48 protein-coding genes and 1 pseudogene (1 of these 49 only partly in view) are annotated in these 57,671 nt (G+C 41.1%); 26 read left to right on the top strand and 23 right to left on the bottom strand.

Features of this window, described 5'->3' with window-relative positions:
• The 4 genes and pseudogenes from RMY32_RS07395 to RMY32_RS07380 all read right to left on the bottom strand — a co-directional run.
• Positions 1-291: the 5' end (the start) of an RluA family pseudouridine synthase gene (locus RMY32_RS07395; RefSeq protein WP_322711203.1), read on the bottom strand. Its footprint begins 627 nt before the window's first position; only the first 291 of its 918 coding nucleotides appear in the window; it begins with the start codon at positions 289-291; the stop codon falls past the left edge of the window.
• Positions 292-526: 235 nt separating this feature from the next.
• Positions 527-877 (bottom strand): DUF952 domain-containing protein, encoded by a 351-nt coding sequence (locus RMY32_RS07390; protein WP_322711202.1) that lies wholly within the window; start codon positions 875-877, stop codon positions 527-529.
• Between the two features lie 120 nt (positions 878-997).
• A pseudogene (locus tag RMY32_RS07385) lies at positions 998-1,567 on the bottom strand (HAD family hydrolase); the annotation flags it as partial.
• A 92-nt stretch (positions 1,568-1,659) separates the two neighbouring features.
• Positions 1,660-3,174: a thioredoxin-like domain-containing protein gene (locus tag RMY32_RS07380; RefSeq protein WP_322711124.1), complete on the bottom strand. Its 1,515-nt coding sequence runs from the start codon at positions 3,172-3,174 to the stop codon at positions 1,660-1,662.
• A gap of 47 nt (positions 3,175-3,221) precedes the next feature.
• On the opposite strand from RMY32_RS07380, the gene glsA reads away from it, so the two are divergent.
• The gene (gene glsA, locus RMY32_RS07375) at positions 3,222-4,136 is read left to right on the top strand and encodes a glutaminase A (RefSeq protein WP_322711122.1); all 915 of its coding nucleotides are present in this window, start codon (positions 3,222-3,224) and stop codon (positions 4,134-4,136) included.
• Between the two features lie 72 nt (positions 4,137-4,208).
• Here glsA and RMY32_RS07370 read toward each other — a convergent pair whose 3' ends face one another.
• Positions 4,209-5,798, bottom strand: a complete 1,590-nt coding sequence (locus RMY32_RS07370; protein WP_409882494.1) for a hypothetical protein — start codon at positions 5,796-5,798, stop codon at positions 4,209-4,211.
• 536 nt (positions 5,799-6,334) lie between these two features.
• Between RMY32_RS07370 and psaA the strand changes: the two genes are divergently transcribed.
• The 7 genes from psaA (at position 6,335) to RMY32_RS07335 (ending at position 13,645) form a co-directional block, all read left to right on the top strand.
• Positions 6,335-8,593, top strand: a complete 2,259-nt coding sequence (gene psaA, locus RMY32_RS07365; protein WP_322711121.1) for a photosystem I core protein PsaA — start codon at positions 6,335-6,337, stop codon at positions 8,591-8,593.
• A 145-nt stretch (positions 8,594-8,738) separates the two neighbouring features.
• Positions 8,739-10,964 carry a photosystem I core protein PsaB gene (psaB, locus tag RMY32_RS07360; protein ID WP_322698778.1) on the top strand — a complete coding sequence of 742 codons (2,226 nt, stop codon included), beginning with the start codon at positions 8,739-8,741 and terminating at the stop codon, positions 10,962-10,964.
• Between the two features lie 68 nt (positions 10,965-11,032).
• The gene (locus RMY32_RS07355) at positions 11,033-11,428 is read left to right on the top strand and encodes a hypothetical protein (RefSeq protein WP_322711120.1); all 396 of its coding nucleotides are present in this window, start codon (positions 11,033-11,035) and stop codon (positions 11,426-11,428) included.
• Positions 11,418-11,624, top strand: a complete 207-nt coding sequence (locus tag RMY32_RS07350) for a hypothetical protein (protein ID WP_322711119.1) — start codon at positions 11,418-11,420, stop codon at positions 11,622-11,624. Before RMY32_RS07355 ends, RMY32_RS07350 begins: the two co-directional genes overlap by 11 nt.
• The gene (locus RMY32_RS07345) at positions 11,624-11,971 is read left to right on the top strand and encodes a type II toxin-antitoxin system PemK/MazF family toxin (protein WP_322711118.1); all 348 of its coding nucleotides are present in this window, start codon (positions 11,624-11,626) and stop codon (positions 11,969-11,971) included. The genes RMY32_RS07350 and RMY32_RS07345 overlap by 1 nt, the downstream gene beginning before the upstream one ends.
• Before the next feature lie 270 nt (positions 11,972-12,241).
• On the top strand, positions 12,242-12,682 hold the full coding sequence (gene cynS, locus RMY32_RS07340) for a cyanase (protein ID WP_322711116.1): 441 nt from the start codon (positions 12,242-12,244) through the stop codon (positions 12,680-12,682).
• Between the two features lie 57 nt (positions 12,683-12,739).
• Entirely contained in the window at positions 12,740-13,645 is a 906-nt protein-coding gene (locus tag RMY32_RS07335) for a site-specific DNA-methyltransferase (protein WP_322711115.1), read from the top strand.
• 73 nt (positions 13,646-13,718) lie between these two features.
• On the opposite strand, the gene RMY32_RS07330 is transcribed toward RMY32_RS07335, so the two are convergent.
• On the bottom strand, positions 13,719-13,913 hold the full coding sequence (locus RMY32_RS07330; protein WP_094342069.1) for a hypothetical protein: 195 nt from the start codon (positions 13,911-13,913) through the stop codon (positions 13,719-13,721).
• A gap of 874 nt (positions 13,914-14,787) precedes the next feature.
• Between RMY32_RS07330 and RMY32_RS07325 the strand changes: the two genes are divergently transcribed.
• The gene (locus tag RMY32_RS07325; RefSeq protein ID WP_322698574.1) at positions 14,788-15,843 is read left to right on the top strand and encodes an SGNH/GDSL hydrolase family protein; all 1,056 of its coding nucleotides are present in this window, start codon (positions 14,788-14,790) and stop codon (positions 15,841-15,843) included.
• A gap of 66 nt (positions 15,844-15,909) precedes the next feature.
• Positions 15,910-16,266, top strand: coding sequence for a DUF4864 domain-containing protein (locus tag RMY32_RS07320; RefSeq protein ID WP_322711113.1), 357 nt, complete (start codon positions 15,910-15,912; stop codon positions 16,264-16,266).
• A 25-nt stretch (positions 16,267-16,291) separates the two neighbouring features.
• Here the strand turns inward: RMY32_RS07320 and larE are convergent, their stop codons facing one another.
• The gene (gene larE, locus RMY32_RS07315; protein ID WP_322711200.1) at positions 16,292-17,119 is read right to left on the bottom strand and encodes an ATP-dependent sacrificial sulfur transferase LarE; all 828 of its coding nucleotides are present in this window, start codon (positions 17,117-17,119) and stop codon (positions 16,292-16,294) included.
• 188 nt (positions 17,120-17,307) lie between these two features.
• Positions 17,308-19,131 carry a hybrid histidine kinase/response regulator HrmK gene (hrmK, locus tag RMY32_RS07310; protein ID WP_322711112.1) on the bottom strand — a complete coding sequence of 608 codons (1,824 nt, stop codon included), beginning with the start codon at positions 19,129-19,131 and terminating at the stop codon, positions 17,308-17,310.
• A gap of 206 nt (positions 19,132-19,337) precedes the next feature.
• Here hrmK and RMY32_RS07305 point away from each other — a divergent pair, with 206 nt between their 5' ends.
• Positions 19,338-20,204, top strand: a complete 867-nt coding sequence (locus RMY32_RS07305) for a branched-chain amino acid ABC transporter permease (RefSeq protein ID WP_322697126.1) — start codon at positions 19,338-19,340, stop codon at positions 20,202-20,204.
• A gap of 21 nt (positions 20,205-20,225) precedes the next feature.
• On the opposite strand, the gene RMY32_RS07300 is transcribed toward RMY32_RS07305, so the two are convergent.
• Positions 20,226-20,363, bottom strand: a complete 138-nt coding sequence (locus tag RMY32_RS07300) for a photosystem I protein PsaX (protein ID WP_322649390.1) — start codon at positions 20,361-20,363, stop codon at positions 20,226-20,228.
• Between the two features lie 252 nt (positions 20,364-20,615).
• Positions 20,616-21,536, bottom strand: coding sequence for a lipoyl synthase (lipA, locus tag RMY32_RS07295; protein WP_322711198.1), 921 nt, complete (start codon positions 21,534-21,536; stop codon positions 20,616-20,618).
• A 234-nt stretch (positions 21,537-21,770) separates the two neighbouring features.
• Between lipA and RMY32_RS07290 the strand changes: the two genes are divergently transcribed.
• Positions 21,771-22,421, top strand: a complete 651-nt coding sequence (locus RMY32_RS07290) for a response regulator (protein WP_322711111.1) — start codon at positions 21,771-21,773, stop codon at positions 22,419-22,421.
• A gap of 386 nt (positions 22,422-22,807) precedes the next feature.
• Positions 22,808-28,486, top strand: a complete 5,679-nt coding sequence (locus tag RMY32_RS07285) for an AAA family ATPase (RefSeq protein ID WP_322711110.1) — start codon at positions 22,808-22,810, stop codon at positions 28,484-28,486.
• A gap of 98 nt (positions 28,487-28,584) precedes the next feature.
• On the opposite strand, the gene RMY32_RS07280 is transcribed toward RMY32_RS07285, so the two are convergent.
• Together RMY32_RS07280 and RMY32_RS07275 are read right to left on the bottom strand one after the other, a co-directional pair.
• The gene (locus RMY32_RS07280; RefSeq protein WP_322711197.1) at positions 28,585-29,982 is read right to left on the bottom strand and encodes a cytochrome P450; all 1,398 of its coding nucleotides are present in this window, start codon (positions 29,980-29,982) and stop codon (positions 28,585-28,587) included.
• A 157-nt stretch (positions 29,983-30,139) separates the two neighbouring features.
• On the bottom strand, positions 30,140-31,174 hold the full coding sequence (locus tag RMY32_RS07275) for a terpene synthase family protein (protein ID WP_322711109.1): 1,035 nt from the start codon (positions 31,172-31,174) through the stop codon (positions 30,140-30,142).
• A 658-nt stretch (positions 31,175-31,832) separates the two neighbouring features.
• Between RMY32_RS07275 and RMY32_RS07270 the strand changes: the two genes are divergently transcribed.
• From RMY32_RS07270 to RMY32_RS07255, 4 genes are all read left to right on the top strand, one after another.
• Positions 31,833-33,152, top strand: coding sequence for a response regulator (locus tag RMY32_RS07270; RefSeq protein WP_322711108.1), 1,320 nt, complete (start codon positions 31,833-31,835; stop codon positions 33,150-33,152).
• Between the two features lie 42 nt (positions 33,153-33,194).
• Positions 33,195-33,323: a hypothetical protein gene (locus RMY32_RS07265; protein WP_322672001.1), complete on the top strand. Its 129-nt coding sequence runs from the start codon at positions 33,195-33,197 to the stop codon at positions 33,321-33,323.
• A gap of 250 nt (positions 33,324-33,573) precedes the next feature.
• Positions 33,574-34,116, top strand: a complete 543-nt coding sequence (locus tag RMY32_RS07260; protein WP_322711107.1) for a methanogen output domain 1-containing protein — start codon at positions 33,574-33,576, stop codon at positions 34,114-34,116.
• A gap of 86 nt (positions 34,117-34,202) precedes the next feature.
• Entirely contained in the window at positions 34,203-35,585 is a 1,383-nt protein-coding gene (locus RMY32_RS07255) for an ATP-binding protein (protein ID WP_322711106.1), read from the top strand.
• A gap of 94 nt (positions 35,586-35,679) precedes the next feature.
• Here RMY32_RS07255 and RMY32_RS07250 read toward each other — a convergent pair whose 3' ends face one another.
• The 9 genes from RMY32_RS07250 to prfC form a co-directional block, all read right to left on the bottom strand.
• On the bottom strand, positions 35,680-37,284 hold the full coding sequence (locus RMY32_RS07250; protein WP_322711105.1) for an NAD(P)H-quinone oxidoreductase subunit N: 1,605 nt from the start codon (positions 37,282-37,284) through the stop codon (positions 35,680-35,682).
• 351 nt (positions 37,285-37,635) lie between these two features.
• The gene (locus RMY32_RS07245) at positions 37,636-37,905 is read right to left on the bottom strand and encodes a hypothetical protein (RefSeq protein ID WP_322697115.1); all 270 of its coding nucleotides are present in this window, start codon (positions 37,903-37,905) and stop codon (positions 37,636-37,638) included.
• Between the two features lie 78 nt (positions 37,906-37,983).
• A complete protein-coding gene (locus RMY32_RS07240; protein WP_322711104.1) occupies positions 37,984-39,045 on the bottom strand; it encodes a WD40 repeat domain-containing protein in 1,062 nt (353 codons plus the stop codon).
• Between the two features lie 86 nt (positions 39,046-39,131).
• Positions 39,132-40,103: a GTP-binding protein gene (locus tag RMY32_RS07235; RefSeq protein WP_322711103.1), complete on the bottom strand. Its 972-nt coding sequence runs from the start codon at positions 40,101-40,103 to the stop codon at positions 39,132-39,134.
• Positions 40,104-40,394: 291 nt separating this feature from the next.
• Positions 40,395-41,309: an alpha/beta hydrolase gene (locus RMY32_RS07230; protein WP_322711101.1), complete on the bottom strand. Its 915-nt coding sequence runs from the start codon at positions 41,307-41,309 to the stop codon at positions 40,395-40,397.
• Between the two features lie 108 nt (positions 41,310-41,417).
• Positions 41,418-41,858, bottom strand: a complete 441-nt coding sequence (locus RMY32_RS07225; RefSeq protein ID WP_190933753.1) for a SufE family protein — start codon at positions 41,856-41,858, stop codon at positions 41,418-41,420.
• A gap of 446 nt (positions 41,859-42,304) precedes the next feature.
• Positions 42,305-42,811: an RNA-binding protein gene (locus RMY32_RS07220; protein WP_322671990.1), complete on the bottom strand. Its 507-nt coding sequence runs from the start codon at positions 42,809-42,811 to the stop codon at positions 42,305-42,307.
• A gap of 660 nt (positions 42,812-43,471) precedes the next feature.
• Entirely contained in the window at positions 43,472-45,754 is a 2,283-nt protein-coding gene (locus RMY32_RS07215) for a M48 family metalloprotease (protein WP_322711099.1), read from the bottom strand.
• 261 nt (positions 45,755-46,015) lie between these two features.
• Positions 46,016-47,644, bottom strand: coding sequence for a peptide chain release factor 3 (gene prfC / locus RMY32_RS07210; protein WP_322711098.1), 1,629 nt, complete (start codon positions 47,642-47,644; stop codon positions 46,016-46,018).
• A gap of 124 nt (positions 47,645-47,768) precedes the next feature.
• Here prfC and RMY32_RS07205 point away from each other — a divergent pair, with 124 nt between their 5' ends.
• The 8 genes from RMY32_RS07205 (at position 47,769) to RMY32_RS07170 (ending at position 55,852) form a co-directional block, all read left to right on the top strand.
• Positions 47,769-48,128, top strand: coding sequence for a DUF4870 domain-containing protein (locus RMY32_RS07205; protein WP_322711096.1), 360 nt, complete (start codon positions 47,769-47,771; stop codon positions 48,126-48,128).
• A 403-nt stretch (positions 48,129-48,531) separates the two neighbouring features.
• Positions 48,532-49,512: a porphobilinogen synthase gene (hemB, locus tag RMY32_RS07200; RefSeq protein ID WP_322711095.1), complete on the top strand. Its 981-nt coding sequence runs from the start codon at positions 48,532-48,534 to the stop codon at positions 49,510-49,512.
• A gap of 68 nt (positions 49,513-49,580) precedes the next feature.
• Positions 49,581-49,763: a hypothetical protein gene (locus RMY32_RS07195; protein ID WP_322711094.1), complete on the top strand. Its 183-nt coding sequence runs from the start codon at positions 49,581-49,583 to the stop codon at positions 49,761-49,763.
• A 4-nt stretch (positions 49,764-49,767) separates the two neighbouring features.
• The gene (locus RMY32_RS07190; RefSeq protein ID WP_322681072.1) at positions 49,768-50,145 is read left to right on the top strand and encodes a hypothetical protein; all 378 of its coding nucleotides are present in this window, start codon (positions 49,768-49,770) and stop codon (positions 50,143-50,145) included.
• Complete coding sequence (locus RMY32_RS07185; protein WP_322704069.1) at positions 50,142-50,558, top strand: type II toxin-antitoxin system VapC family toxin; 417 nt, start codon at positions 50,142-50,144, stop codon at positions 50,556-50,558. The genes RMY32_RS07190 and RMY32_RS07185 overlap by 4 nt, the downstream gene beginning before the upstream one ends.
• A 456-nt stretch (positions 50,559-51,014) precedes the next feature.
• Positions 51,015-51,938, top strand: coding sequence for a tetratricopeptide repeat protein (locus RMY32_RS07180; protein ID WP_322711092.1), 924 nt, complete (start codon positions 51,015-51,017; stop codon positions 51,936-51,938).
• Positions 51,939-51,977: 39 nt separating this feature from the next.
• Positions 51,978-54,749 (top strand): CHAT domain-containing tetratricopeptide repeat protein, encoded by a 2,772-nt coding sequence (locus tag RMY32_RS07175; RefSeq protein WP_322711091.1) that lies wholly within the window; start codon positions 51,978-51,980, stop codon positions 54,747-54,749.
• A gap of 119 nt (positions 54,750-54,868) precedes the next feature.
• Positions 54,869-55,852 (top strand): trypsin-like serine peptidase, encoded by a 984-nt coding sequence (locus RMY32_RS07170; protein ID WP_322711090.1) that lies wholly within the window; start codon positions 54,869-54,871, stop codon positions 55,850-55,852.
• Between the two features lie 96 nt (positions 55,853-55,948).
• On the opposite strand, the gene RMY32_RS07165 is transcribed toward RMY32_RS07170, so the two are convergent.
• Entirely contained in the window at positions 55,949-56,161 is a 213-nt protein-coding gene (locus RMY32_RS07165; protein ID WP_322711089.1) for a DUF6887 family protein, read from the bottom strand.
• Complete coding sequence (locus RMY32_RS07160) at positions 56,158-56,331, bottom strand: DUF6888 family protein (RefSeq protein ID WP_292706907.1); 174 nt, start codon at positions 56,329-56,331, stop codon at positions 56,158-56,160. The genes RMY32_RS07165 and RMY32_RS07160 overlap by 4 nt, the downstream gene beginning before the upstream one ends.
• Positions 56,332-56,662: 331 nt before the next feature.
• On the opposite strand from RMY32_RS07160, the gene RMY32_RS07155 reads away from it, so the two are divergent.
• Complete coding sequence (locus RMY32_RS07155; RefSeq protein WP_322711086.1) at positions 56,663-57,646, top strand: alpha-ketoacid dehydrogenase subunit beta; 984 nt, start codon at positions 56,663-56,665, stop codon at positions 57,644-57,646.
• Positions 57,647-57,671 lie beyond the last annotated feature (25 nt).

The raw sequence follows: 57,671 nt of genomic DNA, 5'->3' as shown, positions 1-57,671 counted from the left end.
AGGATGGACAACCAAGCCTGCGGGTTTGTTGAGAATAAGTAACTGGTCGTCTTCGTAAAGGATATCTAAGGGGATGTCTTCTGCAAGAAGTTCTAAAGGTTGAACTTCTGGTATTTCCAGAGTGATGCGATCGCCTAACTTGACATCGATCTTCTTAGATGTGCAAACTCGATCGTTAAGTTGGACATTACCCTGTTCGATTAACTGTTGGATGCGGGAACGGGATAAGTCTGGTAATTCTTGGGAAAGGTAACGGTCAAGGCGATCGCCTTTGGTGTTGACGCAGTGTATCGTACTCTTAAGGGGAAGCAAGCTAGGTGTAGCATCCTCATGTGGAGTTGACAAGCGATCGCTATTTTCTTGGATTTGTAAATTAAATTCGGTCACAATTGCTCTAGATTATTAATTCCCCTTCTTTAAGTAAAGCGCGGAATTCCTTTAGTTGGTTGGTTAGAAACCTCGTCTACACAAACAAAATCTTAATTTGGTCTTTCTTCTTCGTGTCCTTTGCGTCCTTTGCGGTTCGTTATTCTAAATTTATAACTTCTTGCGGCAACTCAAATAAACCATCTTCCCCAGCTTCAAAGTCAATCACTTGATACACAGCATCAATATTTAACTCACCATAAATGTGAGGAAACAATTCGCCAATTTCAGCTTCTTCATAACGAATTTCAGCTTTGACTTTATCAGAATTAATAAAAAGTAGTACCAATTCTTTTTGATTATAAAAAAATCTTTTTGCAACCTTGAGTATTTGCGTGGATTTTGAACAATGTATAAAACCTTCACTGTCTAAAGAATCAGCGCGATAGCTACCGAGATTTTTTGCTTGTTCCCATTGCTGGCGTTTGGTAATGTGGAGAATAGTGTTCATAGAAAATCTAGGAATTACTGCATATTGTAATATTGTCAGGAAATCTTCTAAATTTGTAAAGTCTTTAATTACTTTGCTAGCACCTATATTTTTTAATTTAGTATCAGCTACTCCAATAAAAGCAATATTCAACCGATAAGCTGCTTTCACATCCCAAACACCATCACCGACGAAAACAACTTTCTGAAATTTTTCAACTTGATAAACATTCTTCGCTTTGATAATAGCTGTCTTAATAATATCTTCTCGTGAAAATGCATCATTAGCTGAAGCCAACGGAATACTTTCTATTTGTAAATTAGCTTTTTGAAGTTTTAATTTGGCAGATTCACGCCAACCACCAGTTGCGATCGCAACACACCAATCAGGGTTTAGCTGTAATTTAGCTAGTACATTTGCAGAACCAGGAATTTCGCTGAATAAATCTTGCTTGTTAATAAATGCTTCCTGGAGTAGGCTAAGAAAACGTGTTTTGAGTCTAACTATCTCTTCATTTGAAGGAAGACGTTCTAATTTTTCTTTGAAAATTTGTTGGGTAATTCCAGAATCTGTAGTGTATGCGTATTCAGACCAATTTGTATTTATACTAAAAATACCAAATTCCAAAGCAAAAGCACGTAAAAAGCAATTTTCATCAATTCTGTTGGTATTTGTTAGCGTACCATCAATATCAAAAACGACTAATTGCATACAAGCGATCGCTAAATATTATTCTTTAAAATTTCATACCCAGACGACGAAATACAAAGTTTTGATTTCTGCCTTTAAGGAAGATAATTCTTCTATAAATTAGGCGGAATACAAATATCCGGCGCGCATAAACCAGGAAATTTAAGCGTTATTACTTCAAAAGTATTCAAATCTAAGCAACGAATAGCATGATTATTGGTATCAGCAATATATAGATATGAATTTATACCACTCAATCCCGAAGGTTCAAAAAACCGAGTGTTTTTACCTTGACCATCTTGTAAACCCGCAGAACCATCTCCCAAAACTGTTTGACAATTGCCGCTAGGACTAACTAATTTAATTTTATGGTTATAAGTATCTGCCACCCACAAAAAATTCTGCGCGTATTCCACTCCTAAACAGTGTTGTAAACGGACATCTTCACCTTGTCCATCTACATCGCCAAAACCAAATAAACCCCCACTACCGCAAACAGTTCTTACTTGATACGGTTCTACAATTCTCACACCACGAATTGAACTAACTTCACTGTCAGCAATATATAATTCTTGCTCATTATTAGTAATACCGCTAGGTTGAGCAAAGGCAGACTCAGTAAGTGAACCATCAATACACGCTTCTGCACCAGTACCAGCATAAGTTTTGATGATACCAGTTTCTAAATCCATTTCCCAAATTTGATGCGGTCCAGCCATTGCAATAAATAGGGTATTTCCTACTTTCACTAAATCCCAAGGAGAATTTAGCGCGGTTTCTAAACCAGCACCGCCATGAGGATGGATATTACGGCTTTGTTCGCCAGTCCCCGCAATAGTTTCGACGATTTGGTGCTTGAAATCAACTCGCCGCAACGCATGATTTTCTGTATCAGCAACATAAAGAATCTGATTTTCGGCATCATAAGCCATTCCTTGCGGTGCAAAAAATTGTGCTTCGCTAAACGAACCATCGGTTAAGCCAGATTTTCCAGTACCAATTAAATGTAGAATTTCCCCGTCGAAACTACTCATAACTAGGCGGTGATGTCCAGAATCAGCAATGAATAAACCTTTTAGAGTAGCTAGAACTTTACCAGGAAAAGCTAAAGGTGTGATTAATGGTTGGCGCTGTTTTTCTAAAGTTAAGCTGATTTCTTGGAAATTAATTGTGCCTTTGTCTTGGTGTTGCTGAATTAACTTTTGAATCAACTCATCTAAAGTGTCACGATTTCCTTCACCAGAAATTTGGCCGATCGCGTAACCTTCTGGATCGATAATTATTAACGTAGGCCAAGCACGTACAGCATACTCTTCCCAAATCCGAAAACCTCTGTCAACTACAACAGGATGTTCAATGTCGTAGCGCAGGATAGCTTGGCAAATATTTTCTGTTTCCTTTTCGTTGTCAAATTTGGCAGAATGGACGCCAATAACGGTAAGGCTATCTTTATATTTTTGTTCTAAATATTTCAGGTTTGGTAGGATATGCAGACAATTGATACAGCAGTATGTCCAAAAATCTAAAATTATGACTCTACCTTTAAGTTGTTTAAGAGACAAAGGTTTATCGGTATTGAGCCAAGAGTAATTTTGCGGTAATTCAGGCGCTCTGACACGAGGAATCATGCTAATTCGTAATTCGTAATTAATAATTTAACGTAGCTGTATTTGTTGTGATGGGACTTGAAAAATTAACTACTACGGAGTTATCAGTGTGGACGCAATTAGCCAAAATCCAGGCTGAACGAGGACAACTTATCGATCGCATTCCGCAATTGGCTAAAGTTAATCCTGATTGGTTTGCAGTTCATATCTGCTGTAAATCTGGACATACCATCAGCTTTGGGGATACAGCTTGTGTGTTCCCGCTAATGAGTGTGATTAAAACATTTTCTTTACTTTATCTGCTAGAACATCTCGGAGCAGAAACTGTTTTTGGCTGGGTTGGGGTGGAACCATCAAATGCACCCTTCAATTCTTTAGAACAATTAATTAGCGATCGCGGCCATCCCCGCAACCCGATGATTAATAGTGGGGCAATTACTTTGTCTGATAAATTACCAGGAAAGGACGCGAACGAACGCACTTTTTTATTTTGTCAATGGCTCAACCAATTAGCAGGTTGTCAACTATGGTTAGATGAGACGATGTTGGCTTCGGTGCGATTAACCCGCTCAAAAGCCAATGAAGCGATCGCTAATTATCTCGCCCAAGCCGGTCATCTAAAAAATATTGAAACAGCACTTGACACCTACGAGCAAATATGCTGTATATCTGGGCGAGTTGAAGATTTAGCCCTCTTAGGAAAACTTCTAGCTTTTGACAATGGCTGTATATCATTACAAAACCGTCGAATTGTCAATGCTGTAATGTCAACTTGTGGACTGTATGAAGCTTCTGCCGAGTTTGCAGTCAGAATTGGTTTACCAATGAAATCAGGAATTGGTGGTGGGCTTGTAGCAATAGTACCAGGTGAGGGAGCGATCGCTTGTTACAGTCCAGCTTTGGATAATATTGGAAATCCTGTAGGTGCGATCGCATTGGTTGAAGTTTTAGCGCAAGAATTACAGTTGAGTATTTTTGGTTAATTCTGGTTTTTCTGGATCGGGAGCGGTTGTTTTAGATAACGGCGTAGATTCAGAATTTGGCGTTACCTCTGCCTATGGTTCTAGTGTTGGCGTAATTATTTCTGGTGCAGGAGACTCAATAATCTCTGGCAGCGTTGGTGGCAAACTAGGAGATGGGGCAATTGTTACTTGGGGAGTAGGTGTCTTGGTCGTTCGACGGTTGAAAAATCCGCCAAATCTAGATTTTGTCGGCTGAGGCGCAACTTTTTCGGGTAATGGTGTTGATTCGGGAGTTGGCGTTACCGTTGGCTGTGCTTCTGGTGTTGGCGTAATAATTTCTGGTGTCGGAGACTCAATAATCTCTGGCAGTGTGGGTGGCAAACTAGGAGATGGTGCAACTGGTGCTTCTGGGGTAGGAACTTTACCACTCCCACGGTTAAAAAATCCACCAAATCTAGGTTTTGTTGGCTGAGGCGTTACTTTTTCAGGTAACGGTGTTGATTCGGGAGTTGGTATTACCTCTGGCTGTGGTTCTGGTATAGGAGACTCAATAATTTCTGGTGGTGTTGGGGACAAGCTGGGAGTTGGTGTAGCTGTGGGAACTTCTAATTTTGGTTGTTCTGGAATTTCAGTTTCCGGAATCGGCTGTTTTTCTACCTTGGGCTGTGTTGGGGGTGTTTTTTCAACAGAAGGTGTGGGTGTGGGTTTAGGTGCAAGTTTATAATTCGGGTCTACAATAGGGCGCACCTCATCTGCTGTGAGTTCTCCTCTGACAATTCTCGACAAAGTGTCTTTACCCTTTGGCTGGTAGTCAATTAATCTAACTGTAGTATTAAAAGCATTTTTGACAGCATTTCCCTGATTATCGAGAAATTCTAGTTTTACCCAGTTTTTCCCTGGACGGAAGCCTTTAAGATAAACTGCCTGCCAGCGATCAAAAATAAAGCTTTCACCATTAATAGTGGAGCGAATGCGCCAATCACTGAACTCGTCGTTGGGGTTTTCCTTACCAAGAAGGTGCAGAGGAGCGTTAGTTAGGTAAAAGTCCAGTAAGATTGGTTCTGCCCCGTAGCTACTTTGAGGACGGCTATAAGTTAACAGCGGTAATTTAGGATCTGGGGTGTTGTCGTCGGTTTTGGTGAAGACGTGAAATGTTGTTTGGGCATAAGCGCCTTCATTCTTAAAGCTTTCATGCCAAGGACGAGAGGCAAAGACACGCAAGGTATGACTACCTGGAGACAAGTCTGGCAAAACTAAGGGCTGATTCAGGTCGTAAACAGGTATATAAGGTTGATTATCCAGAATTACGTGTAAATGTGGCCCCAGTTGTAATTGTGGGTCTTTAAATATTGGTAGATCCTTAACCTGAAAACTGGCTGTAACTTTGTTGTCTTGAAGAACTTCATCAAATTTTGGAGTAACAATTGTCACTTGTGGCTGATAAACTTCCAAAATTGGACGCAGTTCTTGAATAACAGATGGAGGGGAAACTTCCGAAAATTGCTTTGAAATTTGAGAAATCTTTGGAGAGTTTTCTTTATAGGCAGTAGATACTTCCTGGCTGTCGGCTTTCTCGCCGCAACTGGTCAAGCTTAATACCAGCACTAATATCATTACCCACCTGAGAATCGGGAACCTCTGAGGGAGGAACTTCTCTAACACCCTTTTCTGCCACGAGTTCATGCGTTGCACCCAGTGATAGTCTTTGACAATTGACAGATTATTTTGGCTCAAACTGTCCATCTGGAACTATAGCCCAAAAGGTGAAATCTGCCTTACATGCCATAAGTTTTCCTTTATGTCTCATAAAATTTTAAAATAAGTCATATTCTTTACAGTGTTTTACTTGCAAAAATTGAAATATGACATAAATGTTCATGAGCAATTGCAGTAAAAGTTGGGACATCCGCTACATACAGCCAAACCATAAATTTTACGAATTGTTATTCTTTGTAAATTAAATAGTTAAACTATTGACTTTTGGACAAAAACTTTGAAGTTAAAAGCCAGTTAAGGCATGAATTTCAGCAATATTTGAGCAAGTTTGAATTATTGTTAAAATATCTCTAACAATGTACAAGTGAAGACTTTATAATTCAACGAGAAACAACAATCCACATAGGTCTTCATCGCGGCTTCAGTAAAATTCTGGAATTTGCGGTAATGGTTAATTTTGTGGTATTCATGATTCCTCATTCCTTATCAAGAGAGGAGGTCGAATGACAATAAGTCCTCCGGAGCGAGAGGAAAAAAAGGCAAGAGTAATCGTCGATAATGACCCAGTTCCAACCTCATTCGAGAGATGGGCGCAACCTGGACACTTTGACAGATCCTTAGCCAGAGGTCCCAAAACCACCACATGGATTTGGAACCTGCACGCACTCGCCCATGATTTTGATACACATACAAGCGATTTAGAAGACATCTCCCGCAAGATATTCTCAGCCCACTTCGGCCACCTGGCTGTAGTGACCATCTGGTTGAGTGGGATGATTTTCCACGGCGCGAAGTTTTCTAACTACGAAGCTTGGCTAAGTGACCCGTTAAACGTTAAGCCTAGCGCTCAAGTCGTTTGGCCCATTGTCGGACAAGACATTTTAAACGGTGATGTTGGCGGTGGTTTCCACGGTATTCAAATCACCTCTGGTTTGTTCCAAGTATGGCGTGGTTGGGGTATTACCAACTCATTCCAGCTTTACTGCACAGCGATCGGTGGATTGGTATTAGCAGGCTTGTTCCTATTTGCCGGCTGGTTCCATTACCACAAACGCGCTCCTAAACTGGAATGGTTCCAGAATGTGGAGTCGATGCTGAATCACCACTTGCAAGTACTGCTAGGTTGTGGTTCCTTGGGATGGGCAGGTCACTTAATCCACGTGTCCGCACCGACCAACAAGCTTTTGGATGCAGGGGTTGCTCTCAAAGACATACCCCTGCCCCACGAGTTCATTTTGAACAAAGACTTGTTGACCGAACTGTACCCTGGCTTTGCAGCTGGTTTAGCACCTTTCTTCACCTTGAATTGGGGTCAGTATGCTGACTTCCTAACCTTCAAGGGCGGTCTAAACCCGGTAACAGGCGGCTTGTGGTTGACTGATATTTCTCATCACCACTTAGCGATCGCAGTTGTCTTTATCATTGCTGGTCATCAGTACCGTACCAACTGGGGTATTGGTCACAGCATTAAAGAGATCCTCGAAAACCATAAAGGTCCTTTCACCGGTGAAGGTCACAAAGGTCTCTACGAAAACCTGACCACATCTTGGCACGCTCAGTTGGCTACTAACCTAGCCTTCTTGGGTTCGCTGACCATCATCATCGCGCATCATATGTACGCGATGCCCCCCTATCCATATTTGGCAACTGACTACGCTACGCAGTTGTGTATATTCACTCACCATATTTGGATTGGCGGCTTCTTGATTGTTGGTGGAGCGGCTCACGCTGCGATCTTCATGGTGCGGGATTACGATCCAGTTGTGAACCAAAACAACCTGCTGGATCGGGTGATTCGTCACCGGGATGCGATCATTTCTCATCTAAACTGGGTGTCTATATTCCTCGGCTTCCACAGCTTTGGACTGTACATCCACAACGACACGATGCGTGCATTGGGTCGTCCCCAAGACATGTTCTCTGATACGGCAATTCAATTGCAGCCAGTATTTGCCCAGTGGATACAAAATATCCACGCTTTGGCTCCTGGAACAACTGCACCCAACGCCCTAGAACCAGTTAGCTATGTCTTTGGCGGCGGTGTATTGGCTGTTGGCGGCAAGGTGGCAGCTGCGCCCATCGCTTTAGGTACAGCAGACTTCCTAATTCACCACATTCACGCCTTCACCATTCACGTCACCGTCCTAATTCTGCTCAAAGGTGTGCTGTTTGCCCGTAGCTCTCGTCTGATTCCAGACAAAGCAAACCTGGGCTTCCGGTTCCCCTGCGACGGGCCTGGTCGTGGCGGTACTTGTCAAGTGTCTGGTTGGGATCACGTATTCCTCGGACTCTTCTGGATGTACAACTCCCTGTCCATTGTAATTTTCCACTTCAGCTGGAAGATGCAATCAGATGTTTGGGGAACCGTAGATGCAGATGGTACTGTGACTCACATCACTGGTGGTAACTTTGCTCAAAGCGCCATCACGATCAATGGTTGGTTGCGTGATTTCTTGTGGGCACAAGCGACACAAGTCATCAACTCCTACGGCAGTGCGCTATCTGCTTATGGACTCATGTTCTTAGGCGCTCACTTTGTTTGGGCATTCAGCTTGATGTTCCTGTTCAGTGGTCGTGGCTACTGGCAAGAATTAATTGAGTCCATTGTTTGGGCGCATAATAAACTGAAGGTAGCACCATCAATTCAGCCTCGCGCTTTGAGCATTATTCAAGGTCGCGCGGTAGGTGTAGCTCACTACCTATTAGGTGGAATTGCTACTACTTGGGCATTCTTCCATGCACACATCCTTTCAGTAGGGTAGCAATCAGCTTTCTATAAGTTAGGAGTTAAAAGTTAGGAGTTAGGAGTTAAGAATAAAAATTTAAAACTCATAACTTTCAACTCATAACTCCTAACTATCAACAGCTGGTATTTGATGGCTAAAGGTCAGAGGATTTATTAAACCTATGGCGACAAAATTTCCGAAATTTAGCCAGGATCTCGCACAGGACCCGACGACTCGTCGGATATGGTATGCGATCGCTACAGGCAACGACTTTGAAACCCATGATGGCATCACAGAGGAAAATCTTTACCAAAAGATTTTCGCAACTCACTTCGGTCACTTGGCAATCATCTTCCTGTGGGCATCCAGCCTCCTGTTCCATGTAGCCTGGCAAGGTAACTTTGAACAGTGGATTAAAGATCCCCTGCATATCCGTCCCATCGCCCATGCGATTTGGGACCCCCACTTTGGTAAACCAGCGATCGAAGCTTTTACCCAAGCGGGCGCTAGTAATCCGGTAAACATTACCTACTCTGGTCTCTACCATTGGTGGTATACCATCGGTATGCGGAATAACAGCGAACTGTACAACGGTTCAGTCTTCTTGCTAGTATTCGCTGCTGTATTACTGTTTGCTGGTTGGCTACACTTGCAACCCAAGTACCGTCCTAGCTTGGCATGGTTTAAGAGCGCTGAACACCGCCTAAACCACCACTTAGCAGGTTTGTTTGGTGTTAGTTCCTTGGCGTGGGCTGGTCATTTAATTCACGTTGCTGTCCCCGAATCTCGCGGTCAGCACGTAGGTTGGGACAATTTCTTAAATACCCCACCCCACCCAGCAGGTTTAACACCATTCTTTACAGGCAACTGGGGCGTTTACTCTCAAAACCCTGACACTCCCGGACATATATTCGGGACATCGCAAGGTGCAGGAACTGCAATTCTGAGTTTCTTGGGTGGTTTCCATCCCCAGACAGAAGCTTTGTGGCTGACTGACATAGCTCATCACCACCTAGCGATCGCAGTTTTATTCATCGTTGCCGGTCACATGTACCGGACAAACTTTGGGATTGGTCACAGTCTCAAAGAAGCCTTGAATGCCAAAAATTTCTTTGGTATTCCTGTTGAAGGACCGTTTAACCTACCTCACCAAGGTATCTACGACACCTACAACAACTCCCTGCACTTCCAATTGGGATGGCACTTAGCAGCGCTAGGTGTTGTTACTTCTCTGGTAGCGCAGCACATGTACTCCATGCCTTCCTACGCATTTATTGCGAAGGACTACACAACCCAGGCAGCGTTGTACACGCATCACCAGTATATTGCTGGATTCCTGATGCTTGGTGCTTTTGCTCACGGAGCAATCTTCTGGGTACGTGACTACGACCCAGAGCAAAACAAAGGCAACGTACTTGAGCGCGTGCTGAAGCACAAAGAAGCGATTATTTCCCACCTTAGCTGGGTATCCCTTTTCTTGGGCTTCCACACCCTTGGTCTGTACGTCCACAACGACGTAGTAGTTGCTTTCGGTACTCCTGAAAAGCAAATCTTGATTGAGCCAGTATTTGCTCAATTCGTCCAAGCTGCTAACGGTAAGGTACTGTACGGTTTAGACGCCTTACTATCTAACCCCGATAGTGTTGCTTACACAGCATGGCCCAACTACGCTAACGTTTGGTTGCCAGGCTGGTTAGATGCCATCAATGCTGGTACTAACTCTCTGTTCTTGACAATTGGCCCTGGCGATTTCTTGGTACACCATGCGATCGCTTTAGGTCTGCACACCACCACCTTGATCTTGGTCAAAGGTGCTTTGGATGCCCGTGGTTCTAAGCTGATGCCCGATAAAAAGGACTTCGGCTATGCCTTCCCTTGCGACGGCCCCGGTCGTGGCGGTACTTGCGACATCTCCGGTTGGGATTCCTTCTACCTTGCTGCGTTCTGGATGCTCAACACCATTGGTTGGTTGACCTTCTACTGGCACTGGAAACATCTCGGTATTTGGCAAGGTAACGTTGCTCAGTTCAATGAGAACTCTACATACCTCATGGGCTGGTTCCGCGATTACCTCTGGGCTAACTCCGCTCAGTTGATTAACGGCTACAACCCCTACGGCGTGAATAACCTGTCTGTCTGGGCTTGGATGTTCCTATTCGGACACCTAGTTTGGGCTACTGGCTTCATGTTCTTGATCTCTTGGAGAGGTTACTGGCAAGAGTTGATCGAAACCCTTGTTTGGGCACACGAACGTACTCCTCTAGCTAACTTAGTTCGCTGGAAAGACAAGCCCGTTGCTCTGTCCATCGTTCAAGCTCGCGTAGTTGGTCTAGCTCACTTTGCAGTCGGTTACGTTGTAACTTACGCCGCATTCTTGATTGCTTCTACTGCTGGTAAGTTCGGTTAATTCGGCTGCTAGTTTTGTAGGTAAGTAATAAAAATCCCCTGCCGCAAGGTGGGGGATTTTTTGTAAAATTGATTAAATTTAAAATTACAGTAATAGAAGTTAAAAATACTATAAAAATAAGTGGAAATAAAGTACAATTTCAACAAAAATCTATTCTCAAAGAAAGTTGGTGGCTGATGTGGTGTAGTTTTCCTAACTTAAATTGGGCAAGGTTAAGAACTTACGATGATTTCTCCGCTGAGATATTAGATTGTGATGGTTCTAAATACACATTTTCTAATGAAGAAGAAGCGCGTTACTTCTTAATGGAGGATGAATATACACAATTTGAATCACTTGACCAAGAAGATGAACAAGAACTTGGTATCCCGTTGTGTTTCATACAGATACCGGAAGGAAAAAACGAAAACGAATTAATAGAAAAAATGTATGTAAAACAAACCGGAATACGAAATGAACACTAAACTTGTTGAATCACTGTTGCAAGTTATTCTATCTCTCTCTGATGAAGAGCGATCCCTTTTGAAAGAAAAGCTATTTTTCGATGAATCAGAGCCTTCAACTGATGAGCTAGTGCTACTTGCCCAGAATGGAGGAGCATTTAACTTTCTTGAAAATGAACCAGATATATACTCACTTGATGACGGAGAACCTATCTAATGTCTCTCCAAAAAGGTGATATCGTCTTAGTTCCATTTCCATTTACAGACTTGACTGGAACAAAGCTACGCCCTGGTTTAGTTTTATGGATAGACACTATAGGTGATGATGTCACTTTATGTTTTATTTCATCTCAAAATATAAGTAGTTTGAGTCTAGAAGAATTCATTTTAGAACCTTCAGATCCAGATTTTACTAGTACTGGATTACAGGTTGCGTCTAAAGTTAGGGTGACTAAAATAACTACCATAGAGCGTAGACTAATCACCAGAAGGATAGGTAAATTAGGAGCAAATCAAGTTCAGCAGTTGAATACAGTACTGCTTCAAGCTTTGAAACTGACATAATTTCAAGTATGTTATAAACCTAGTGAAAACGGCCTAGTTTACCGCTGTAGGCATCGCCTAAAATTAACTTAGTAATAATCAGCAATATGGAAGAACTCCACCACTGATTTTAGAAGATATCAGAGCAGCGATCGCTTATGCAGCACAATTAACTAGAAAATAGGAATTACTGCCACTGCGATAAGGCTGTCTTGTAGTCGCAGACGAAATACAGACGCGAATCAGGCGATCGCAGTGATACTATATATGGAAAATCAGAGGAGTTCTCACGTGTCTGTTCCCGAAATTACCGAAAAGCTATTAGCAGCAAAACAAGAGAAAGGATTAAGCTTTGGCGATTTAGAGAAAATTCTTGGACGCGATGAAGTATGGATTGCTGCTGTAATCTACCGTCAAGCTAGTGCTTCCCCAGAAGAAGCCAAGTTACTAGTCGAAGCATTGGGATTAGGCCCAATTTTTATTAACGAGTTGACACAATACCCTGTAAAAGGATTAGGCCCAGTTGTACCAACCGACCCACTAATCTATCGTTTCTACGAAATTATGCAGGTGTACGGATTCCCAATTAAAGCCGTGATTCACGACAAATTCGGCGATGGGATTATGAGCGCCATTGACTTTACTTTAGATGTCGAAAAAGAAGCAGACCCCAAAGGCGATCGCGTTAAAATCATTATGTCTGGTAAATTTCTACCATACAAAAAATGGTAGTATTTCAATAACATCAAAACAAGTTATAACTATAAAACTGAGATTACTTGATAAATCTTGCAAGAAGAGCCAATAACGCCAGCAAAAAAAATAATTATTAATCCCTACTATACCCAGCAAAACGGAGCAGCATATTTAGGTGATAGCCTTAAGCTTGTTAAATTTATTGATGATAATAGTATTAATTTAATTATTACCTCACCTCCATTCGCACTCACCCGCAAAAAAGAATATGGTAACGAAACTGCTGAAAAATATATCGAGTGGTTTCTACCTTTTGCCTATGAATTTAAAAGAGTACTGGCAGATAATGGCTCATTCATACTAGATTTAGGCGGCGCTTACTTACCTGGTAATCCCGTGCGGAGTATCTACCAATACGAACTTTTAGTCAGATTATGCAAAGAAGTAGGTTTCTTTCTTGCTCAAGAATTTTACCACTATAATCCGGCTCGACTGCCAAGCCCTGCTGAGTGGGTGACAATCAGACGGATTCGTGTGAAAGATTCTGTAAATACAGTTTGGTGGTTGTCTAAAACACCGAATCCTAAAGCAGATAACAGAAAAGTATTAAAGCCTTATAGCCAAAGTATGAAACAGTTACTCAAAAATGGCTATAAAGCAAAAATACGTCCTAGTGGACATGATATTTCTGATAAATTTCAAAAGGATAACCAAGGTGCAATTCCGCCGAATTTGCTAGAAATTGCTAATACTGAATCGAATAGTGCTTATTTACGACGCTGCAAAACAGCAGAAATTAGACCCCATCCAGCACGCTTTCCTCAAGGGTTCGTCGAGTTTTTCATCAAATTTTTAACTGATGAAGGTGATATGGTATTAGATCCATTTGCCGGTTCTAATACAACCGGCTTTGTTGCTGAAACTCTGCAACGCCGATGGATATCTTTTGAAATTAATGAAAATTATGTAATGGGAAGTCGTTATCGATTTAGCCAATAACCAAATTAAGTAAAGAGTCAGGAGTTATAAGTTAAAATTGATAACTTATAACTCTTAACTCATAGCTACTCAATTAAATTTCTCCATTCACTTGCATTTGATGAACTCGATCGGCTAGCTCTTGACGACCTCGATCATCTAGTTTATCAATAGCTAACATCCCCATCAGAATAACTTCTTTCAGGGTCAAACGTGTGGAATGTGCCTGTTTTTGCACAATCTCTTTAATAATGGGACTGACACCAATCGCTGTACTCGCTCTAGCCACAGAAGAAAAGGAAACACTAATGATTCAGCCTAAATCTTAGCACTTTCAATGAGGTTATTCTCTAGAGCTAAAACTTAATTTAAGTGTGTTTCAACTCATACTTCAATGAGTAAACATAAATTGGAAATTACGTATGGTGAGTTATCAAATTTTCAGTATGGCAAACCTGATACTTGCTCATTGAGGACACGTTATCGTATGATATCAATATTCTCAACAGTTAAAATTTTGGCTATTTTTTCCAAAATTTCTACTAAGTTCTCAATCGTCATATTAAAGATACGAGCTAATTTTGATATATCAGAAAAGTCCACTGTTGTCGTTTTATGACGACGCGCATAGCTTGTAACTCTGCTGCAAATTACCCCACAATGGTCAGAAACTTCTTTTATTGACCACACTTTCACTTGTGCTAGTTATCGAAGCTGTAATCTGAACTAATTACATCTTTAATAACTAGCCAACCTCATGCGATCGCGACAATTAACTGAAATCTAGAAACCTAAAATCTGATGTTTATTTTACATAATAGCAACATCAAAAGCAAAAACCTCTGTTCTGAGATCCTCAAAAATCACTTACTAATCGCCAGTTTGCAAACCTAGTTATATTTGTGATAACTGAGTTAGAAAAAGCGAGCGGCTGATGAAAACAGTGCTTTCAGCAGAAGTATTCGCACAAATAAGACTTGTATACCACCGGGAAAACCCTACTTTAAAGAGATCGTAAATTGTCAAATATAATCTTATGAACACGCTTTACAGAAATATACAGCGTAAATAAGAATAATAACTTAACCGAAGTAAAATTTTCCTGAATACAGCCAATTAATGCCGTCATAAGGAAAAGCAGTGAGTAGAGGAGAGAGAAAGCGATGAGGGACCCTTATCTGTTGGCAGCAGGCTTGTTAACAGGATTAGCAATACCAGCATCGGCTCTTCCACATCTGTCAATTGTCCTGCCAGAAAGTTCTAGATTCCTGTGGGATTTAAAACAAGGTTCGCAGACAATAGTCAGTACAAAAATTATCCCCAGCGTCGATCTTTCCTTACCCGAACTCAGCGGCCAAGCGTTCCAACCCCTAAAAAGTTCGCAGCCAATAGTAAGTGAGAAAAACGTCTCTAGCGTACCAGAATTTAGCAGTCAGGGATTACCAGTATCAACAGAGTCATCACTCAACCCCAGCACCCAAGCAACTAGCCTCTTATTGACATCTGGAAATCAACTTTACTACCAAAGATTGGCAGCTTTGAAAACAGGTCAGATTTATACACGCGTAGATAGTGATAATTTGCAATCATTGTGGGAGTCGATCAAGAAACGTCAACTAACTTATGACGACTGGAAAAGTTTATTAGCTTTAGAAGCTAGAGCGATCGCTCAAGGTCAAGGTGCCAATCATCTAAGTATTTTAGTTGGTGATTCTTTGAGCATGTGGTTTCCCAGAGAAAAACTGCCTGCTGGTAAATTGTGGCTCAATCAAGGCATATCTGGAGATACTTCTAGTGGCGTTTTAAAAAGATTGGGGGCATTTTCAGCAACGCGACCAGATGTTATTTACATTATGGCTGGGATTAACGACCTACGAAAAGGCGCTAGTGATGAAACAATTTTGCATAATTATCGCCGGATTGTCCGGCGTTTACGCCAGACTCACCCCAAAGCTCAAATCATTGTCCAATCAATTTTGCCTACTCGTCTAGCAAAAATTTCTAATAGCCGTATTCGTCATCTCAACATCCAACTAACCGCGATCGCTAAACAAGAAGGTGCTAATTATCTCAATATTTATAGCTGGTTTACGGATATGGAAGGCAATTTGCGCCCAGAGTTGACCACAGATGGGTTGCACCTGTCTCAAGAGGGATATGATGTGTGGCGAACGGCACTACAGCAGATAGAATACACACTCACTCAGCGTGAGAATTGAGCGATCGCTTTGCCGACACTTGGAGCGATGTCTACGACGGGCTGCGCCTACGTAATTTTTAAAATTATGGAAGTTACTGATACTGATGCCATTAACATACGTTCTGTAATTGAATACCAATTGGCAGCTTTTAAAAAAGATGATGCCCAAGGCGCTTTTGCCTTTGCTAGTCCAGCGATTCAGGCGCAATTCCAAAGCCCAGAAAATTTTATGCAGATGGTAAAAAGAAGCTATCCAGCAGTATACCGTCCTCGTTCTGTATTTTTTGAGAACATAACAACCATCCAGGGAAACATAACTCAACCAGTGCTGCTACTTGCTCCTGATGGAGTCCCCTTGAGGGCTTTATATTTTATGGAAAAACAGCCCAATAATATCTGGAGAATTAACGGTTGCTTTCTAGTTTCTCTAGAAGATAAATAAACTCTATATTTATAGAACTAAAATTTTATACTTTAACGCCCAAGGCTTCCCTATTTAAAACCTGATTCAACTTCCCGCTACGATAACCTTCTAAATCTAAGGTTACGTAAATAAATCCAAAATCTTGAAATGCCGAAACTAGTGTTTGTAAATCGTTAGTTAATACAAACTCTTTGATTTGTTCTGGTGGTAACTCAATACGTGCTGTATCCCCTTCCGATCGCACGCGCAAATTCTGCCAACCTAGCTTTCTTAAGAAAATTTCTCCTCTACCAACTCGTTGCAACTTAGCTACAGTAATCTCTTCACCGTAAGGAAACCGGGAACTGAGGCAAGGTTGAGCAGGTTTATCCCACCAAGGTAAACCGAGTTGTTGCGAAAGTTGGCGAACTTCAACCTTGGTAAGACCGACTTCTGCTAAAGGCGATCGCGCCCCTCTTTCTTTAGCCGCCTGAATTCCTGGGCGATAATCATGCAAATCATCAGCATTCACCCCATCCACCACATAAGGATAACCCAACTCTAAAGCTAAAGGTTTGAGGGTATCGTGCAACTCACTTTTGCAAAAATAACAACGGTTAACTGGGTTAGAAGTGTAATTGGGATTTTCCATCTCGTGAGTCTGGACGATTTTATGAGGAATCCCAATTGTTGCAGCTTGAATTTTGGCGTCTTCCAATTCTTCTGGTAACAGTGAAGGAGAAACAGCAGTGACAGCCAAAGCGCGATCGCCCAACACATCATAAGCAATTTTGGCAACCAAAGTGCTATCAACGCCCCCAGAGTAGGCAATCAACGCCTGCTCCATTTCTTTAAATAAGGCTCTTAATTGCTCAAATTTTTCTGTCAGCATCATTTCCCAATCCTGCCAAAACCCTACAGCACCCAATCATTTATATTGTAGTCATTAGTTATAGAGGATTGGGCATTGGGCATTGGGGCATGGGAAAGAGGAGGCAAGAGGCAGAAGTTCTACAATGTTTGAATTTTGAATTTTGAATTTTGAATTTTGAATTGATTTCTCCCCTGCTCCTCTGCTCCTTACTCCCCATCAACCAACGGACTGTACTTAGCCACCAGACGGGCTAAAAGTGGTAAATCAATTGGTTTAGAAATATAGTCATTTACTCCAGCCGCTAGACAGGTTTCGCGATCGCCTTTCATCGCCATTGCTGTTTGAACAATTACCGGAATCGTCCGATATTGCTGATGTTCTCGCAGTTGTTGTACCAAGTTAAGACCATTTCCATCTGCCAAACAAACATCCATTAAAATTACCGCTGGATCTAGCTGTGTTAGAGCTTCCCACATCTCGTCAGCATTCTTAACCCAAGTCACTTGATATCCCAATTTATGTAAATAAATTTGTATTAAATTAGCGTTGGGTAAATCATTTTCTACGAGCAAAATTTCTACAGAGGAACTAGGTGTCAAAGGCAGAGGAAATGAGGGAAAATTTGCTTCCCCTGCTTCCTTATCTAGCCTCACTCCTATCTCTTGTTTAAGGGGAATTACAAGAGTAAAACGGGAACCACGATCTATTTCCGATTCAACTTTCACCGAACCACCGTGAATTTGGGCGAGTTTCTGAGTCACTGCTAAACCCAAACCAGTACCTTCAATACCATCTGCTACGGCCTTGGCAATTTGGAAATATGGCTGAAACAGTTGAACTTGATCTTTTTGGGAAATGCCAGTGCCAGTATCCCATACTGTAAAATGCACAAATACACCTTTGGAAGCAATCTGTAAGCCAACACTTCCTTTACTGGTAAACTTTAGGGCGTTGAAGAGTAAATTCAACAACATTTGCTTGAGTCGTAAGGGGTCAGCTACTAAGGTTGTAATATCAGGTTCAAGTTCTAGACACAGTTTCAAACCTTTATTAGCAGCTTTCTCTTTCACCAATGCCAAAACATTGCCACACAATATTGGCACATCTATTGTTTCCCACTGTACTTCTAGCTGATTTGCTTCAATTTTAGAGAGATCCAAAATATCGTTGATCAGAGCTAGTAAGTGTTTACCGCTAGACTGAATAATATTTAAATACTCTTGCTGCCGTTCTTTAGTTGGTTCGTATCCTGGAGCTAAAAGCAGATGGGTAAACCCAATAATGGAACCAAGCGGTGTGCGAATTTCGTGGCTGGTGTTTGCCAGAAACTGATTTTTCAGTTGATTGGTGCGCTCCAATTCTTGATTAGAGTTACTTAACTGTTGACACCGTTGCGACCAAGACAGGATGTGCCTAAGTTGTACTAAGGCTGTACTACAGCATTCGGCAGACCTTGCCATCAATTGCGATCTGAGTTGAACTTGCGATTCTATGAACGACTCATGATGAGAACTTAGGGGTGCTGTCGCAAGAATTAGCCAACCGATAACACTGCCAGAATCATCCGCCAACCGCCAAGCGCTCGGTAGTTGCTGATTCTCAAGCTGTTGCAAATCTTCAATTTTTATGACTTCTTGCAATCTCAACAGCAGCTTTTTTTCTGCTGTCAGCACTTCTAGAAAGAGTGGTGAATTTGGGGATGGAGAACGAGAAACATAGCAAACTGTGGCAACAGTTTCTTGTGGTTGACACATAGCGATGCCTACGGCACATTCTGTAAGTGCCAGATTACTGGTGTGAACAGCACTGTTAATCTCGTTAACCACGGTTTGGAAAATTTCCGCTTGTGCTGCTTCTGACTGTGGGACAGTGTTACAAGCAGAAAGCAAGCAATCATTAAGGCGACTTTGCAACTGGTTTAAGCTGCTCTCCAGCCACAGCTGCGCGCGAAGTTGCTCATTTGTTGTCAAAAGTTTTGGCGTTGCATCTATCAGTGATTTCTGGTCTGGTAAGCTTGAATACTGCTGCATGGTCAATTAGACCGCTGAACAAGTTTGGCTACGTATAAAAATCCCAACAGGATTTTATGTATATTAGCGGACAATTCTTTTTTATTTATAAACGATAACTTATGTTGTTATAAACCATAACTTATGATGTCGAGTTTAGCAGCTAGTCCAAAAAAAATTATTGTATGAACCACTAACCTAAATTTTTTCAACGCAACTGAAAACTTATGGATGCACAATTCGCCCAACTAATCGTGAATGGGATTGCGGTGGGGAGCATTATTGCTCTAGCCGCAGTCGGACTGACTCTTACTTATGGAATTTTACGACTATCGAACTTTGCTCATGGTGACTTTCTCACTTTAGGAGCCTATCTAACTTGGCTGATAAACACCATTGGAGTCAATATTTGGCTGTCGATGATTTTGGCGGCGGCGGGAACAGTAGCAGCAATGCTGTTATCGGAAAAGTTACTGTGGTCAAAGATGCGCTCTATCCGTGCTACTTCCACTACGCTGATTATTATTTCTATTGGACTTGCCTTATTTCTTCGCAATGGAATTATTTTTATCTGGGGTGGCAGGAACCAAAATTATAATTTACCTGTTACTCCGGCTTTAGATATTTTGGGTTTAAAGATACCGCAAAATCAATTATTGGTATTAGGGTTGGCGGTGCTAGCAATTTTGGCGCTGCATTATCTGCTGCAAAATACCAAAATTGGTAAGGCGATGCGAGCAGTTGCCGACGATCTGGATCTAGCTAGAGTTTCAGGTATCAATGTTGACCGAGTTATTTTTTGGACTTGGGTAATTGCTGGCACGATTACGTCATTGGGCGGCAGTATGTATGGGTTAATTACAGCTGTGCGCCCGAATATGGGTTGGTTTCTAATATTACCATTGTTTGCCTCAGTAATACTTGGGGGGATTGGCAACCCCTACGGTGCGATCGCAGCAGCTTTTATCATTGGCATCGTCCAAGAAATCAGTACTCCTTGGCTGGGTTCACAGTATAAACAAGGTGTCGCACTGTTAATCATGATTTTGGTGCTGCTCATTCGTCCCAAAGGTTTATTCAAAGGAACGATTTGAGCAGCACCTATCCACTTCTAACTACTCAATAATGTGGAAATACCAGGCTGCTACCAGAAAATTGATAGCTAACAAGAACAGTGCCCAGCCTGTGCGATAGGCGTAGGGAGGTTTAGCTCCACTGTCGGCAACTGGTAAATCTTTGTTTTTAGCAGTCATAATGCGATTCTCCTAATGTCAGGACTTTTTAAGAAATACCAAACTGGTGTACCAAATACTCAAATTCTTTAAGAATATTTGTGTGAAGTTGGAAATTGGGCATTGGGCATTGGGAATTGGGAAGGCAGTGCGGTCTTGGGGTCTCCCCAAGTGGAGCAACTGCCGTCATTGGGCATTGGGGAGACAAAGGAGAAACTTGTCCCCCTGCTCCCCTGCCCCTCTGCCCCTCTGCCCCCCTGCTCCCCCCACTCCCTACTCCCCACTCCCCACTCCCTCCTCTCCAGCATGATAGGAACTGCGAACCAGAGGGCCAGAACGAACATGGTTGAATCCCATTTCCCATGCTAATCTGCCAAGTCGATCGAATTCCTCTGGAGTCCAATATTTTTGGACTGGCAAATGTTCTAAAGAAGGACGCATATACTGCCCAATAGTCAAGCGATCGCATCCCACAGCCCTTAAATCAGCCATTGCTTCAATGACTTCATCAACTGTTTCTCCGTGTCCCAGCATCAAACCTGATTTGGTGGGAATTGTTGAATCGATTTCTTTAACCGTAGCCAGCACCAAGAGGGAGCGATCGTATTTGGCTCCCCGGCGTACTGGCCCAGTTAACCGCCGCACTGTCTCAATATTGTGATTAAAACAAGCTGGTTTAGCTTTGACAATCATCGCTATCCGCTGGCGTTGACCTAACTCGCCAACACCAGCACCACCCCAAAAATCTGGAGTCAGCACTTCAATTTGAGTCTCAGGGTTCAATTGGCGGATAGTCGCGATCGTCTCGACAAAATGCCCTGCACCCTGGTCAGACAAGTCATCACGGGCTACAGAAGTCAGCACCACATAATGCAATCCCAAAAGCTGCACCGCCTGGGCAACCTTTTCTGGTTCCTCTAAATCAAGAGGCATTGGTGCATGACCTTTATCTACTTGACAGAAAGCACAAGAGCGCGTGCATGTAGGCCCCATTAGCAAAAAAGTTGCAGTTTTTTGGGCATAGCACTCTCCACGGTTAGGGCAGCGTCCTTCTTCGCAAATCGTGTGAATTTGGCGCTGCTTAATAATGCGTTGTACGGTAGAGATTTCACTGGCTTTACCAATCGGGCGACGTAACCAGCTAGGCATTGCCCTAATTTCAGACTTTAGGTCGGCTTGTTGTGACGAAATCATAGACATCCAAGCAAGATGCGGATATAGATGTAGTGGTCTGTTGATTAAATATCACAATGACACAAATTTAAAAGAGCGCAAGCAAAAGTTTTGCAAAACACTTCTAACAATGTCATTTATACCGAAATATACTATCCCCCAATTGCTAGAAATTATGTATATAGTGGGAGGATTCTCAAGGACAATCGGCAAAGCCGCTATTTACACTTATAGTTTCTGTTAGAGCAAACAGTCGTGGCAAGCAACAAGATTTTAGTTATCGATGACACTACAGTTGTCAGGGTAAAAGTACGAGAAATGTTGCCTCCGGGCAATTTTGAGGTACTGGAAGCAAAAGACGGTGTGGAAGGACTAAATTTCATTCTTCAGGAAAAACTCAGCCTGATTATGCTGGATTTCCTGTTGCCTAAAATGAGTGGCTGGGAGGTTTTCCAGAAAGTTCAAGCCGATCCAGAGTTAAGGAAAATTCCTTTAGTGATCATGTCTGGTCGCAAGGAAGAGGTGACTGAGAAAATCACAGAACCATTTGAATATTTTGAATTTCTGGGCAAACCTTTCGATCAGAAACAACTAATTGGTGCAATTAAGCTAGCTATGGCCAAGGCAAAACAGCCACGCCCAGAACTAGTCTCAGTAGGAGCAGCGGTTGCCGTCAAAAATAGCACAGTAGCAACCTCTGGTGCCGCCAATGGTACGGTAGTAGCTCCTAGCGTTGCAAACGCTAGCGTCACAGCCCCCAGCACCACAACCCCCAGTACTGGAGGAGTCTCCGAGGCAGAAATTAATGCATTGAATGAGAAAATTGTCAAAATGCAAGCAGAAATTGATGGTTTGAAGAAACAGCTAACTCAGGTTGTGACTTTTATTAAACAAAAAATCAAGTAGTATTTGTGCTCGTTATTATTATCGCAGCCAAAAATACACCATCTATACTGGTGTCCGATTAAAAGCGGATAAAAATAGTTAGTTCAAAAACACTTATGTTGATAAATCATCATTATTTAGTGAGGTACAGCTTGACCTTAGCCCGGTAAAGCTGTACTTTATCTTCCCTCTTAATAAGTTCAAATAAGGGTTGTGTTGAGATTTTGATATGTACTTCACTTGATGAGAAAACATACAGTTTAAGATTCAAATATTTAGTAATAAAAATATATTAAAAGTCATATTTTCTAATACAAATTAAACAAAAAAATCCTCTTTCATGATGAGGATAGTCTTTGCGCGGGAATAATAAGCCATAGAAACAATAATTATGAGCATAGTCCGCAATGTTAGTAGTATTAGATACATTATATTCGTTTCCTGGTTATCGCATTACTGAACAAATCTACTCAGGCAGTAAAACTCTAGTTTATCGAGGTATTAGAGAAGAAAACCAAAAATCAGTCGTTCTCAAATTGATGCGGAATGAATATCCTACCTTTGCGGAAATAGCTCAGTTCCGAAATCAATATATCATCACCAAAAACCTCGATTTTCCTGGCATAGTCAAAACCTATAGCTTAGAAAATTACCGTAACAGCTATGTTTTGGTGATGGAAGACTTTGGTGGCATTTCCCTCCAAAACTGGCGAATAGAGGGCAAAGGAAAAAAGGAAAACTGGCTTTCCCTGAACGAGTTTTTCCACATTGCGATTAAAATTGCTTTTACCTTGGAAAGACTGCATCGCGATCGCATCATTCATAAAGATATCAAGCCTGCCAACATCCTCATAAACCCTAGCACAGATGAAATCAAACTCATCGACTTTAGTATTGCCACCCTTCTGCCAAGAGAAATTCAATTTCTCACGAATCCCAACATCTTAGAAGGTACTCTGGCTTACATTTCCCCAGAACAAACTGGCAGGATGAACCGAGGTATTGACTACCGCACTGATTTTTATTCCCTCGGTGTCACCTTCTTTCAGCTCCTCACCGGACAGTTACCCTTCACCAGCAAAGATCCGATGGAGTTGGTTTACTCTCACATTGCCAAACAACCGCCAAGAGCGAGCCGAATTAACTCCGATATTCCGCTAATTTTGTCTGACATCATCAGCAAGCTGATGGCAAAAAATGCCGAAGACCGCTATCAGAGTGCTTTGGGGTTAAAGCATGACTTGGAGGTGTGCCAAAGCCAGTGGCAAGAAACAGGAAATATTGCACCCTTTAAACTCGGTGTCAGAGACATCTCTGACCGTTTCGTAATTCCCGAAAAACTCTACGGTCGCCAAAGTGAAGTTGAAACTCTACTTGCTGCTTTTAAGCGTGTGACAGACGGGACAACAGAAATGATATTAGTTGCAGGTTTCTCTGGCATTGGCAAAACTGCCGTGGTTAATGAAGTCCACAAACCTATTGTGCGGCAGCGTAGTTACTTCATCAAAGGAAAATTTGACCAGTTTCAACGTGACATTCCTTTGTCAGGATTAGTGCAAGCCTTTCGGGACTTAATTGGGCAACTGCTCTCAGAAACTGATGCTCAAATTCAACAATGGAAATCCAAAATTCTGCGGGAATTAGGTACACAAACACAGGTGATTATTGATGTAATTCCTGAACTCGAACAGATTATTGGTAAACAACCTCAGGTTACAGAACTCTCTGGCAGCGCTGCCAAAAATCGTTTCAATTTATTGTTTCAAAAATTCATCCAAATCTTTACAACTAAAGAACATCCCCTAGTTATCTTTCTCGATGACTTGCAATGGGCAGATACAGCTTCTTTGAAATTAATTCAGTTATTAATGTGTGAAAGTATGTTGTCTTCTATTTCAGAAGAGACAGAACAGATGCATGAAACAAAAGGAGGTTTATTATTAGTTGGTTCCTATCGAGATAATGAAACTTCCAAGGCACATCCGCTTTATTTGACACTACAGGAGATTCAAAAAGCAGGAGTAATCATTAATACAATTACTTTAGCACCTTTAAATCAGGGCGATTTAAATCATCTAATTGCTGAGACACTTCATTGTCCAGAATTGGTTGCTGTTCCTCTCACCCAGATGGTGTTTGCTAAAACTAAAGGCAACCCCTTCTTTTCTGTTCAATTTCTCAAATCTTTACACGATGATGGGCTAATTGTATTAAATTTTGATGTTGGTTATTGGCAATATGATATTTCCAGAGTTAAAGATTTAGCTCTCACGGATGATGTAGTAGAATTTATCGGCCTGCAAATAGAAAAATTGCCAATATATACCCAAAAAGTTTTGAAACTGGCTGCCTGTATTGGGAATCAATTTGACTTAAAAACTCTGGCGATCGTTAATGAAAAATCTGTAGTAGATACAGCATCAGATTTGTGGCAAGCATTACTTGATGGGCTAGTTTTACCACAAGCTGAAAATTACAGCATTTTTTCAAAAGATAATACTAATCAAGAATTCATTGTTGATGGAATAGAATCTGTACAATGTTCAAATTCTAATTTACAGCTACCCAAGTATAAATTTGTCCATGATAGAGTGCAGCAAGCCGCTTATTCTTTAATTCCTGAAGAACAAAAAAAGCCAATTCACTTAAAAATTGGGCTACTGTTATTGAACAATATTCCTATTGTAGAACAGGAAGAAAAGATTTTTGAGCTTGTCAATCAGTTTAATATTGCAGTAGAATTCATCTCCCCTCAAGCTAAACGAGATGAACTGGCCCAGATGAATCTAATTGCCGGACGTAAGGCTTTAGCATCAACAGCTTATCCCGCTGCTGTTAAGTATTTAACTATCGGCATCCAATTGCTGGCAAGTGATAGTTGGGAGACTAAATATCAACTAATCCTAGCTTTGTATGAGACAGGAGCAGAGGCTGCGTATCTAGCTGGCGACTTTAGGCAAATGGAGCAATTCGTAGAGGTAGTGTTGGCACGAGCAAAAACACTGCTAGAAAAAGTAAAAGTTTATGAAGTCAAAATTAAAGCTTATGGAGCGCAAAACCAAGCACTAGAATCTGTCAGGACTGCACTAAGTGTTCTAAAATTGTTGGAAGTTGAGTTGCCTGAAAATCCTAGTCAGTCAGATATTCAGCTAGCGATCGCTGAACTAACATTAAATTTAAATGAAAAGCGGATTGAGGATTTAATTGATCTGCCAGAAATGACGGCAGAACAAACATTGGTAGTTATGCGGATTCTATCGAATGCGCTTTTTTTCGCCTATGCAGTTACTCCTGAACTTTTTTTCCTGATTGTTCTTAAACAAATCAACTTATCGCTCAAATATGGCAATGCCCCCTTGTCTGCCTTTGCATACGTTCTTTACGGAACGATCCTCTGTAGTGAAAAGGGAGATATTCAGTCTGGCTATGATTTTGGCAAACTGGCTTTAAGTTTGGTGGCTAAGTACAATGCTAAAGAAGTTGAAGCAAAAGTTATGGAGGTATTTCATGCAGGTATCCGTCATTGGAAGGAGCATCCTAAGGAAACATTAAATACTGTACTAGAAGCTTACTCTCTAGCGATAGAAACAGGAGATTTAGAATTTGCAGCTTTATTTCTTCAGTTTTATTGCTTCTGTTGTTATTCCATTGGTAGAGAACTTACAGGGCTGGAACGCGAGATAGCAAACTACAGCAATGCTCTGAAGCAAATCAAGCAAGAAAGAGCGTTTAACTGGAATTGTATCTATCAACAAAGTGTCTTAAATTTACTGGGGTTTGTAGAAAATCCTTGTCGTTTAATTGGTGCAGCCTATGATGAGGAGAAAATGCTGCCACTGCATTTAGAAGCCAAGGATGGAATCGGACTTTTATATCTATATTTCCATAAACTACATTTATGCTACTTGTTTCAGCAGTTCCCTCAAGCAGCTGAAAATGCCACCCTAGCTGAAAAGTATTTAGATAGTGGTACAGGACAACTAGTTGTTCCTTTTTTCTATTTTTACGATTCTCTGGCCAAACTGGCGGTGTACACTGATGCACCTGATTCAGAGCAAAAGCGTATTCTCGATCGGGTGCAAGCTAATCAGGAAAAGATGCAATATTGGGCATATCATGCCCCAATGAATAATTGGCATAAATTTTATTTGGTAGAAGCAGAAAGGTATCGAGTTGAAGGGAAATATTTTGAAGCAATGGAAGAATATGACCGTGCTATCTCCCTAGCTGAAGAACATGACTACAAGAATGAAGTAGCTTTAGCTCAGGAACTTGCAGCTAAATTTTATCTAAAATGGGGCAAGCAGAAAATTGCTCAAACCTACTTAATTGATGCCTATTATGGATACGTTAATTGGGGAGCAAAAGCCAAAGTTGACGATTTAGTAAAACGCTATCCCCAATTACTCACTCCTATATCCCAGCAACAAAAACTGAGTGTCCCTGCTAGCGAGGAAAGCGCTTCTTTCAATAGCATATCTATATCATCTTTATCTACCCTAAGTAATCAACAAACTGTTATTGGCTCGAAGACAAGTATTTCTGATTCTCTAGATTTAGCCGCATTCATTAAAGCATCTCACGCACTCTCTGGAGAAATCGAGCTTGAGCGACTACTTTCTACTTTAATGGAAGTTGTTATGGAGAATGCAGGAGCTTCTAAATGCGCTTTAATTTTGAGTGAAGGTGATAACTTAGCATTAACTGTCACAGCAGTTTGTTCAAGTTCAAATTTTGAGCATACCTATACTGAGTTTCCATCAACTTGCCTGGAATCAAGCTACGATGTTCCCATTACTTTGATTAACTATGTTAAACGCTCTAGAGAAATCTTGGTTATTGATGATCCAATAGCTGTTTCTTTTCTAGCAAGTGATAGTTATATCACTAGTGAAGAACCTAAGAGCTTATTGTCTATACCTCTTCTAAATCAAGGTAAATTAATTGGGATTCTTTACCTAGAAAATAGTCTGACAACAGGAGCATTTACACGCGATCGCATAGAAGTTCTCAAACTTCTCACCACTCAAGCAGCAATATCCCTAGAGAATGCTATTCTTTATAAAAACTTGGCACAAGCTAAAGAAAGCTTGGAGGAATACAACCATACCCTAGAGGGAAAGGTTCAGGAAAGAACCCAAGAACTCAACGACAAAAATCAATGTTTACAACAAACTTTACAAGAATTGCAAAGTATCCAAATCCAATTAATTCAAAGTGAAAAGATGTCTGCTTTGGGACAAATGGTAGCAGGAATTGCTCATGAAATAAATAACCCGATTAACTTTATTCATGGCAATATCAATCATGCTAGCGAGTATGTCCAAGAGTTGCTGGATTTGATAGTTATTTATCAGCAAGAATATCCCCATCCATCCCTTCTAATTGAAGAGAAATCTGAGGAGATTGACATAGATTTTTTATCAGAAGACCTTCTCAAGATTCTAGATTCCATGAAAGTAGGGAGTTCGCGTATCCGAAATATTGTTTTGGGCTTACGTAACTTTTCTCGCTTAGATGAAGCTGAAATGAAACCTGTAGATGTTCATGAGGGAATAGACAACACCTTAATGATTTTGCAGCACCGACTGAAACCAAATAGCAATTTACTAGAAATTGAAGTCATCAAAAAATATGGACAATTACCGGAAGTTATTTGTTACCCTGGTCAACTAAATCAGGTATTTATGAATATCCTGAGTAATGCAATTGATGCTTTAGAAGAGTTATTCATCATAGATCATCCATCATTAGTAAACGATCGAGAAGAATTAACAAATGGTATAAATACGTCACCGACTTCTCATCGTGTACGACAAATTCACATTTTTACTGAACTAACAAATTCTAATACGGCAATAATTCGGATTACTGATAACGGTTCTGGCATGACAAAAGCCGTGCAGCAGAAAATGTTTGACCCATTTTTTACCACAAAGTCAGTAGGAAGTGGTACAGGTTTAGGGTTGTCGATTAGCTACCAGATTGTCGTAGACAAACACAAAGGTAGTTTAACCTGTAATTCTACACCGGGAAAAGGGACTGAGTTTACTATTGAGATACCAATGCAACAGTTAGAAGGCTAGATGAGTAATTGATCGAGTCCAAATCTAAGAGTACTAAAAACGCAGTTTTTGTGAAAAGCTGCGTTTATAATATTCATTAAAATCGCTCTGACAGATTATTAAAAGACCGATGTGGATGTAGTTGTCATATTCACTCGAGGCTCTTCACGCACATGTCGTCCTGTAACTACCATCTTCACCCCATTAGCAGGCGCAAGTGCAAAACCTCGACGTTGAGGATGCTCTGGCCGCTTACCAGCTAGAGCAAGTTGATAGCCTGACAGTACTTTTGCTAATACTAGCTTCATTTCAAACATAGCCAAAGCTTCACCTATACAGCGACGAACTCCACCACCAAAGGGCAAAAATTCATAAGTAGAAAATTCGTGTTCTAAAAAGCGTTCTGGTTTAAATTGCTGATGCTGCGGATATAAATCCTCACGCTGATGAGTCAGGTAAATACTGGGAACCAGTAATGTTCCAGAAGCTAAAGGATGTCCTAGTAGTTCACAGGGTTCTTGGACTATCCTGGGGAACGCGAACATTGCGATCGGGTGAATTCGCAATGTTTCATTACAAACAGCTGTGAGATAAGGTAGTTGGAAAATGCTCATGGGATCTGGGGAATCACCGAGGGAATCAAGTTCTTGAAGCAATTTATCTCGGACTTTCGGTAAATGATGAATCCAATACAATCCCCAAGCCATTGCTGTTGCCACTGTTTCATGTCCTGCTACCATCAGTGTCATCAAATCATCACGCAACTCTTGATCTGTCATCGGATTACCCGCTTCATCCCGCGCTAACATCAGCAAGGATAAAATATCGATGCGATCTGGATTAGGTTCTTCCCGGCGTTGGGCAATTTCAGCGTAAAGCAATTCATAAATTTGTTGCCGTTGACGCAGAAACCATCCCCAAGGACTCCAAGCTCCTAAATCTTGTTGCAGGAAGGGGAAAAAAAGGAAGCTAGAAGTAAAGGGTGAGCTAAAGAGATCCAAAAGCAACGCCATTAAGCGCTTGATTTTGTCGTAACGTCCTCCCTTATGCAAGCCAAAAATAGCTTGTAAAATAATTTGCAGAGAAATTTCCTGCATTGCAGTACGAGCTAAGAAGGGCTGATTTAGTGGTAACTGGCTAAAGACTTGTTCGGTGAGATTAGAAATCAAAGAGCCGTAGGCTCGCATTCTGTCGCCATGAAAGGAAGGCATTGTGAGTTTTCGCCGCCGTTTATGGCGTTCACCGTTCAGCATGAGGAGTGAATATTCCCCGGCTAAGGGTTCAAATATTCTGTTCACTTTACCAACGAACAGAAACTTCTTCCGATCGTTAGTGAAAATTTCCTTGATTGCTTGAGGATGGTTCACAAAAACTACGGTCTCCCCAAAACCAATTACCTCAGCAGTAAAAATGTCAGGATATTGCTGAGCTGCATTTTCCATAAAACTAACGGGGTCTGCAACCCACTGGATTTTCTGGAGCAAAGGGGGAGTTTTTAGTGGATTAGGTAGTTGCATTTGATTTTTCATACTGAAATTGCGTTATTTTTGTATTGTTAGTTATGGGGTAATATTGATTAACTTTGAAGCAGTAAAATTTTAGATGCTCCCAACACCTTTAAAAAAATCGTTGGGAGCATCGTGAAAAATATTCTCTGAGATAGTATATTTTTACTTATGATGGTAGTAAAACTTTCATGTTTGAAAGTACTTGCATATTGCTTTGAGATTTATCTAGCTCTAAAGTTTCTACTAACTCCAGTCTTTCTATAGTTTGATAGCGATCAGAATTAAAATACCAATCTAGATTGCCCCGTATCCAGGCATACATTCCTGAAATATACTTTGTAAGTTCAGCATCTACTTCTTCTCCAAAAGATGGCAGACATGCTTCTAGTTCGATCAGTTCTCGTACTTCTCGATCGTGGATATCGACTGCACGCTTAATCGCTATTTCTAGAGGTAGTTGCTGTTGATAGTACAATACTAATACTAAATTGTGAACATCACCACTTGCCATTTCTCTAGAATACGAGAAGATATCATTACACCAGGCAAGAATATTAATTGTCTTCTCCTTGAGTTTTTTGAAAATCTTGTGCTGTCGTAAAATATCAGGAATCAGCAATTGATCGCAAAATTCAATCAATACTACGGTAAGATCCCCCGCCGAACTTAAGTTTCGTATTCTGATATAAGTATCAATATCCGGTATTATTTCCTGTGCGCGGTTACTTGCTTCCTGTACACATCCAGCGAAGTATTCCTCAAAGCTAAAAACAAAGTGATGGAACCATTTTATGCTCCCTATTTGGAGCATCCGTTGTCGTAGGTCACTTAAAGCATAGCTAAGGTGTATATCGTTGCTTGTAAGTTCTGCTCCATTTAGTACTTCAATAAATCTTTGGTGAAAAAGCTTAAGTGCTTCAGGTTGTTGGCCTAAATCTGACATATCACATTGGTCATCCCAAATAAACAGCCAACTGAACAAGTCACCGGCAATCTTTATTTTTTCCAGATTGCAGTAAGGATAAGCACCTGCTACGAGCTTGAAAAAATTTGACTTGGTGAAACGTCGATAAACTGATTCATTTGCCAGTAGGTTAAAGCGAGTTACCCATTCAAGAGCATACTCTTCTAAAACATCAATATGCTTATTGATATGGGATGAAAATGGACAGTATAAATCGGAGGAAAGTAGTTCCTTCATGGCAATTATTAGTTTAGAAGTTCAGAAGTCCTGAACATGAATTACAGAAGAAAAAATCAATAGACTTATAAAAAGCCTATGACAAATTTTTGAAAAGAACTTATTGTAACACCACATATTCTACAGTGTGTAAATTATACTTACGTCACTGCTAGTGGCATGTAAATCTATGTGAATATTTGTAAACTTAACTAGTTATGTTTTTTAAAAAACATAGTTGTAACTATAGCGTAATTATATGTAATTAGATTTTTTGTAAAAAAAAGTTACATATAAAAATACTCATGATAGACACTATTGACTAAATGAAACAATTAACTTACAGCATTAACAATCTTTTTCTGAGCTAGAAATGCACTAATTTGGTAAAAAGACAAGGGTAATGATAACTAATTTATGAGTCACTATCTTCAGAAAGGAAGATACTTATCTCTACTGAAATGAAGATTGGTGGTTAATGTTCCTCATGTAGCGATCGCCCCAACGCAAAGCTATAGGCAATTTAGCGTGAAAATGTTGCTGTTATCAGAGTTTTTGGGAACTATAGGGTTGTCAGACGATAAATTGGCAGCCTGTCTACCAAGAAAATAGAGGGGAATTAGCTGCGATCGCAAGGCAAAAGGCAATAACTAACAATGAATAAAATTAATTTAAATATATGAATGAAAAACCAGATATGAAAATGCTTTATACCCCAGAAGATAGTTTAATCTTAGTGGTAGATGATACTACCACTAATTTAGAAATTGTCTTTAACATATTAAGTAATGCAGGCTTTAAAGTTCTCACAGAAAATGATGGAGAAAAAGCGCTGAAGCAGGTTGAGTTCCAACTTCCCGATTTAATTTTATTAGATGTGATGATGCCAGGAATAGATGGATTTGAAACTTGCAAAAGACTAAAAGAAAATTCAGCTACTTGTGATATACCCGTAATTTTTATGACAGCTAATTCTGATACTCATAGTAAGGTAAAGGGTCTAAATATAGGGGCAGTTGATTATATCACAAAACCCTTTCATGAAGAAGAATTATTAGCTAGAATAAAAACCCATCTTCAATTACGAAATCTCACAAAAACTTTAGAAAAACGAGTTTTAGAAAGGACATCAGCATTATCTAGGGCATTAAAAGACCTACAAGAGTCTCAACTTCAGCTTGTACAGACGGAAAAAATGTCTGCTCTTGGTCAATTAGTAGCAGGAGTTGCTCATGAAATTAATAATCCAGTTGGTTTTATTCATGGCAATCTTGGACACGCTTCAGTATATTTCCAAAACATGATTAACATTATTGATCTTTATCAGGAGCACTATCCTAATCCAGTTCCAGAAATTCAAGAGGAAATTGCAGCGATAGATTTGAAGTATATGCTTGCCGATCTACCTAATTTAATTTCCTCAATGAAAGAGGGAATTCAGCGCATTCGCAACATTAGTACCAGCTTGAGAACCTTTTCTCGAGCAGATAGCGATCGCAAAGTGTATTGCAACATTCATGATGGTATAGACAGTACAATTATGATTCTCAAACACCGTTTAAAAGCATCCGAAGATCGACCCGATATTCAAGTAATTAGAGATTACGATATATTGCCAGACTTAGAATGTTTTATCGGACAACTCAATCAAGTATTTATGAATTTATTAGCTAATGCTATTGATGCTTTAGAGGAGTCTAATATAGGACTTACCTATATGGAAATTGATGCAAATCCTAATCAAGTTTTGATTCAAACCACTCTCACTGAAGATAAAAATTATATCTTGATTAGGATTAAAGATAATGGCGTGGGAATGTCGGCTGATGTCCAAAAAAAAATCTTTGACTATTTATTCACCACCAAGCCTGTGGGTCAAGGTACAGGATTAGGCTTATCAATTGCTCGTCAGATTGTTGTCGAAAAACATGGAGGAACTCTAGAGGTAAATTCATCAATAGGGCAAGGTTCAGAATTCATTATTAAACTTCCTATTTAATAATTATAGTAATTTACGTTTATTAACATAATACATAAATTTATGTTCGAGGCAGTAGTAGACCACAGTAACGATCCAGATTCTCTTGCAGCAGTTGAAGAAGTTCTTCAGCAATGTGCTAGTTCTCTTGCAAAAGATATACCAAAAGCTGGGATTATTTTTGCTGGCTAACCTTGTAAGACTCGATCTAATTCCCCACTCTTGAAGGAGGGTTAGAAAAAATAATGGGGACTTAACCTAGAAGAGACTATGCAAAACCGTAAACTGTCACAACGATAAGGCTCATAATTTCTTATGAACATTTTTTCATTAGAACCAAAAGCAAACATTAAATTCTCAAAATAAAAAGATTAAGTAGTTACTTTAGAGAAATTTTGGGGAACTCTATAAGTGTACTTCCAAGATTGTATTCTCAAAATTTATGATCGATGTACCCAAGGACTCAATAGCTACGCTTAATCTTTCTTTAGAACGTGACATATTTTTACGTACACTAATCAGAGAATTATCTGGTACTTTGCAGGATGTAGTAGGTTTAAAAGAAGCTTCGGGATTTATTAGCGTTGTTGGTGAAAGGATGGGAAGGCAGATTAACCAAGATTATAAATCTGCCCTAGAGATATCTAACCTTTCTCGTAGGCAGGTAGCTGATGTCTTGATTGATTTAAAAAAACGAATCCAGGGCGATTTTTATGTTATTGAGCAGAATGATGAAAAAATTGTCTTTGGCAACCGTGTTTGCCCATTTGGCGACAAAGTACTTAATCGCCCTGCCATGTGCATGATGACTTCAAACGTTTTTGGAACGATCGCAGCTAATAATCTAGGATATGCAAAAGTAGAATTGCAAGAGACAATAGCAGAAGGTAATTCTGGATGTAAAGTTATTGTTTACTTAAAACTTACAGAAGAGGCAGAAGATGCAGAAGGTCGAGAATACTTTAGGGGACTAGAATCTGTGTAAATCCTTCACTATCAAACAAAATAACTCCAGGATTAAGCTTAGTGCAGATATGTAAAGTAGAGTCAAACCGTGAAAGTAGAAGCCCCATGACTCCTGAACAATTTCTTGAATTTGCCAGAGTTTTACCAGAACCTTTACTTCTGGTAAGTGGAGAGGGTCAGCTGTTAGCTACCAATCAACCATTAGCAGATATGTTGGGGTTACGCCGTCAAGAATTGCAGGGAAAAATGCTTTTTGAAATTGTAACTGAGCCTGCTAACGATATTGTAAAGTATCTGCAAGCTTGTTCAAGTAGCAGGGCAATGGTAATTGGCTCTTTGACTTTACGAAAGAATGATGGACAAACGTTAATATGTCGTAGCCAAGGAGCCGTTATTCAACCTTGGTCTCCTGAATCTTCAGCTTTAATTCTCTTACGCTTGGAAAATAGAACTCTGACCAGCAGTAATTTCGTTCTCTTGAACGAAAAAATTGATGAGTTAGCCAAAGAAATTCAGAGACGAAAACAAGCAGAAGAAGCGCTTAAGAAAGTGAATCAAGAGCTAGAAATTCGGGTCGAGGAACGTACAACTGCTTTACAAGACACATTAAATGAACTACAACTTACGCAAACTCAGCTTATCCAAGCTGAGAAAATGTCTAGTTTAGGCCAGATGGTAGCTGGTATTGCTCATGAAATTAATAACCCCGTGAGTTTTATTTATGGGAACCTTCATCACGCTCATAAATACACTCAGGATTTACTGAAATTAATCGAAGCTTATCAACAAGCTTTTCCAAATACTCTTCCAGAAATCCAACAGCAAGTAGAAGAAATAGACTTAGATTTTTTGATTCAAGATATAACCAAACTCTTCCAATCCATGAAAGTGGGAGCAGAACGCATTCAGGAAATTGTTAAATCACTACGTAATTTTTCCAGGCTGGATGAAGCAGAACTTAAGCAAGTCAATATTCATGAAGGAATTGATAGTACTTTGATGATTTTGGAGCATCGCCTGCAAGCTAAACATGAGTACCCAGAAATCAAAGTCATCAAAAAATATAGTCAGCTACCAAATGTAACTTGCTATCCTGGTCAACTCAATCAAGTGTTTATGAATATTCTTGCTAATGCAATCGATGCACTGGAAGCATCAGCGCTCAACAGTCAGTATTCAGAAGTAAATACACAAAAAACTGAAAATCAAAAACTGATAAATAATAATCCCCAAATTCAAATTAAAACTGAGCTAATCGATGAAAAATGGATAGAAGTTAGTATTGCTGATAATGGTTTGGGGATAAATGAACAAGTTCGCTCAAAGCTATTCGATCCATTTTTTACCACTAAAACTGTGGGTAAAGGTACTGGACTAGGGTTATATATAAGCTATCAAATTATAGTTGAAAAACATAACGGGCAACTTAACTGTTTTTCTGTTCCAGAAAAAGGTGCAGAATTTGTAATTAAAATACCTATTCAATAAGCCTTATAAAATTTAAGTTAAAAGATATAACAACGCCTGTTTGCTCATTAGCAAACAGGCGTGTTTTTGATTACAAAATCTGGTTGAGACTCAGTTATATCTTGGCAGTAGAATCAACAGAGGATTCCGACTGACTAACCGAATCTAACTTTGGTAAAAGCAGTGGATTTTCTGCTTTTACATTAGTGTTGATTGTTGCTTGCAAAAATGGGGTATGGGAGATGGAATTGTTAGCCAATGTAAACAGTGGATTTGACAAAATCCCTGCTATGGAAGTGGCAATAAATGTTACCACCAACCCAACCTGCAAAGGTCTTAACCCAGGCAAATCCCAACGCACTTGTGGATAATTCTTCACCGCGTCGGACATTTCATGGGGTTCTTTGACTACCATCATCTTAACTACGCGAATGTAGTAGTAGATGGAGACGACGGTGGTAACTAAGCCTAGCAAAACTAACCAATAAAGTCCTGCTTGCCAACCAGCCCAAAATAAGTAAATCTTGCCGAAAAACCCAGCTAATGGTGGAATACCACCCAAGGAAAGCAGGGAGATACTCAACGCTAGTGTCAAGAGTGGGTCTTTTTGATATAAGCCAGAGTATTCGGCAATCTGGTCGGTTCCCGTCCGCAGTGAGAATAGGATGATGCAGGTAAAGCCGCACAGGTTCATGAACAGGTAAACCAGTAAGTAGAATATCATACTGGCGTATCCTGCCTGTGTACCAGCAATCAAGCCAATCATCACAAACCCAGCTTGGGCAATGGATGAATAAGCTAGCATCCGTTTCATGCTGGTTTGGGCTAGCGCGACTACGTTACCCAAAATCATGCTGAGAACAGCAAGAGCTGTGAAGACAAACCTCCACTCGTCAGCAACAAGGGGGAAGGCTGTTGTTAACAAGCGGATGGCTAAGGCAAAACCAGCTGCTTTAGAACCGACAGATAAAAAGGCGATGACTGGGGTGGGAGCGCCTTCGTAAACGTCTGGTGTCCACTGGTGGAAGGGTGCAGCGGAGATTTTAAAGCCAATACCCGCGATCGCAAAAACCAGAGCAATCACTAAACCTAAAGATTGTCCCACTTTTGCTGTGGCAATGCCACTTGCGATCGCACTAAGTTCGGTTTGTCCTCCAGATAGTCCATACAGCAGGGATACACCGTACAAAAATATTGCTGTACTGGAAGCTCCAATTAACAAGTATTTCAGCGCCGCTTCGTTGGAGCGGGGGTCACGCTTGGTATAACCTGTCAACAAGTAAGAAGAAATACTCAGGGTTTCTAGGGAGATGAAAATCATCACCAACTCACTAGCCCCGGATAAAAACATCCCTCCCAAAGTAGCACTCAGCAAAATAGCGAGAAATTCTGCTAAAGCGGTGCCGCTCTGCTCAACGTAGCGAATTGACATTAGTATAGTCACAATCGCAGACAAGGCAATAATACCGCGAAAGACGATACTCAAGTCATCACTATTAAAGCCACCGGTAAAACCGATAGGATTGGGAGAGTCCCATTGAAAATATAGGGCGACAATCGAAGCAAATAAACCTGCGATCGCTAGATATCCAATCCAGCGTCCAGATGTACGCCCCAAAATCAAATCAACAATCAAAACCCCCAAGAGGGTGAGAATAACAATCCCCTCTGGTAAAATCGTTCCAGCGTTTAGCTGGGATGCAATATTAGCAAAATCCATGAGATGTATAGGTTTTGGCGATTAGACATTAAGGCTAACTCTGTTCACTCTAGCAAGTTTTCTAATCCCCGGACTAGCTCTTTTAACAAGAGCTTAACAGCTTAGATGCAGATGGCGATCACCTACGGCACGCTACGCGAACGCACCAACCTTAATACTTTACCAGCAGCTTTCTCAGTATCCAGGGATTCACTTAACAACTTTCCTACTTCGTTTTTCGGGTGTGACTTTTAGCGAATATCATAAATAATTATGCCGCAACCGATGCGATCGCCACGTACAAAAAGCTCATAAAATTAATCAGGGCACAGCAATGCTGTGCCCCTACAATATTCATAACTCCTAAATTTATTAAAAATCGGCGGATGGCAGCTTACCTTGTAGCGACTGAAATTTAGACTGAACACAGTTGGCACAATTGCAACCAACTCGATCGATAATCGGATTAGATGTTTGAATCAAATGTGGTGTTGGCTCAGGAATTTGTTGTGTAGATACTACCGTCATAAATTGGGTAGCATCAGCAGATTTTAGGCTGGATGCGTTTGCTGGATTGATTACCAGCAGCATAGATACCAGAAATGCGGGACAGGCAAGTAAAATCAGTTTGACAATGTTCATAATTCACACAAAGATAGCTTTGCTGATACAGCATAGCTAATAAATTGCCCAGCTTCAATTTTAATTACCAGGTATTGCTTAACTACGTCCAAATCCTTGACCCCGCAAAACCTTTGACCATACAACTAATTCGCCCTGTTCACCCCCTGCGGCTAGTAACTTACCTTGGGGATGCCAAGCTAGGCTAGAAAATCCTCCAGAGACACCTGTGATAATTTGGGATACTTCTTTGGCTTGGTTCCACAAACATAACCAGCCGTCAGCAGCAGCAGAAGCCAGAAGGAAGCTTTTGGGTGCAAAGGCGATCGCATTAACTACACCCACATGATTAGTTAAAACTCGCGCTTCCCAACCTAAATTATCATCCTCTAGCTTTTCCCACACCACAATACCTTCAACGCTAGAAGATGCCAGTATTGGCGCACCTACTTTAGTCATAGCTTCTGACCACGCCAATTGACGAATTTTACCAGGGAAGCCGCGCATCACCCAAGGGTCGGGGTTGTTCCATTCCAAAACGGTGACACTACGATCCATGTTGCCAGAAGCCAGGAATTTACCATCGGGCGACCAAGCCATAGCTAAACTGACAGTAGTCATATCTAAACTGTATGGTTCTTCATCCCAGTTTTGACTATGCCAAATCTTCACTCCCTTGTAACCACCGATGGCCAAATACTGCCCATCAATGCGCCAATCTATACCCAATACTGAAGAGTTGTCGAAATTCAGCGTCACGACAATTTCACGAGTATCTGCATTCCAGACTTGGACATAACGCCCCAAACTAAAAGCCAGTTGGTTACTGGTGTAATTCCAAGCTAGCTTGTCAACCCATGCGGGAGCATTTTCTAACGTGGCGATCAATTCAGTATCGCGCCAAATTTTCACCTGTCCATCTTGTCCGCCAACAGCTAAAAATTTTCCATCTGGTGAAAATGCCAGACAGTCTACTGATTTACCGTTACTATTTTGTAAAGTTGTGAGTTCGTCATCATTCCACAAAACTACTTCCCCAGCGGCGGAAGTTGCTGCTAAAGTTTGACCTTGTGGCGACCAAGCGATCGCAGTTACATAATCTGAAAGTGTCCCGGAATAATGTTGTTCAAATTCCTTAGATTTGCTGGTTGTGGTGTTCATAGTTATGTGAAGGAGTTAGGAGTTAAGAGTTAGAAGTTAGGAATTTTTAACTCATCACTCATAACTCCTAACTCCTAACTTTTTATTTACGCTAGACAAGCGAGAAAATCTTGCTTAAGTTTGGCTGCATCAAGGTTGCGACCGATGAACACTAGTTCATTTTTGGGGGTTTCGCTTGGTTTCCAGGGGCGATCGGGTTTGCCATCAAATATCATGTGGACTCCTTGGAATACAAATCGATTATCTTCTCCAGCAATATTTAAAATGCCTTTCATCCGAAAAATATCTGGCCCTTGGGTACGCAGTAGCTCCGAAAGCCAAGCGTTTAATTTTTCTCCATCAACTGCACCTGCTTCTACTAAAGCCACAGAATAAACAGTTTCATCGTGTACGTGGGCATCTTCGCCTAAGAAATCTGGATCGATTTCTAATGCGCGTTCTAAATCAAAGGCTTTTACACCTAATAAAGCATCCATTCCGAGTTCAGAATTTTGGGTACGGTAGATTTTTGCGATCGCATTCATCGCCCGAATCCGTTTTTCTAATTCATTTAACTCTTCTGGCGCTACTAAATCTGTTTTATTAAGTAAAATGACATCGGCAAAAGCAATCTGTTCTTGGGCTTCGTCTGCATCCCAGTGCTGCCAAATATGTTTGGCATCTACGACTGTCACCACCGCATCTAGAGACAGTTGGCTTTGCAAATCTTCATCAACAAAAAATGTCTGAATCACTGGCGCAGGATCGGCTAATCCAGTTGTTTCAATTACTAAATGGTCAAATTTATCGCGCCGCTTCATCAAGTTGCCAATGATGCGAATTAAATCGCCGCGCACTGTACAACAGATACAGCCATTGTTCATTTCAAATATTTCTTCATCTGCATCGATAATCAATTGATTATCAATACCCACTTCCCCAAATTCATTGACAATCACAGCAACTTTTTTGCCGTGTTCGTAGGTGAGGATGTGATTGAGTAGAGTCGTTTTTCCTGCTCCCAAATAGCCTGTAAGAACAGTAACGGGAACTGAATCTGTGATTACGTCAGCCACCATACTCTAAATTCCTCTTGTCTCACCTTATGGATAATCATTTTCGCCTATGATAAATCTTTTTATATTTTTGTGCGAACTTGCTGTTATTTCTGCTTTCAGCAAAATAATCACATAATTTAATCAAGAAAAATTTTATTTTTATGCATCTGTAATAAGTAATAAATATTCACAAGGTGGCAGTCTACTGGCGTTTTCTCTTTCTCGGTTGCAAAAACTTACTCCCAGTAGCTTGAAGTAATTTTAATCTCGCATCAAGGTGCAAAATGAATCTTTGCGCCTTGATGCGAGGATTTAATTTTCTAAGGAGAACAAAAAATCTTCAACTGCTTCTAAAACAACTGCTGGGTATTCTTCATGCAGCCCTAGAGAACCAGGTATGACAACGCTTTTCACTCCTGGTAAGGCTACCAAAGCGTTCATTTCTTCTCTTGATTTTGGGGGGCTAGATTTCCCAATTACTACCATCAAGGGTACGGTTAAAGACTGCACAAGTTCCAGAAAATCAGATTGTTCGCGTACAGCATCGAGATTACCAGTTACAAAGGCAGCAGATGCAAATCGCGCTCCTGGTTGTTGAGTTGTGTGCCACTTTTTCTCAATGAAACTGGGTGTAATTTTAGCCGCGTCAGTAAAGACATGACGGCGGTACATAAAACTTAAGAAAGATTGAGTAGTGTTGAGTTTGTAGAGAGCTTGACCAAGTATAGGCGATCGCACCAATTCTCTCACAATGCCAGCTATCTGTTGACTTGCCCCCATTGTTGGTAAAGGCCCACGCCAAGTAGGAGCCAACAATACAATTTTTGAGAAAGCAGCCTGCTGTTTGACAGCTAATTGTAAAACGTAACTAGCAGCATGACCAGCCGCCACCACAGTAACAGGAGTATTAAAAACAGCTTTGACAAAATCTTCCAGAAATTGCTGATATATTTGGGGTCGATAATTCAAACTAGGGCGAGAAGATTCACCAAATCCAGGCCAGTCTACTGCTACAACTTGAAAATTGGGAGCTAGTAACTTAGCAAGTTCGCCGACTTCCAAACGCGTCGAAACACTGCTGAAAGATGGTAGTAGCAATAGCGGTGAACCTTTACCAAGGGTTTCATAAACAACGCGCAATTGCTGATTTTCCCAGTTCCAGAGATATTCTTGAACTATTCCACCAAAACCAGTAGTAGCAGAGGTAGATAATACATTGGTTGACATGAGACTAAATTTTGGTATTTATACGTTTTTTGTCATTTGTCACTTGTCTTTTGTCCTTTGCAAATGACTAATGACCAATGACGAATGACCAATGACCAATAACCAACTTTAGCTAGGTAAATCTAACTTACATTCCAATGCTTTTTTTTGCATGGTTTTAAAAATATTGTAAAACCCATTCGCACGGGAAGGTGTCAAGCTAACATTTAAGCCTGTTTCTTGAATAAAATCTGGAGTAAGTTGAACAATCTCAGTTGGCGTTAGTCCCTGTAATCCCTCTACCAGAAGCCCAACTAATCCTTTGGTTAACTGAGAATCGGAATCGCCTTGAAATACAACCTTACCATCATCCAAGGCTGCGGTGATATAAACTTGAGACACGCAACCAGGAACTTTATTTTCGGGTAATTTATCAGCTTCTGGGAACTCATTGAGCTTCTGAGCATACCAGATTAGCTGTTCGTAGCGTCGCTTCGGTTCGGAAGCGCGTTGAAAGCGCTGGACAATTTTAGCGAGCGCAGGTGGCAAAGAATCTAGAGTTGAGGACATAACAGAAGCTGAAAACGATCGGTATCTCCTTGAGTGTAGATTATCTTTAGAGCAATCGCGCCTCTGGTTCTTTTGGCATTATCAAGCTTGCCATTACTGACTCTAATTTATCAAATCCAGCTAATTACTGCGTAGGCGTAGCCCAACCTAGGCATTGCATCCCCATCGTCCAGGTTTTTCAATGCCTCTAATTACAAAAACTTAATTTTATTCTAAATGGAAAACTATATAACTTCGTAGCATATTCTCTGCGTACCTCTGCGCTTACCTTTGCGTTGAAATTTCAACCCTCAATTCTCCACGATTCGACAATGCGATGCTTACGCACTTACAAAATTAGCTGCAAGTAGATTTAACCAAGCAGCTAGATAATTATCAACAATAATTAAAAATTAAAAATCAAAAAAAATCCTGATTTTTAATTTTTAACTTCTCTCCCTTAACGATTAATTCGTAGTTTGTGCAGCTAGCATCTGCTTCAGCTTTTCTAATTCTGAAGCCCAACGAGGATCTGGACGAATAGCGTCTGAATCGGTGGTTGTGGTGCTGGTTTCGCGAGAACCACCGCCACCGCCGCCACGACGAGGCTTCTTAGAGCTTTTCTCACGACGGCTACCTTCTCTGTTGGGGGCAGGAGTTGGCGTACTATTATTAGCAAGAGTAACTGGTTTAGGAGCTTGCTCGTCGCCCTCTTCACCCTTTGTCCGAGGTAATGCCTTCTCTAGCTTAATGGGAGTATCTTTGAACATCTGACCATTATACTTTTCAATAATTTCGTCAGCTTGTTCGTCATTGTTGACTGTAAGAAAACCAAAACCACGGCATTTGCCAGTTTTGCGGTCTTTAATTAATTTAGTAGTTACAGCATCACCTTCTGCTGCAAAAACGGCTTGCAGATCTTGACGATCTATTTCATCTTTAGGCAAATTACCTATATATAGGCGAACGGACATGAACTATACCTCCAGAGTTGAATGAACATGGCAAGGCAAGAAAACAATCACTTAGCTTTGGCTTTTAAATAGATGCTATTGACCAAGACTGCCATAAACCAATTTTTTTGCTCGAAACTGTCAACTTATACAACAATACAGTTTTTCGTCGGGATCAAGCTTGTTTAATCCAAAGGCTCACACTAATGGTGAGCTAATAACACCTTAATTCTAAGAATTGTAAATTTAATAGCCTATTGCCTGCTAAAGTACACGCTTTCTTCTATGCCCTTTTTCGCAGAATCAAATACCATTCCTTACATTACCACGGTATTTTCTACGTAGCTAGTTTAGCGCCTACATTTTCAGCATTACTATTACTAGATCGTAACATAAAACACATTTTTTTATGCAAGTGAGCATATTTTGAAACAAAAACCAGCCAGTGGCTGGTTAATTTGCTGCTGTGTTGGGAGGATAAAAAGGTATAGAGCGGGGAAAAAGCACCTAAATCCACAACTAAGCGGTGATGCTGAGTTATGTCGGTTGCTCTTGTTTGTGTAAATAAATGTAACATTTGTTAAGAAAATCTGCAACTTTTCTTTACATTCTGATTTGTCCTTTGTCCTTTGTCCTTTGTTGATAACCAATGACTAATGACCAATGACTAATGACCAATGACTAACCAGTTAGAAAGACGTATGCGCCCCAAGCCTGTGCTGCAACAGCTAAAAAAGTAGACCAAATAGGATGAGGGCTATGAATGGTTTTACCACTTTGAGTTTCTAGGGTTTGGATATCGATCCAAGGTGTTGCTCCTCGCCGGAACCAACCTGTGACGATAATTTGCCGCCCGATTAGATCCTGGTGATTGACTGACTGTCCTAGCCAAGAAATGTGGTGCAATTTCACCAAACCTGCGCTGGATTGCAAGATTAAATCTTGCGCTAGGGTGTTACTAGTACCTTGACGACCTAATAATTTACCCACAAGACGCACACTGACGCTATCAATAGGTAAGGCAGAAGGGTCAGCTAACAGGTTGGGTAAGCTGTCGTCAGTTTGTACGCTGGCAGGTTTAATATCGGGGAAGAAAGAATTAATCCGCATCACAGTACCGATGCTAAAGCCAATCAGAAGGCAGCCTGTAATGAAAGACCAATCTTCATATATCCACTTTAGATTTAAAAACTTGAGTGTGAATGCTAGTTGCCAGGTTAGCCAGACGAAAGCTGCAAATAGAACCCCTAGAGGAATTCCCAACCAGGGAGCGACTTGTAATAGAAAAGACTGACGCTTAACCTTTGATGGAACGCTATCAAAATGTAGTTCGGTGTCTAGATGCCAGTGACGGGCTATTTGACAAAGGCGTTCGATGCGATCGCCCATTAAAGGATGGCTATTATTAATCGTAAACCATCGGCGATAAGGATTGGCAATATCCCACTTCAAAAAGGATTCAAAAGATAGATTACTGGCAATAGTACCCAAAGATAAACTCTGTTGGTAGCTGACTGGTGTTAAAAGATTTAAGCTTTCCAGTTGCCAGTTGGTGTGTTCTTGTTTTTGGATGTCAGCGGCGATGCCAATGGCAATTTTGAGTAAAGCGCGAATCAGAGCATTGGGATTACCAGTAATTTCAGCGGCGACGCGATCGCTATAATAAAGCCGCAACCGCGACAACCACAATCCAGTTCCAGTTAGCAAACACCAAATTCCATAAATTAGACTCGCCAGAATTGTCACCGGCCAGCGCCAAATTTTCGCTGATATTTTGTCTCCCAACCCCGACACTTGTTGATATAGCTGATGAGTTGGTAGTGTTACCAGCAGCAGCAAAGACATTACAGCAAAATCCCAGTGAGCAATATGCCCTAGCTGCGTGGCATAAATAATGGCGATTTCATCATCTGCCAACTGCTCTAATAGCCCTTGACTGACAACAATTCTGGCATTACGTGGTAAACTACCATAAGTCAGAATAATTGGTGCAGCCGTTGGTAAAATCCGCAGTTTGGGTAACGGCCAGTGCCGCTGCTGGCAACAACGTTGTAGCACCCGAACAGCTTCACGGCTATGGGTATTCAATACATCTTTCGGAAATTCTCGCTGACCATACAAGTTCGCCAGTAGCAGATCCAGCAGCCAAGGTGATACTCCCATTAAAATCACCAATGCGATTAGCAACAGTTGAGTAGGATCTTGGTATAAAAGCTGTATCGGCTCCAGATAAGGTAGTTTGACTAAAGTCTGATTGATGAATCCCAATGCTAACTTGAGGATTTCTCGTATTACCCAAAATAGGGCGATGAATGTCCCTGCGGACAGTAGCCGTAAGGGAATTAATTTTGGTTTACGTAGTGGTTGCCATGCTCTGGCGCGTTGTGCTTGTCGCCAATAAATAACGCCGAATAGTTTGGCTTGGGTGCGGGTAACGGAACCCATGAAGCCGCTTAGGGGCGCAGGCAGTGGTGGTGGTGGCGGTGTCGCTAATGTAGCTTGGAGTCTAGCTAGTGGCACCATCGGCGGGATGTCGTCGCTTTTGGTTTCTATGACTCGATCGTTCGGCTTTTCCTCTAATGTAGGAGTTTCCGGGGGAGTAATGGGGTTTGAATTTGGTGTTGAATCTGGGGTTGAATTCTCAAAGGGAATAAATCCAGTTTCGACTTTTTTTGATTCTCGATCGGATTTTTTACGTTTTGTCAGGTGTTCGAGAGCGCGTGTTGCCCACTCTTGAACTTGCGGATTGTTAGTCTCAATGAGATTCTGGGAAATAGCGATCGCTTTGGAAACTTCGCCAGTGCGAGCAAAAGCCATCACTAAACCAACCTGGGCTTGTAAACTAGCAGTACCATTATTTTGGCTGCTAGCAATAGGTTCTAGTTGAGCGATCGCTGTTTGGTAATTTCCCTGCTTGAGGGCAACTAAACCAGCCTCCAAAGACGGTTTGGCATGTGAAGGCATACAAATTCTGGCACTCCAATCTCTTCTAAATGATCCACGTTTGTGCAAAAGCGCGAACCTCGGATGCCGTGGAAATCAACCGCGCTCAAGTTTTGCTTGTCAACTAATTTTGGATTTTGGATTTTGGATTGAGCCTGACCACAAGGTTACTTGGCTCAAGGATTTTAAATTAAAGATTTTAGATTTGTTCTACCCACTAGGGGCAAGGCATGAACAAAAAAATCTAAAATTTAAAATCTAAAATCTAAAATTCGTAGTGAATTATTCCTTCACTGGTTGTTGACTAGAAAATACTGGAGCGATCGCGCTTAATTTTAACTCTGGATGGTCGCCCAATAACTGTTGACAATTCCATTCATTGCGGAATAGCAACACTGGGCGTCCCATACTGTCTTTAACTGTAGTGGTATTGAATATTCGTCCCACTTTTTCTAATGCTTCCCAACCGCCCTCAACCCAACGGGCGACACTGTAGGGCAATAAATCTAATATGGTTTCTACACCATACTCATTTTGTAAGCGAAACTGTACGACCTCGAATTGCAACTGACCCACCGCCGCCAAAATTGGATCGCGCTTGGCTTCATCAGTTGAATACATAATTTGCACAGCACCTTCTTCTCGCAATTCCGCAACGCCTTTTTGGAATTGTTTAGATTTCGAGGGGTTGGGATTCCTCAAAGATGCAAACAGTTCCGGCGAGAAATACGGAATCCCCTCATATTCGAGCTTTTGTCCCGTGTAAATTGTATCCCCGATTGCAAAAACACCAGGATTATTCAAACCGATCACATCGCCAGGATAAGCCACATCAATCGATTCTCGCTCTTGAGCAAAAAGTTTTTGCGGGCGAGATAGACGGATGAGTTTACCAATGCGGGCGTGATTCACCATCATATCTTTTTCAAACTTACCAGTGCAAACCCGGATAAATGCGACGCGATCGCGGTGTTTCGGGTCCATATTCGCTTGCAGTTTAAAGACAAACCCCGAAAATTCTGGGTATGTAGGGGGAACTTCGCCAACACTGCTAACATGAGAACCGGGTTTAAGGGCATAGTCGAGGAAATACTTGAGGAATAACTCGACCCCGAAGTTAGTCATGGCGCTACCAAAGAATACAGGTGTCATTTTGCCTTCGTGTATCAACTGTAAATCTAGCTCTGGGCCTACTCCTTCTAACAGTTCTAGATCATTTTTCAGTTGGTAGTACAGGTTTTGTTCTAACTGTTCTTCTATCCTCGGATCACCTAAGTCCACTATCGTATCAAGGGCTTCTCGGCTACCGTGGGCGCTGCGTTCAAACAAGTGAATTTGTTGCTTGTGTCGGTCAAAAACACCTTTAAAGCGATCGCCCATCCCAATTGGCCAGTTTACCGCATAGGTTTGCAATCCCAATTCTTGTTCAATTTCATCCAACAATTCCAGAGGTTCCCTTCCGGGGCGATCGAGCTTGTTGATAAATGTAAAAATTGGGATACCCCGCAACTTACACACTTCAAACAATTTACGGGTTTGAGGTTCCAAACCTTTTGCCGCATCAATTAGCATCACTGCATTATCGGCAGCAGCAAGGGTACGATAAGTATCTTCACTGAAATCTTGGTGTCCGGGAGTGTCTAATAAATTGATTTGACAATTCTGGTATTCAAATTGCAACACTGTGGAAGTAATGGAAATACCCCGTTGTTGCTCCATCGCCATCCAGTCAGAAGTCGCCTTTCGCTGTGCCCGTCGCGCCTTAACGGCCCCAGCTTCGTGAATTGCACCCCCGTACAGGAGTAGCTTTTCAGTTAGTGTAGTTTTACCAGCATCAGGGTGAGATATAATCGCAAAGTTGCGGCGAAGTTCAACTGCTTGAATAAGTTCAGACTGAAGTTCAGTAGACATAAATGTATTTGTTTGTCAGCTAGCTTAATTTTTTTTGACTCTGGCAAGTCTTTTAATCTTAAGACAACGATGCTCATGATAGGGTCGTAGTATAACCAACAATCTGACTAAATAGGAGAAAGCAATGTACGATACAGACAAGCGAAAGCTTCTATCTGCTTTGTCTCATGGAGCGATTTTTTTTAGCACAACATTGGTATCTGTAGGCATACCTATCGCCATACTGCTTGTATCTGACGATCCTGTTGTTAAAGAAAATGCCAAAGAATCTATCAATTTTCACTTTAATGTCTGGTTTTATGGTGCAATTTTAGGAGCGCTGTTTTTTCTATTCGGTTGGTTAGTGTTACCTCTATTATTGTTGGGACCATTAGCCGGTCTGGGATATCTATTACACTGGGGATTAACAATTTGGGCACTCATTGGAGTTTTCAACAATCCTGATGTACCCTTTCGTTATCCCTATATTTTCCGAGTTTTTTAACAGAAATTTATGGGTATGGGCATTGGGCATTGGGCATTGGGCATTGTAAATTATTTGTTATCAATTACAACATTTCATTAATTTGTAGCGAATTCTCTGCGTGCCTCTGCGTTTCCCTCTGCGCCACTTTGCGTTTAAATCTCAACCCTCAATTCCCCACAATTTTATTTGCCAACAGACAGTCTTATCATTTTGAATTTCTTCATAATGTTGTTTTTTTTCCAGTCCGTCGGATAGGTGCAACCAAGCTGTAGAATACAAAATTGCCCCACAACTTAATTAAGAGTAGGGCAAAGGACAGTTAAGCACTGTTTGTAGTCTCTCTGACGGCAGGAAAATTTTATCCTGCTTTTGTGACGCTTTATTTTGTGTCTATCTGCGTTGTTTTTCTTCATAAAATTTTATGTTTCCTACACATCGCCCCCGTCGTCTGCGTACTCATCCTCAACTCCGCCGGATGGTTCGTGAAACTGTTTTAACAACAAGCGATTTAATTTACCCACTATTTGCCGTACCGGGTGAGGCAATCGCTAATGAAGTGAAATCTATGCCCGGAGTCTACCAACTTTCGGTAGATAAAATTGTTGAAGAAGCAAAAGAAGTTTACGACTTAGGAATTCCTTCGGTTATTTTATTTGGTATTCCGGCTGATAAAGATGTGGATGCCACTGGCGCTTGGCATGATTGCGGTATCGTCCAAAAAGCGGCGACGGCGGTAAAAGCAGCAGTGCCAGATTTGGTTGTAATTGCTGATACTTGTTTATGTGAATATACTAGTCACGGTCATTGTGGTTATTTACAAACTGGTGATTTAACAGGACGAGTTTTAAATGACCCAACTCTGGAATTGTTGAAGAAAACAGCAGTTTCTCAAGCAAAAGCCGGTGCTGATATCATTGCGCCTTCGGGGATGATGGATGGGTTTGTGCAAGCAATTCGTCAGGGTTTGGATGAAGCCGGATTTCAAGATACACCGATCTTGTCTTATGCTGCTAAGTATGCTTCGGGTTATTATGGCCCATTTCGGGATGCAGCAGACTCGACACCACAATTTGGGGACAGAAGAACTTATCAAATGGATCCAGGTAATGGCCGGGAAGCGATTAAAGAGATTGAATTGGATATCGCTGAAGGCGCTGATATGCTCATGGTTAAGCCAGCCTTGGCATACATGGATATTATCTGGCGCGTGAAGGAAGCGAGTAACTTACCAGTTGCAGCTTACAATGTTTCTGGTGAGTATGCGATGGTGAAAGCTGCCGCTCTCAATGGTTGGATTGATGAAGAGCGAGTGGTTATGGAAACTTTAACTGGGTTTAAACGGGCTGGTGCAGACTTGATTTTGACTTATCATGCCAAAGATGCGGCGAGATGGTTAAAGTAGGCTAGGCATATTGAATACTAATTTAGTGGGAAATCTCACGCAGAGGCACGAAGACGCAGAATTGTGTTTTGGTGTTTGGGCGTGAGATTCTTTTAGGACTAACGCAAGAGTTAGGGAATAATGTAGACGCAAAGCGGCTTGCCGCAGGCTACCACAGAGGCGCAGAGAAGCCAGTGCGCTCTTGCGGTTCCCCGACTTGTTCGCTTTTAGCGTTCCCGCAGGGTAGCAACTGGCGCGACACGGAGAAATAGGAGTTTGAGAGATATTTTGCGTAAGTCCTATCTTTATATTTTGGGTTTAGCTGGTGCGAAATTCAAACAAAATTTAACTAATCGGCGTTATACTTGTCATACGTGTATTGCAAGGATGATAAAGGTTATGCTCAGTGTCAGGCTGGATGAAGAAACAGAACGGCAGCTAGCCGATATTTTAGCTCACGAGCAAACGGAAAAGAGTGAATTGATCCGACGCTTGATTGCTGAACGCTGGCTAACCTTACAAGCGGGTAAAACTTTGGTAGAGAGGCGGGGTGGACACCCCGAACATTTGCTACAAGATGCACCAACGGATTTATCGGAACGCTCAAACCGTAAAAAAGCGATCGCTCAATATCTCAACAAGCGGCATTCATGACCTATTATCCGCTTATACTCGCAGATAGCGGGTTTTTGTTTGCGTACTACAGCGCTAGAGATCGGTATCACCAACAGGTGCGTCGCTTCTTTGAAAACTGTACTTCTAGGCTGGTGACTACGCCCATTTGTATTGCAGAAGTAGTGTGGTTGCTCAACTTTGATTGGCGTACACAAAACGAGTTTCTTCTAGATGTTGCTAAACAACTCTACGAGTGTGAGCAACTATTGCCACAAGATTTTTCGCGCATTGCTGAGTTGAATACTCAGTACAGAGATTTACCAGGGGATTTTGCAGATTTATCTTTGATAGTCATTTCGGAACGGTTAGATATTGCTGCCATCGCTACTTTGGACAGTGATTTTGATATTTATCGGCGTTATCGGAAAAAGCCTTTTGAGCGGGTGTTTTAGGGATGCGATCGCTACTTAATGATAATTTTTTCACCGGACACCACTAGCTAAGACTCCTAAAATTTTATTGACCTCTTTAAGATAATATTCACTTAAACCGTAGCCTCCTGTTAGGAAGCGTGAAAACGAGAAAATCAAGGTTTAACGAAGAAGTTCGTTGCAAAAACAGAAACCACGACCGTAAACTTTGATCGCACCCATAAAATCAACAAAAAGTTTCAGCAATATTCCTGAGGACAATTAAATAATTTACTATTATGCGGGATTGGTTCCGGCAGGAATAGGGCTGTCAATAATCACTGATTGAGGCTAAAAATGATGGGGAGTGCAAAGTCTCAGTGGGTTTTCTGGTGCTTGCTACCAAAATTTACCCGCTACAGTTTAACTTTGTTGCTGAGTACGGTTTTGTTGTCTGAGTCGATGGGGGTAACAGCAAGCACTTATAGGTCAACATCTATGACCAGCAAGAATGCGGTTACAAAAACAAAAAAAGATATCGCCGCAACACCTTTGAGTAGAAGTTTGTTGATAGCACAACAGCCACAAGCCCCTGCTAAACCCAACTCAATAAAGGATGAACTGTCGTCAGAAGAACAACAAAAACTAGAGCAAGCAACACCTTCTGTAAAGGCTAAGGTGAATACAGCCCATGCTCGAAATCAGCAACTGTCTGATGAAGCTATGAAACTGTTTAATCAAGAAACAGGAAAATCTCGGCGACAAGCAATTGCTAAATGGGAAGAATTACTGGAAATCTGGCGGCAAAAAGATATAAGAGCTACTATTCCAAAGTATGCTGGCTTTGTAGAAGCTTCAATACTGGACGATATAGGTTCAGCTTACAATGTTCTGGGTGAAAACCAAAAAGCACTGGAATATTTTAACCAAGGGTTAGTTATTCAACTTGAACCCAAACACGGCATTGTGAAAGGTAATATACTTTTGGGTATCGCTCTTGCTTACTCTCAGTTTGGCGACAAGCAAAAAGCAATAAACTATTACAACCGAGCACTATCAGTGTTTCAGGCTCAAAAACAAGACTCTTTAACTGCTGGGACATTTAGCTCAATCGCTCAAGACTATAAGGATTTGGGTCAGGCACAAGATGCAATTGACTCCTACAAGAAAGCGTTGGAGATTCATCAGAGGAACAAAGAGCTAGAAGGGCAAGCGAGTATACTTCACCTTATTGGTGTAACATACTACGATTCATTAGGCGACAACCAGAATGCACTTAAGTTTTTTAATCAGGCACTAGAGATCCAGCGCCAAAGGAAGAATTTACTTGGGCAAGCTGAGATTCTCAGCAAGATAGCCTTGGTCTACAACTTCTCAGGCGACAAGCAAAAGGCATTAGCATCCTTAAAAGAAGCACTATAACTACAAAAAACAGCACTGGCAAAACTGCCTGAAGCTGACTTGCTTAAACAATACAGTGTTTTTTCAACTATTGGTGTCACCTACCAGTCTTCATATGATTTTCAGGAGGCACTGAACTACTTAAACCAGGCGCGAACGGTTGCGCAAAAAGCAGAGAACCGCAATTTGGAAGCCAGCGCACTTTACCAAATCGCAAATGTCTATGGTTTATCGGGTGAGAAACAAAAAGAGCTAGACTCTCTTAACGAAGCTTTAGCACTAAACCGTGCCATTGAAAATTCAGCAACAGAAGCTGAAACGCTCAATAGCATTGCCGGAACTTATCTTTCAATGGGTGAACCGCAGCAAGCACTGGACTATGACAACAAAGCACTGGATATTCAAAGACGGCTAAGATTTCGCCCTGAAGAGGCAAAAACCCTCAAAGATATAGCTCTAGTTTACAGTTCTTTAGGCGACTATAAGCAAAGTCTTGCAACAAGCAAACAGGCGTTAGAGATACTTAAGCAGCTACGCGATCGCAATACGGAAGCCATAACTCTTAATGATATGTGTAATGTCTCCCGTAAAGCTGAAGATTATCAGCAAGCATTGAAACATTGTAACTCCGCGCTGAAGTTGAGCCAGGAACAAAAGTATTTTTTAGACGAACAGAATGTACTGGTTGGGTTAGTTAAGGTTTACGAGTTATCAAAGGATTATCCTAATGCATTAGATAATGCCAAGAAGCTTGAGGTATTAGCTAGCCAACAAAATAATAACTTTCACAAAGGTATAGCCTTATTCTTTTTGAGCAGAGTATATCTGGCATCGGGTGAATATCAAAAAGCCCTCGAATCATCCAAAGAAGGGCTATCAGCGTGGCACAATATGGGATTTCGCTTGGGAGAAGCAAACTCACTTGACTACTTGGGCAAGATTTACAATGCTTTGAAGCAACCGCAGCAGGCAATTGATACCTACAATCAAGTACTAGCGCTGCGGCAGCAATTAGCGGATAAGGCAGGCCAAGCTGACACACTATACAATCTTGCTGTGACAGAGCGCGATAGAGGTAATCTCAACCAAGCCAAGACACAAATTGAATCAGCCATAAAAATCGTTGAGAATACCCGCAGCAAAGTCAGCAGTAACGATTTGCGGACTTCCTACTTTGCCACAGTGCAAGATTATTACAAGTTCTACATTGACTTGCTGATGCAGTTGCACCAAAAAGATCCTACACAAGTATGTGAATTAAATATCCAAGACTTCAAAATCAAAGATAAATGCAATGCCCTTGCACTGCATATCAGCGAACGCTCTCGCGCTAGGAGTTTGGTAGAACTGTTAACAGAAGCTCACGTAAATATCCGTAAAGGTGTTGACCCAAAACTCTTAACAGAAGAACGCCAATTGCAATGGCGAATTGATGCCAAAGAAAAACTGTTGTCAGAACTATTCAGCAAAGAAAAACCACTAACAACCACCAAACAAGAAATTGAATCCCTACTCAAGCAACAGCAAGAATTAAAAACAAAATTCCGTAACACTAACTCTAAGTATGCTGAACTGAAGTATCCTGAACCCCTCACCTTGCCCCAAATTCAACAACAATTAGATAAAGATTCTTTACTATTGCAGTATTCTTTGGGTGAAGAACGCAGCTATTTATGGGTAGTTACGCCCAATTCTCTCAATAGTTATGAACTTCCTAACTCAGAAAAGATAAAGAAGGCGGCAACAAATTTAAACCAACTGTTAAAAAGTCCACTCATAGCTGGCGCATCCGCAGAAGAAAAAGCCCAAGCTGTAGCAGATACTACCAAAGCTGCTCAAGAACTTAGCCAACTCATCATTGCACCTGTGGCTGGCAAGTTGGGGCAGAAACGCTTGGTAGTTGTGGCTGATGGGATTTTGCATCAGATTCCATTTACGGTGTTGAGTGACCAAAAGAGGCAGAGGAGCGGGGAGCAGGAAGCAGGGGAAAAGGTCAATTATCAACCTTTATTGGTGAATCATGAAATCGTAAATCTGCCTTCTGTCACCAGTATAGCGACCCAAAGACAGCAACTCAAAGGGCGAAAAATGGCACCCAAAACTATAGCTGTTCTCGCTGACCCAGTATTCAGCGCTGATGATGAACGACTCACTGGCAAAACACCGCAAACTTCCTCTTCCCTTGATATTGAACTAGAACGTTCTGCCCTGCAACGGTCTTTGAAAAATATTAATCGTAGTGGTTTAGATAGACTTCCATGTACTCGTGACGAGGCTGAGGCGGTTCTAAAAATGGTGTTACCTTCCGAGAGTTTCCATGCTTTTGATTTTGATGCTAACTACAACTTGGCAACCAGCAAACAACTTAGTCAATATCGCCTGCTGCTGTTCGCCACTCACGGCATTTTCGATAACATCAACCCTGAATTATCTGGAATCGCCCTGTCGCTGGTAGACAAACAAGGTAAATTTCAAAAAGGTTTCTTGCGCCTCAACGATATTTTTAACCTTGACCTTCCCGCAGAGTTAATAGTGTTAAGTGCCTGTGAAAGTGGTCTGGGTCAAGAAGTAAAAGGAGAAGGATTAGTTGGGTTTACAAGAGAATTAATGTATGCAGGTTCACCACGAGTGATTGTTTCTTTGTGGAAAGTCAATGACCAAGTCACATCATTATTAATGCAGGAGTTGTACAAACAAATTTTGCAACAAGATAAATCGCCTGCTGTTGCTCTTAGAGAAGCGCAATTGAAGTTATGGCAACAACCAGAATGGCAAAATCCCCGTTATTGGGCTGCTTTCACTGTACAAGGGGAATGGCGGAATAATTACTAATTTATAATGACGCTCTCTACAAGACGCTAAAAGCGAACGTGGACTCGCTACCGCTACGCTAACGTAATTCGTAATGAATGAAAAATTGGCAAGTATCAATTAATTAAGGAGTTCTATCCATGACTAAAAAGCCTATCTACAAGCAACCTTTGGCTTTATTTTTCGCTCTTTTTATCGCTGGAATGCTTGGTTTTACTACCTTGGGTGGTTGGGTATCTGTGCAAGCTAAAGAACAAACGCAAACGCAAGAAGGTACGCCACCAAAATTTACCAAATTCCAAGATGCAAATCAATTGCAACTGTCAGGAGACGGCAAGCCTTTTAAACCTTCTGGGTTGAACCAATCTGAAAAACCCTATGATAAAGACCGAGGTGTTATTGATTGGGATGACCGTATTCCTATGATTAGTAGAGAGTATCCTTGGTCAACAATTGGGCGGGTACAAGGAACAACTGCTGATGCTAGAAGCTATCATTGCACGGGAACTTTAATTGGTGAAAATCTGGTTTTAACAAATTCTCACTGCGTTATTGATCCCAAAACTCACCAATTAAGTAAACAAATTCTGTTTCTGCCAAACCTCATTAATGGTGTTGTACCGAGTAAAAACGATATAGCTTTCGTAGAGCAAGTTATTTATGGTACAAATTTCACTAACGACAGTATCACAGATCAAATTAATGACTGGGCAGTTATGAAAATTAATAAGCCTCTCGGTAAAAAGTATGGTTATTTAGGATGGGATTCTTTACCTTCTTCAACTCTGATTAAAAATTACAAGAAAAAATTCTTTTTTGTAGGCTACTCTGGTGACTTTCCTAATCCTAATAAAAAAGGCTATGAATTTCTCTCTGCTGGTCAAGGTATGACTGCGGGATTCCAGGAAGGATGTAGTATTGTCCAAGAGCAGCAAGAAGTACTGTTACATGATTGTGACACTACAGGTGGTTCTTCTGGTGGCCCAATTATTAGTTTAGTTGGAGGTGAACCATATATTATGGCCCTGAACAATGCTGAAATTATGGACGCTGCTACAAATCGAGGGATAATCAACTTGGCGGTAAAAATTGATTTCTTGGATCGTTTGTTTGCTAAAAATTAAGTCTTAGTTAATTAGTGGGTTATGACTGCGGCTAACCCACCCTATGAATACTCAGATCCCCGATTTCTCAAAAAAGTCGGGGATCTATGGGATGGTTTAAGCTTGCTTTCGTAGTCTTTCTAGATTCTGTTGATGCAATTCTGGGAAGTTTTCTAAATCATCTATTGACTGGGGCGCAGGGAAGATTACAGCGTCTTCAGAGGTGAATCTATCTAAATAAGTTTGAAATGCTTCATCATCTTCTCTGTGGTCAAGAATATATTGACGCAATTGGACACGGGCCATTGTCATAAAATCTGGCTTAATCATACATATCTCCACTTCCCGTCTAGGTAAATTATAATTTCATTTTCTTCACCAGCAAGAATTACAAGATTTTTTGTTCGTTCATCGATTCGCACTAAAAACACAGGTAAATACATTTTGGTAGCCCAAAAACTTAAAATAAACAACGTTTTCAATTGTTCTACAGTAGGCATATTTAAATTATTGCTACAACAAATTTTTTCCTCTGGCGTGACTGGAGTTAAGTTAGTATATTTCAATCATGAATGCTTAAATATATTTAACACTTGCTTGCGCGTATTATTACAGAGCTAAATCAGCCGCATTTGCCAAAGTGAGAGGCGATCGCTCATAAAACCTCTAAAATCGGAGTTAAATAGCTTTGATATAGTTATGGCGATCGCTCGTTCTATGCTAGGGGCAGTTTATTTAAAAAACCTAAACTCTAACTAGTGCGATCGCTCACTATATTTGCGACAGCAGCACGATAAAATTCTATAACCATAATCGTACTAAAAGGTCTAAATGGCAGAAACACTATTCTTCAACGCCTTACGGGAAGCCATTGATGAAGAAATGGCGCGTGACTCCAGCGTATTCGTTCTCGGTGAAGATGTTGGACATTACGGCGGTTCCTATAAAGTTACCAAAGACCTGTACCAAAAATATGGCGAACTCCGTATTCTAGATACCCCCATTGCTGAAAATAGCTTTACTGGGATGGCTGTGGGAGCCGCAATGACTGGGTTGCGTCCGATCATTGAAGGCATGAACATGGGCTTTTTACTGCTTGCCTTCAATCAAATATCCAACAACGCTGGGATGCTCCGCTATACTTCTGGCGGTAACTTTAAAATTCCAATGGTAATTCGCGGCCCTGGAGGTGTGGGAAGGCAGCTAGGCGCAGAACATTCCCAGCGACTAGAAACCTACTTCCAAGCTGTGCCAGGGTTAAAGATTGTTGCCTGTTCCACACCAAGAAACGCTAAAGGACTGCTGAAATCCGCTATCCGCGATGATAATCCAGTGTTGTTCTTTGAACACGTTTTACTTTACAACTTGAAAGAAGATTTACCAGAAGAAGAATACCTCCTCCCCTTAGATAAAGCAGAAATTGTGCGTCCAGGGAAAGATGTGACAATTATTACTTATTCGCGGATGCGCCATCATGTAGTGCAAGCCCTAAAAACTCTTGAAAAACAAGGATACGATCCAGAAGTTATCGATTTAATATCCCTCAAACCATTAGATTTTGATACCATTGGTGCATCAATCCGTAAAACCCATAAAGTCATTGTTGTGGAAGAATCGATGCGAACTGCGGGTATTGGAGCAGAAGTCATCGCCTCAATAAACGATCGCTTTTTTGATGAATTGGATGCGCCAGTACTACGACTTTCTTCCCAAGATATCCCCACACCTTACAACGGCAATCTGGAACGACTGACAATCGTCCAACCAGAGCAAATAGTAGAAGCTGTGGAAAAAATGATGGCGTTGCGAGTTTAGGAACTGGAGACTGGTGACTGGGGAC

The organism is Nostoc sp. ChiSLP03a (genome assembly GCF_034531215.2).
Lineage (GTDB): Bacteria > Cyanobacteriota > Cyanobacteriia > Cyanobacteriales > Nostocaceae > Nostoc.
This window is presented reverse-complemented; position numbering and strand designations above follow the sequence as displayed.

What these genes read in the sequence shown, in the direction of transcription:
- RMY32_RS07180 (WP_322711092.1), top strand. Translation starts at nt 51,015, where the DNA reads ATGACCAGCAAGAATGCGGTTACAAAAACAAAAAAAGATATCGCCGCA.
- RMY32_RS07345 (WP_322711118.1), top strand. Translation starts at nt 11,624, where the DNA reads ATGTCTCTCCAAAAAGGTGATATCGTCTTAGTTCCATTTCCATTTACA.
- RMY32_RS07305 (WP_322697126.1), top strand. Translation starts at nt 19,338, where the DNA reads ATGGATGCACAATTCGCCCAACTAATCGTGAATGGGATTGCGGTGGGG.
- RMY32_RS07270 (WP_322711108.1), top strand. Translation starts at nt 31,833, where the DNA reads ATGAATGAAAAACCAGATATGAAAATGCTTTATACCCCAGAAGATAGT.
- RMY32_RS07160 (WP_292706907.1), bottom strand. Translation starts at nt 56,331, where the DNA reads ATGCCTACTGTAGAACAATTGAAAACGTTGTTTATTTTAAGTTTTTGG.
- hemB (WP_322711095.1), top strand. Translation starts at nt 48,532, where the DNA reads ATGTTTCCTACACATCGCCCCCGTCGTCTGCGTACTCATCCTCAACTC.
- RMY32_RS07370 (WP_409882494.1), bottom strand. Translation starts at nt 5,798, where the DNA reads ATGAACTCGTGGCAGAAAAGGGTGTTAGAGAAGTTCCTCCCTCAGAGG.
- RMY32_RS07165 (WP_322711089.1), bottom strand. Translation starts at nt 56,161, where the DNA reads ATGATTAAGCCAGATTTTATGACAATGGCCCGTGTCCAATTGCGTCAA.
- RMY32_RS07390 (WP_322711202.1), bottom strand. Translation starts at nt 877, where the DNA reads ATGAACACTATTCTCCACATTACCAAACGCCAGCAATGGGAACAAGCA.
- RMY32_RS07250 (WP_322711105.1), bottom strand. Translation starts at nt 37,284, where the DNA reads ATGGATTTTGCTAATATTGCATCCCAGCTAAACGCTGGAACGATTTTA.
- RMY32_RS07325 (WP_322698574.1), top strand. Translation starts at nt 14,788, where the DNA reads ATGAGGGACCCTTATCTGTTGGCAGCAGGCTTGTTAACAGGATTAGCA.
- RMY32_RS07265 (WP_322672001.1), top strand. Translation starts at nt 33,195, where the DNA reads ATGTTCGAGGCAGTAGTAGACCACAGTAACGATCCAGATTCTCTTGCA.
- RMY32_RS07170 (WP_322711090.1), top strand. Translation starts at nt 54,869, where the DNA reads ATGACTAAAAAGCCTATCTACAAGCAACCTTTGGCTTTATTTTTCGCT.
- RMY32_RS07245 (WP_322697115.1), bottom strand. Translation starts at nt 37,905, where the DNA reads ATGAACATTGTCAAACTGATTTTACTTGCCTGTCCCGCATTTCTGGTA.
- psaB (WP_322698778.1), top strand. Translation starts at nt 8,739, where the DNA reads ATGGCGACAAAATTTCCGAAATTTAGCCAGGATCTCGCACAGGACCCG.
- RMY32_RS07240 (WP_322711104.1), bottom strand. Translation starts at nt 39,045, where the DNA reads ATGAACACCACAACCAGCAAATCTAAGGAATTTGAACAACATTATTCC.
- RMY32_RS07285 (WP_322711110.1), top strand. Translation starts at nt 22,808, where the DNA reads ATGTTAGTAGTATTAGATACATTATATTCGTTTCCTGGTTATCGCATT.
- RMY32_RS07350 (WP_322711119.1), top strand. Translation starts at nt 11,418, where the DNA reads ATGAACACTAAACTTGTTGAATCACTGTTGCAAGTTATTCTATCTCTC.
- RMY32_RS07275 (WP_322711109.1), bottom strand. Translation starts at nt 31,174, where the DNA reads ATGAAGGAACTACTTTCCTCCGATTTATACTGTCCATTTTCATCCCAT.
- RMY32_RS07185 (WP_322704069.1), top strand. Translation starts at nt 50,142, where the DNA reads ATGACCTATTATCCGCTTATACTCGCAGATAGCGGGTTTTTGTTTGCG.
- larE (WP_322711200.1), bottom strand. Translation starts at nt 17,119, where the DNA reads ATGCTGACAGAAAAATTTGAGCAATTAAGAGCCTTATTTAAAGAAATG.
- psaA (WP_322711121.1), top strand. Translation starts at nt 6,335, where the DNA reads ATGACAATAAGTCCTCCGGAGCGAGAGGAAAAAAAGGCAAGAGTAATC.
- RMY32_RS07230 (WP_322711101.1), bottom strand. Translation starts at nt 41,309, where the DNA reads ATGTCAACCAATGTATTATCTACCTCTGCTACTACTGGTTTTGGTGGA.
- RMY32_RS07225 (WP_190933753.1), bottom strand. Translation starts at nt 41,858, where the DNA reads ATGTCCTCAACTCTAGATTCTTTGCCACCTGCGCTCGCTAAAATTGTC.
- RMY32_RS07380 (WP_322711124.1), bottom strand. Translation starts at nt 3,174, where the DNA reads ATGATTCCTCGTGTCAGAGCGCCTGAATTACCGCAAAATTACTCTTGG.
- hrmK (WP_322711112.1), bottom strand. Translation starts at nt 19,131, where the DNA reads ATGCAGCAGTATTCAAGCTTACCAGACCAGAAATCACTGATAGATGCA.
- RMY32_RS07155 (WP_322711086.1), top strand. Translation starts at nt 56,663, where the DNA reads ATGGCAGAAACACTATTCTTCAACGCCTTACGGGAAGCCATTGATGAA.
- RMY32_RS07320 (WP_322711113.1), top strand. Translation starts at nt 15,910, where the DNA reads ATGGAAGTTACTGATACTGATGCCATTAACATACGTTCTGTAATTGAA.
- RMY32_RS07205 (WP_322711096.1), top strand. Translation starts at nt 47,769, where the DNA reads ATGTACGATACAGACAAGCGAAAGCTTCTATCTGCTTTGTCTCATGGA.
- RMY32_RS07215 (WP_322711099.1), bottom strand. Translation starts at nt 45,754, where the DNA reads ATGCCTTCACATGCCAAACCGTCTTTGGAGGCTGGTTTAGTTGCCCTC.
- RMY32_RS07260 (WP_322711107.1), top strand. Translation starts at nt 33,574, where the DNA reads ATGATCGATGTACCCAAGGACTCAATAGCTACGCTTAATCTTTCTTTA.
- lipA (WP_322711198.1), bottom strand. Translation starts at nt 21,536, where the DNA reads ATGATTTCGTCACAACAAGCCGACCTAAAGTCTGAAATTAGGGCAATG.
- RMY32_RS07220 (WP_322671990.1), bottom strand. Translation starts at nt 42,811, where the DNA reads ATGTCCGTTCGCCTATATATAGGTAATTTGCCTAAAGATGAAATAGAT.
- RMY32_RS07300 (WP_322649390.1), bottom strand. Translation starts at nt 20,363, where the DNA reads ATGACTGCTAAAAACAAAGATTTACCAGTTGCCGACAGTGGAGCTAAA.
- RMY32_RS07280 (WP_322711197.1), bottom strand. Translation starts at nt 29,982, where the DNA reads ATGCAACTACCTAATCCACTAAAAACTCCCCCTTTGCTCCAGAAAATC.
- prfC (WP_322711098.1), bottom strand. Translation starts at nt 47,644, where the DNA reads ATGTCTACTGAACTTCAGTCTGAACTTATTCAAGCAGTTGAACTTCGC.
- RMY32_RS07235 (WP_322711103.1), bottom strand. Translation starts at nt 40,103, where the DNA reads ATGGTGGCTGACGTAATCACAGATTCAGTTCCCGTTACTGTTCTTACA.
- RMY32_RS07255 (WP_322711106.1), top strand. Translation starts at nt 34,203, where the DNA reads ATGACTCCTGAACAATTTCTTGAATTTGCCAGAGTTTTACCAGAACCT.